Source organism: Accumulibacter sp., assembly GCF_029255145.1.
GTDB lineage: Bacteria > Pseudomonadota > Gammaproteobacteria > Burkholderiales > Rhodocyclaceae > Accumulibacter.
In genome coordinates this window covers 1-53,875 of the sequence record NZ_JAPUVQ010000027.1, presented here as the reverse complement: position 1 = coordinate 53,875, position 53,875 = coordinate 1, and the positions used below count along the sequence as shown (strand labels likewise).

Sequence of the window (53,875 nt, the reverse complement as noted above, 5' to 3'; positions counted from 1 at the left end):
GTCCGGCGCCGGGATGATCATCGAGTACGTCCTGGAGTCCTCCGAAAAGGGCGGCCAGCTAACGGCAGTCGCCTCCCTGATTCTGGTCGCGGCGACCCTACCCGCCTTTTCAGGAGGTGTTACGGCAGCCGTGACTCGTCGTCCTAGAGATCGCTCTGATCAGGCTCGATCGACAGGATCTCGACGCTACCGGTCTGCTCGTCAACGCAGATGCTCTTGACCTCGCGGACCGACAGGTTCTGCTCCTCAATGATCAGCAGCAGCTTCTTGCTCTGCTTGCTCAAGGCGCCGGACGCGACGACCAGCAATTGACTGGATCGGAGCAGCGGAATCTCGGGAAGGATAAGGACTCGCAGATGTTCTTCGGCCTGGCTGTCCGACGGCCGGGCGAGGAGCGCGGGCACCGCTCTCGGCGCCAGGATCTGCAGACCCAGTTCAAGGTGCTCGGGGTTCTCCGATACCGCCCAGCGGACCACGCAAATCTGCCAGTTCTGTTCGTCCCCGGTACGGACCGCGGCAACGTTTCCCACCGAGAGTGCGCCAATCTTGCCAGAAACATGCATTACCGCATAACCATCCGGGCTTTCGTTGGTAATCATCCAACTCGACAGCCCGACGCTTGCCGCATTGCCGTTCTTGCAGAGTTGCCAGAGTTCGTCGATACCGCCGGTACTGAGGACCGTCCGATAGCTCTGCCGGCGGCGTTGATAACGGCGCTTCCCCGCTTCGCTCCAGCGTCCCGCCAAGCGGCGAAGGACGCCGACCCCGGCGGGCGTGCCGGCGAAGTCCGGCAGGCCGATCTCCTGCGGCGGCGTGCCCGCGTCAAGCTGGGCGACTTGCGTCTTGAGCAGCACGCCCAGGCGGGCGCATGAAAAACACTCGAAAGGGGAGGCTGATGGTGCCAGCCTGCGCGAGAACGACAAGGCGGCGACATCGCGCGCGGGATCGATCCAGAAGGCCCCCGGGGCGACGGTGGCAAGCGCCGAAATGGCTTCGATGTGGCCGGCAAAACGTTCGAAGTATGCCGCCAGGAACAGCACTTCACGCGCGGTCAGGGATGCTGGTTGGGCGCAGCCAAGCAGAATCGCCGCGTAGTAGATTTCTTGCAGACTGCTCGCCTGGCCGCGAGGGACTGCAGTGGCAAGCTGCAGGCGTTGCGCGGTGGCATAGGTCTGATGCAACTGCTGCCAGGCGCCGGCCGGAGCCGGAGCGGCAATCAGGTGACTGATCATCAGCTGTTGCGCGAGCGCATGGAGGCTTCGCCAAAGGGCGAGATCGGGTGCCTGGTTGGGGTCCGAGGTATTCATCCCATCGAGCCCTTCGAGCATCGCCAGGGTGTCATCGGCGAGCATCTGCAGGAGGTCGAGCACGCTCCGGACGAGTCGTCGCGTCTTGCGCGGTACCGGCAACATCAGGTCGGTCAGTTCCGGGAGAAGCTTCGCCAAGACTGCCGAACAGCGGGTGTACAAGCCATCCAGAGCGTAAGCGCGCTGCTTCGCTGTTCCACCAACCTCACGCAGCGCCTTGACCTGCGCCCGCAAGGAAGGAAGCTCGTCGGCGGGAAGGTGCGCCATTGGCGACTCCAGCCACTGTACAATGGTTCGTATGCCGGACTGGGCAGATTCTGCTCCATTCATGCCATGGTCGTGGTCAGCGCTCTTGGTCATCGGGCCACCTGCCAAAGGGGATTGCGTTGTCACGCGACTTGCCTCGTCGGTACCTGGTTTGCTGCACAGCACGGGCAGCACTGGCTCAGTCGGAACGCTGCTTGCAGCATCGATGTGCTGGCCGTCGACCGGTTCTCCGGCGATTATACCCGTGCGCCTGAAACGCGTGGGGTACACGCGCCTTGCCCCGGGAGCCGATTCAACAGTCGGAAAGTTGGCGATGGTCGGCCCGGGTTCGTGTTGAGGGCACTCTTTCTTGCTATAATCCTCGCCTTTTTCTGAATTCGGAAGAAATTATCATGGTTGTCATTCGTCTCGCCCGTGGCGGCGCCAAGAAGCGCCCCTTCTACAACATGGTGGTCGCTGATTCCCGCGCTCGCCGCGATGGTCGCTTCATCGAGCGCATCGGCTTTTACAATCCGCTGGCGTCAGGTGGTGAACAAGGGTTGCGAATCGCCACCGATCGTCTCAGTTACTGGCAGCAGCAAGGTGCTCAACTGTCGCTGACCGTTGCTCGCCTGCTCAAGCAGTCGGCTGCCAAGGTGGCAGCCTGAGCGTTGCCTGGCCTGTCCCTGCCTGAGACCAATGGCGCGGCGGCGGGAAGTGATGCGCCGCGCAGCGCGATGATCGTCCTTGGCAAGATTGCGGGTCCGCACGGGCTGCAGGGCGCGGTTCGGGTTTACCCGTTTGCCGATGATCCCCAGAGCTGGGCCCGGTTGCCGGGGTGGTGGCTCGGCCGGGAGGGTGATGCTCCCGAGCTTTGGCGTCAAACCAGGCTGATCAAGTGTGATGTCCGCAACGAGGTGCTGGTTGCTCAATTGGCGTGCGTTGCCGACCGTACGGCCGCAGAGGCAATGGGAGGCGTGCTGGTTGGCGTGCCGCAAAGCGAATTGCCACCGACGGCGATTGACGAGTACTACTGGGCCGAACTGGTCGGCCTCGAAGTGATCAATACCCACGATCAGGCGCTGGGCCGGATTGTCGGTCTGATCGACACCCCGGCCAACGCCGTGCTGCGGGTTGCCGATGGTGGACGCGCGGAACGTTTGCTGCCTTTCGTTGCGGCGGTGGTGCTGAACGTTGACCTCCAGCGACAGTGCGTCCGCGTGGAATGGGAAAGCGACTGGTGACTTTCGCCGGCGGTGCGCTGCCGGGCGAGCGGCCGTTTGTCGTTGATGTGGTGAGCTTGTTTCCCGAGACCTTTGCTGCGGTGGCGCAGGCGGGCGTGACCCGCAGGGCCCTGCTGGAGGGGCGGTGGAGCCTGCAGTTGTGGAATCCGCGTGATTTCACGTCGGATCGGCATCGCAGCGTCGATGACCGCCCTTACGGGGGTGGCCCGGGGATGGTGATGTTGCCGGGTCCACTCGAAGCGGCGATCATCGCGGCGAAGGCCAGGCAGCACGCGGCTGGCGCTGCCGCCAGCCGGGTCATCTGCCTCTCGCCACAGGGTTCGCTGCTGACTCATCAGCGCGTGCTGCGCCTGGCGCAGGCCGAGGAAGCGCTGGTGCTGGTCTGCGGGCGCTATGAGGGCATTGACGAACGGCTGATCACGGCCTGTGTCGATGAGGAGATTTCAATCGGGGATTTCGTCCTTTCCGGTGGCGAGATCCCGGCGATGGCGCTGATCGATGCCGTCGTCAGGCAGTTGCCGGGCGTGCTGAACGATCTCGAGTCGGCACAACAGGAGTCGTTTGTAACGGGTTTGCTGGATTGCCCACATTACACGCGGCCCGAGGAATATGACGGGCGGCGGGTGCCGGGCGTTCTGCTGTCCGGTCACCACGAGGAAATACGACGCTGGCGGCTGCAACAAGCGCTGGGTCGAACATGGCAGCGGCGCCCCGAGTTGTTGGCGGGGCGTTCCTTGTCAAAATTGGAAACGCAACTCCTGGTGCAGTTTCAGGAGCAATGCGGTCAGGACAATAATGCGTAGTTTGCGTGCATGGAGTTTATAAGATGAATCTGATCGACCAACTTGAACAAGAAGAGATTGCCCGTCTGGGCAAAGTGATTCCCGTATTTTCACCGGGCGACACGGTCGTAGTCCAGGTCAAGGTGCGGGAAGGTACGCGGGAGCGTTTGCAGGCTTACGAAGGTGTGGTGATTGCCAAGCGTAATCGTGGCCTCAACTCCAGTTTCATCGTCCGCAAGGTTTCCTCGGGCGAGGGTGTCGAGCGTACCTTCCAGACCTATTCGCCGCTGGTCGCGGCGATTGAAGTCAAGCGGCGCGGTGACGTTCGGCGGGCCAAGTTGTACTACCTGCGCGAGCGCTCCGGCAAGTCGGCGCGGATCAAGGAAAAGTTGACGCGCAAGCAGCGCTGAACAGCTGACGCGCAAGCAGCGCTGAACAGCTGACGCGCAAGCAGCGCTGAAGCAAGCGCGGATGCGGTAAACGACAACGCGGCGGGGTCGAACAGGCTCCGCCGTGCTTGTTGTGGCGAGCGCCCGCCGGTCAGCCGCCAGGTCGCTTGTCGTTCTCGATCAGGGCGTATGCGGAATGGTTGTGAATTGATTCGAAGTTCTCGGACTCCACTACATAGGCATCGATGCGCTGCTCGGCGTTGAGCCGTGCCGCGACGTCGCGCACCATGTCTTCGACAAATTTCGGGTTGTCGTAGGCGCGTTCGGTGACGAATTTCTCGTCGGGGCGCTTGAGCAGTCCGTAGAGCTCGCACGATGCTTGTGACTCGATGAATTGAACCAGTTCCTCGATCCACAGGTGCTCATTGATCCGTACGGTGACCGTCACGTGCGAGCGCTGGTTGTGTGCGCCGCGTTCGGAAATTTCCTTTGAACACGGGCAGAGGCTGGTCACCGGAACGGCGACCTTGATGGTCGACTCGATCCGCCCGTGGCCGATCTCGCCAATCAGCGTGACGTCGTAATCCATCAGGCTCTGCACACCGGACACCGGAGCCGCCTTGTTGATGAAATAGGGAAAACTCATTTCGATATGACCGGTCTCGGCTTCCAGCCGGTCAACCATGTCGCGCAGCATGGCCGGGAAATTTTCGACCGATATTTCTCGCTCGTGGCTGTTGAGAATTTCCACAAAGCGCGACATGTGGGTGCCCTTGAAGTTGTGCGGCAGGCTGACGTACATGTTGAACATGGCGATGGTGTGCTGCACGCCGCCGGACTTGTCGAGCACCTTGACCGGGTGACGAATGGCTTTGATGCCCACCTTGTTGATGGCGATCCGCCGGGTATCGGCCGAGCCCTGAACGTCCACCATTTCAGTGGGGGCTTGCGGGGTTTCGGGTGCGTTCATCGCGGCTCCTGAGAATCTTGCTGATCGTCGCATGCCATGTGCGGTGGCTGGCCCGGATCTGCAAGCCTGCCTTGCCGGGCCCGTATCGCGCTGACGATACCGTCGCCGTCCAGGCCGATTTCCGCCAGCAGGAGCGCCTGGTCGCCCTGTTCGACGAAGTGGTCGGGAAGTCCCATACGCAACAGTTGCACGGTGCAGCCGAGTTCTTCAAGAATCCGCTCGACTTCGGAACCGGCGCCACCGATCAAGGCATTCTCTTCGACGCTGACCAGCAGCGAATGTTCCGCCGCCAGGGTGGCGATCAGTTCGCGATCGATCGGTTTGACAAAGCGCATGTTGGCGACCGTGGCGTCGACCGCTTCGGCCGCTGCCAGCGCCGGTGTAAGCATGCTGCCGAAGGCGAGCAGCGCGACCTCGCTGCCGCGGCGGCGGACTTGGCCCTTGCCCAGGGGTAGCCCGACCAGCGTCGGTTCAATTACCGCTCCCGGACCGGTTCCGCGCGGGTAGCGCACGGCGCTCGGGCAGTCCAGGTGGTAGGCGGTGGTCAGCATCTTGCGGCACTCGTCCTCGTCGGCGGGGGTCATCACCACCATGTTCGGAATGCAGGTCAGGAACGAGAGGTCGAACGCACCATGATGCGTCGGACCGTCGGCGCCGACCAGGCCGCCACGGTCGAGTGCGAAGACGACGGGCAGGTTTTGCAGAGCCACGTCGTGCACCAGCTGATCGTAGCCGCGCTGCAGGAAGGTCGAGTAGATCGCCAGCACCGGCCGCATGCCTTCACAGGCCAGCCCGGCGGCAAAGGTGACCGCATGCTGCTCGGCGATCCCGACATCGTGATAGCGGTCCGGGTAGCGTTCGCTGAAGCGCAGCAGGCCCGAGCCTTCGCGCATCGCCGGAGTGATGCCGACCAGGCGTGGGTCGGCAGCCGCCATGTCGCACAACCAGTCGCCAAAGATCTGCGTATAGGTCGGCTTGGCGCCGCTCTTGCCGCCAGCGATACCGACCTCGGGCTTGAATTGAGAGACGCCGTGGTAGAGGATCGGATCGACTTCGGCCAACTTGTAACCCTGGCCCTTCTTGGTGATCACATGCAGGAACTGGGGGCCTTTGAGATTCTTCAGGTTCAGTAGCGTCGGCACAAGTGACTCGAGATCGTGCCCGTCGATCGGGCCGATATAGTTGAAACCCAGTTCCTCGAACAGGGTGCCGGGGGTCAACATGCCCTTGACGTGCTCCTCGGCGCGTTTGGCGAACTCGAGCAGCGATGGCGAGAAGTCGAGGATCTTCTCGCCAGCCTTGCGCGCGGCGTTGAAGGTGCTGCCCGAAAAGAGACGCGCCAGGTAGCGGTTGAGTGCTCCCACCGGCGGTGAAATCGACATGTCATTGTCGTTGAGCACGACCAGCATGTCGGCGTCTGCGACGCCGGCGTTGTTCAGTGCTTCGAAGGCTTGGCCTGCAGACATCGCGCCGTCGCCGATGATCGCCACCACCTTGCGCGTCTCGTGCTTGATCTTGGCGGCCAGAGCCATGCCCAGCGCGGCCGAGATCGAGGTGGACGAGTGGCCGACGCCGAAGGTGTCGTACTCGCTCTCGCTGCGTTTCGGAAAGCCGGAAACGCCACCGTGCATCCGCAGCCTGGCCATCCCGGCGCGCCGCCCGGTGAGCACCTTATGGGCGTAGGTCTGATGGCCGACATCCCACACCAGGCGGTCATGCGGCGTCTCGAAGACGTAGTGCAGCGCGACGGTGAGTTCGACGGTGCCGAGGTTCGACGACAGGTGGCCGCCGGTCCGCGAGACCGATTCAACCAGAAAGGTGCGCAATTCGCTGGCCAACTGGGGCAGGTGTCGGCGGTCAAGTTTGCGCAGTTGCGCCGGATAGCTGATGGTATCGAGCAGAGGGTAGGGGGTCATTTTATTGTTGGGTCCTGCAGAAGCGCTGTGTACCGACCGCGAGCGGTGAGCGGCAGCGGCACCTAGAACTTGCGCTGGGTGATGAAATCGGTCAGCTCGACCAGGCGCCGCTTGCGTTCGCCAAAAATGGCTAGCGCTTCAAGTGCCTGGCTCTTGAGGTCGGCGGCAAATTCACGGGCCCTTTCGAGACCCATCAGGCTGACGTAGGTCGGCTTTTCCGCGGCGGCGTCCTTGCCTGCGGTCTTGCCCAGCGTGGCGGTGCTGGCGGTGCAGTCGAGAATGTCATCAACAACCTGAAACAACAGGCCCGCGCGCTTGGCAAAGCGGTCAAGCGCAGCGCTTTCGGGAGCGCTCAGCGCGGTCCCACAGAGGCCTCCGAGCAACACCGCGGCACGGATCAAAGCGCCCGTCTTGAGTGCGTGCATCAGTTCAAGCTCGGGTTGGTTGAGCCTCCTGCCGACCGCCTCGAGGTCGATCGACTGGCCGCCGGCCATGCCCAGCGAGCCGCTCGCGCGCGCCAGCAGGCGCAGCATTTCCAGTTGCCTGCGGTGGTCGCCAAGATCGTCGCGCGCCAAGAGTTCGAAGGCCAGGGATTGCAGGCTGTCGCCAACCAGCAGGGCAGTTGCCTCATCGTATTCGACATGGCAGGTCGGCCGGCCGCGCCGCAGCACGTCGTTATCCATCGACGGCAAGTCGTCATGAACGAGCGAATAGCTGTGGATCAGTTCGACGGCGCAGGCGACCACCTGCAGCCGCTGCGGGCTGGCTGCGGTCAGTTCGCCGGCGGCAAAAGCGAGTAGCGGCCGCACGCGCTTGCCACCGTCGAGACAGGCGTAGCGCATGGCCTGGTGAAGGCGGCCCGGAATCGCCTCCCCGGGCGGCAAGCACCGGGACAGGGCTGCTTCCACTTGCGACTGGACGCTGCGCATCCAGACCGGAAAGGACGGATCACCGGGCGCATCCGAGACAGTGGGAGCGCTCATCGGGCTTCGTCGCCATTGGCTTCGAAAGCGCGCAGCGCACCATTTTCCAGGATCTGGATTTGCCTTTCGGCGTCACTGAGCTGCTGCTGGCAGTGCTGCAGGAGTTCGCTGCCACGGCGATACGCGGCGAGTGATTCTTCAAGTGGCAGGCGGCCCCCCTCCATGTCCTGGACGATCTGTTCGAGTTGTGCGAGTGCTGCCTCGAACTTGAGTTGGCCAGTGGCTGCTCCTGCCGTGGCGGACTGGGCACGGTCAACAGGTTTCTCGGGGTTCGCTCGTGGCATGGGAAGGGCTCGAATCAAACCGCCGAAAATAGCCTATTAGTGCCCCTCCGGTCAAACGCAAATTCCGCGATCAAGTATTGCGACTTCCGGTTACGGCGGTTCCGGGGAGTCGCCGGACGGACGAATGGGCCGAATGGCATCATCGGACCAGCTGCGGACGAACGGAGCCGCCCCCGGTGGACTTGCGGCGACAGCCTCCTTTGCGGGACTGCTCCTACACGCTACACTTGTCCAACGAAAAAGGGAGGATGCCATGATAGTCATCGAAAACCAGCCGAAGCGCGTCGAAGTCACGGTCTATGCGGAATTCTCTCTCGCGGACTACCAGGAGTTCGAGAATGCCGTCAATGGCGTGATCCAGCCCGAGGGGCCGGTCGACCTGTTCTTTGATCTGCGCGAAATGGCCGACTTCACACTTGACGTGGCCTGGGAAGATATCGTCTTTTCGCGTGCCCATGCCAACGATTTTGGCCGCATCGCGGTGCTTACCGAAAGCCAGTGGGTGGCGTGGAGCGCATGGCTGTCGCAGCTCTTCGTGCACGCCGACGTGCGGGTCTTCGACGACGAACCTGAAGCGCGGGCGTGGCTGGCCGAAGACAGCAGCGAGGGGCAGGGGGGGTGAGCTACTCGACGCTGGTCAGCAGTGCGACCCTTGCCGATCATCTCGAAGATCCGGCCTGGCGCGTCTTTGATTGCCGTCATCAGCTCGCCGATCCGGAAGCCGGCGGCAGGGCGTACGTCAACGGCCACCTGCCGGGGGCGCGCTTCCTGCATCTCGACCGCGACCTGTCGGGAGCGATGAACGGCAGCAACGGCCGTCACCCCTTGCCCGACCCGCAAGTGCTCGCTGTCCGGCTGGGTGCGGCGGGTGTTTCGCGAGCCACGCAGGTGGTCGCCTATGACGATTCCGGCGGCATGATCGCCGGCCGACTGTGGTGGCTGCTGCGTTGGCTGGGGCACGACCGCGTCGCTGTTCTGGATGGCGGTATTGAACGTTGGCTGGCGGAAGGCAGGCCACTTTCCACCGAACTGCCGGCAACTGCGGCGAAGGTGGTTTTTGAAGCGTCGCCCGACGATCGCGTCGTGAGCACCGGGGAATTGCTCGCCGACGTCGGCGAGCGCCAGCTGTGTCTGATCGACGCCCGCAGTCCCGATCGCTTTCGGGGCGAGAACGAAACCATCGATCCGGTGGGCGGGCATATCCCCGGCGCGCGCAATCGCTTCTTTCGTGACAATCTCGACGCCGATGGCTGTTTTCGCCCGGCCGCCGAACTGCGCCGCGAGTTTCTCGCGCTGCTCGCCGGGACTGATGCCAAGCAGGTGGTGATGTCCTGCGGATCAGGCGTTACCGCTTGTCACAACCTGCTGGCGATGGAGGTCGCCGGACTGCTTGGCGCACGCCTCTATGCCGGTTCCTGGAGCGAATGGTGCAGTGACCCATCGCGACCGGTCGCACGCCAGCTTCCCTGAGCCGATCCTTTGGCAAGCCCCTCGAGCAGCAGCAGCGTGCGGCTCCTGTCTTCCCTGACAACTGCAAGGCGGATCCAGAGGTCAGACGTTCGCCGGGCCGCGGTCGCCGGGGTGCGCTGGCGCGGGCTCGCAGCGACCCGCCGCAGCTGGCTAACGTGTTATTCTGCATGCCGATAATCTGGCCGTCGATTCACGGCTAAGGGTTCTGGGGGTGCAGGGGTGACGCCAACTACTGATCGGCCGGGGAGTGTGGTCGCGATCGCGATGGCCGCGGCGACCGTACCTGTTTTTCCCCTGGCGCTGGCCTTGCTGTCGGGCGGCTTGCCGCCATCGCTGGCGACTGCAGCGACGGTGGGCAACGTCTTCGTTTCCTACGCCGCTGACGGCATGCCGCGTTATGCCAGCCAGCGCCTGGATGGCAGCTACCGGCTTTTCATTCGCGGCGAGAGCGTTCCTGCAGCCCGTCGCAGCCTGTCGAGGCATCATGCCAGCGAAAGCCAGCAACAAGGCAAACGGGAATTGACGCCGCTGATCGAACATTACGCCCGCATCCATCAGGTGACGCCGGAACTGGTGACCGCGGTGGTGGGCGTCGAATCGGGCTTCAACGCCAGCGCCGTCTCGGCGAAGGGCGCCACCGGCGCGATGCAACTGATGCCGGCAACCGCCGCACGCTACGGGGTCACTCAGCCTGACGACCCGGCCCAGAACATCGACGCTGGCGTGCGCCACCTCAAGGATCTGCTCACCCGGCACCACGGCAATGTCGCTCTCGCTCTGGCGGCGTACAACGCCGGCCAGGGAGCGGTGGCCAGGAACGGCGGTCGAATTCCACCGTATCGTGAAACCATGCTTTATGTGCCTGCGGTACTTGCCGCAGCAGCGCGCGGGAACAGGCCGTGATCAGCAGCGCCGTACAAACCGTTGGCCAGAATCGGGGCGGCGTTGCCGGCGGCCAGGCTACCCGGAAGAGCCGCAGCGCGACCCGTTCCGTCGCCGGCTTTACGCTCCTGGAACTGCTGGTGGTGGTGACGATCATCGGCTTGCTGGCAGCCTACGTTGGCCCGAAGTACTTCTCGCAGCTGGGCAGGTCCGAACAGGGGGTGGCCAAGGCGCAGATCGAGGCCTTCGCGCGCGCACTCGATACCTATCGGCTGGAAGTCGGCCAGTACCCGACCACCGAAGAGGGGCTCAATGCCTTGCTCACCAAGCCGGCCAGCGCGGCCAAGTGGAACGGCCCCTACCTGCAGAAGGCGGTGCCGTCCGATCCCTGGGGTCGTGCCTACCTGTACCGCGCACCGGGCGCCAACGGCGATTTCGAGATCGTCTCCTACGGCAAGGACGGCCAGCCGGGAGGGACCGGCGACGCCGCCGACGTGACCTTTCCATGAGAATCCGCTGGAGCCAGGATGCGTTTTGAGGTGCGGGCCCTATCTGCCGACAACCTGATCGAAACGCACGCTGTTGACGCCGCCGACGCCGGGGAAGCAGGCCAGCTGCTCCGCCAGCGGCGACTGCAGCCGTTGTCGATCAAAGCGGCCATTGGTGCCGGCGCCGACTCCACTCACACCCCGGGACGCCGCAGCAAGGGCTTTTCACTGCTCCTCTTCAGCACTGAACTGCTGGCTTTGCTGGAGGCCGGGCTGAGTCTGGTGGAGGCTTTCGAAGCGCTGCTCGACAAGGAAAGCTCGGGCGCCGCGCGGGTCATCCTTGAGCGTCTGACCAGGGATCTGCGCGAAGGCCTGCGCTTTTCGGCGGCGCTGGCCCGGCAAAGCGAGATTTTCCCACCCCTTTACGTCGGCATCGTCAGGGCCGCCGAGGGAACCAGCGACCTGCCGCGGGCCTTGTCGCGCTACATCGACTATCAGACGCGGCTGGACACGCTGCGCAACAAGATGCTCAGCGCGGCCATCTACCCGGCGATCCTGCTGGCCGTTGGCAGTGGCGTGACGCTGTTCCTGATGGCCTATGTCGTGCCGCGCTTCGCCGGGGTGTACCAGGGCAGTGGCCGTTCGCTGCCCGTGCTGTCGCAATTGATGCTCGACTGGGGTCAGTTCGTCGGCCAGCACACCGCGACCGTCTTCTGGTCGCTGCTGGCGCTCGCGCTGGCCCTGGCCTACTGGCTGCGGCGCTTCATCCGCAGCGGCCGCTGGATCCTCTTCCTGACGCGCTTGCCGGGAATTGGCGAGCGCGTTCGGGTGATCGAGCTGTCGAGGTTGTATTTGACGACCGGCATGCTGCTGGAAGGCGGTATCCCGATACTGGCGGCGCTCGACATCGTCGGCAATACCGTTTCGCCCACAACGCGCGAGGCGCTGGGCGTTGCCCGTGCGATCATTTCCGACGGCGGCACGCTGTCGCACGGCTTCGACAGCAGTGGCCTGGCGACACCGGTGGCCCTGCGCCTGCTGCGCGTTGGCGAGCGATCAGGGCAGATGGGCGCCATGTTGACCCGTTCGGCGCTGTTCTACGAGAGCGAGAGCGCGCGCTGGATCGAGCGCTTTGCCAAGGTCTTCGAGCCGCTGCTGATGACCGCCATCGGTCTGTTGGTCGGCTTGATCGTGGTCCTGCTGTACATGCCGATCTTTGATTTGGCGGGTACCCTGCAATGAACGCTGCCGCCGATAACGACGGCTACCGTTTCGACGACGCCCTGCTGCATCGCGCCAGGGAGATGGCCGCGGCATCGGGGCGATCGGTGGTCAGCGAGATCGAGGCGCTGACCGGCGTCGACCCGCGGCAGGTGGTCGATGAGCTGGCCCGGCGCTTTCGCCTGACGGTCATGGATACCACCGAGATGCTGGCCTGCGCCGAGGCCTTCGACCTGCTGCCGATGGTCAAGGCGCAGCTGCGCGCTTGTCTGCTGTTGCGCGCGCCGCTGGCCGGCGCCGGCAGTCGGATTATCGGCGTGATCTCGGATCCCTTTGACAGCGACGGCATGGTCTGGCTGAGCAGCCTGGTCGATGCGCCGGTTGATTACTGTCTGGCGCTGCCGGCCGACATCCAGGCCTATCTGTCAAAGCATGAAGAGTCGGTGCATGCGGTCCAGTCGCTGGTGCACGATACCGGCGCGGCGCCGGAGCGCTACCGCAGCGCCGAGGTACTAAGTTTCGCGTCGGTCAGCGGCGCCTCCAGCCCGGCCGTCAAGCTGGTCAATTCAACCGTCTATGACGCGGTCCGAGCCGCCGCCAGCGATGTCCATCTCGAGAGCACGCCGACCGGGATCACCATCAAGTACCGTCTCGACGGGGTGCTCGACACGGTCGCGCAGATCAGCGGCGTGGCGCTCGCCGAACAGGTGGTGTCGCGGCTGAAGGTCCTCGCCGAGCTCGACATCGCCGAGCGCCGAACGCCGCAGGATGGCAGCTTCCGGGTGCAGGTGGCGGGCCGCGACATCGACCTGCGGGTGTCGATCATGCCGAGCATTCACGGCGAGGATGCGGTGGTGCGCATTCTCGACAAACGCGGGGTGATCGAGGCGCACGGGGCGCTGACGCTGGACCTGCTGGGCTTTGACCAGCACTCGCTGAAGGCCTTGCGGCGGCTGGTCGAAGAACCCTACGGGATGCTGCTGGTCACCGGCCCGACCGGCTCGGGCAAGACCACTACGCTGTACGGCGCAATTTCCGAAATCAACAACGGACGCGACAAGATCATCACCATCGAGGACCCGGTCGAGTACCAGTTGCCCGGGGTCCTGCAGATCCCGGTCAATGACAAGAAGGGCCTGACTTTTGCGCGCGGTCTGCGGTCGATCCTGCGGCACGACCCGGACAAGATCATGGTCGGCGAAATCCGCGACCGCGAGACGGCCGAGATCGCCGTCCAGTCGGCGCTGACCGGGCACCTGGTGCTGACCACGGTGCACGCCAACAACGTCTTCGACGTCTTCGGTCGTTTCACGCACATGGGCATCGACCCCTACGCCTTCGCGTCGGCGCTGAACGGCATCTGGGCGCAACGCCTGTTGCGGGTGAATTGTGCGCGCTGTAGCGAGCCGTACGCGCCCAGCGACGCCGAACTCGAACGTTTCGCGATGGCCGCCGACGATCTGGCGCGCTTCGACTTTCGTCGCGGCAGCGGCTGCGGCGACTGTCGCGGTACCGGCTATCGTGGACGCAAGGCGGTTGCCGAGATCCTGAATCTGAACGACGAGTTGCGCGAACTGATCATCGACAAGCGCCCGATCCGGCAGCTGAAGGAAGTGGCGTACCGGAACGGCACTCGCAGCCTGACGGACGCCGCGTTGCGCCTGGTGGCGGGCGGCGAGACCACTCTCGACGAGTTGCGACGTGTCACGCTTTCCGCTTGAGAGACTGCTGCTCGGGTGTTCCGCCGCGCACGCCGTATTGCTGGTCGAGCCGGCGTCGGCAATGCCCGTGCTCGCCGGCCAAGTGCTGGTGGCCGAGGAACGGCTGCCGACAAGCGCCAGCGCCGCCCTGGCCGCCGCCCTGCCAGGCCTGACAGGCCGGCAATCGGAGACACCCGGCCCGGCAGCACGGAATCGACGCTTGATCGTTACCGTCGACGACGGTCTGGCCAGGAGCTTCGTCGTCACGCCACCGCGGGGGACACGCGGACTGCGCGAATTGCGGGCGACCGCGGCGGCCCGCTTCGCGACGCTCTATGGGGCGTCAGCCGAGGACTGGCTCCTGGTCGGCGACTGGCATGCGCGGGTTCCGTTCATCGTCAGCGGGCTGCCGCGCGTGCTCTATCAGGCGCTGCAGCAGCTGGCGCTGACCAACGGCTGGCGCCTCGATTCGGTGAGCCCGGCCTTCGTCCGTGTCTGGAATGGCCTGGGGGCCTCGATTCCGGCAAACGGCTGGCTGCTGGTCGGCTTCGGATCGACGCTGACGCTGCTCGCTACCGGCGACGACCGAATCGCCGGGCTGCGCAGCTTGCGGCTGCCCGCTGCGCCGGACCTGGCCGCGCTAGAGACGCTGCTCGAGCAGGAGATCCTGCGCGCTCCGGCGCAGCTCGAGCGCGGCCGGCAAGCGCTGCTGTGGGCGGGTGCTGCCGAGTGGTTGCCGGTGGCCACCAGCCTTGCCGGCATGGCCTCGCGCACGATCGCCTGCAGAGCACTGGCCAGCAACGCCGGCGAAGCTTCGACAGCCGGTCAACTGGCGCTGGCGGGGAGGAGCCGATGAAGCCGCTGCGCATCGACTTCGTCGAGCGTCCGCCATGGTGCCTGCCGACTTCGCCGCGCGCCAGAGCGACGCTGATCGCTCTCGCGACGGTGCTCCTGCTGCTTGGCGTGGCGCTGGCCTGGACCGCGCTGCAACTCGGCCGTGAACTGGAGGAGGCCTCGCGGGCGATCGCCTGGACGCGGCAGGAGCTGTTTGCGCGGACGCCACCGCCACCCCCGCCGCTGGTCCTTTCGGAGCGCCAGTTGCTGGCGATCAACAGCGCCATCGGGCAGCTGAATACCCCCTGGCCGGCGATGCTGGACGGTTTCGAGAGCGTTGCCACGGCCGACATCGCGTTGCTGCAGATCGAGCCGGACAACCGCCGGCGCCTGGTCAAGGGCGTCGCCGAAGCCAGGGATCACCAGCGGATGCTCGACTACCTGGCGGCGCTCGGGTCGGCTGCGCCCTTTGCTCGGGCGGTGGTCACCAAGCAGGAGATCAACGAACAGGATCCCAACCGGCCACTGCGCTTCGCCTTTGAGGCGCTGCTGGCCGAACCGGCGGCGCCGGCAGCGACGCCTGCCGTGATCCCGGCGCGCGCTCGGGATGGCCAATGAACAGGATCGCGCTGATCGCCGACCGCCTGCGCTTGACCGCCGAGATCTGGCTCCATCGGCACGGCCCGTGGTCGCTGACGCTGGCCATGGCTTTCTGCTCGCTGCTGGCGCTGGCCTTGCTGCTGATCCCTGGCCTGCAAAGCGAACTGGCGGAGCGGCAGACCGAGCAGCAAGCGGTGGTCGACGCGCTTCAGGCGCGCGCGGTGGGCGCCTTGGCGCCGCCCGAGCCGCCGCGGTCAACATCCGAGCGCCACTATCGGGCTTTCCGGCAGATCCTCGCCGACGAGAGCCAGGTGCTGCCAAGTATCCAGGCGGTGCTCGATTCGGCGGTCAGCCACCAACTGCTTGCCACCCGTGCCGAGTACCAGCGCGGCCAGGATCCGCTGGTGCCGGCCGAGACCCTGCAGATGACCGTGCCGGTGAGGGGGCGCTATGCCGACGTTCGTCGCTGGATCGAAGAGATCCTCGCCACGCAGCCTTTCGTCGCGGTCGACGAACTGGGCTTCAAACGCGAGGAAATCGGCATTGACCAGCTTGAGGCCAGGCTTCGCCTGACCATCTGGCACCGGCCGGCCAGGTCTTCCGAGCGCGTTGGCGGGGTCGCTGCGGCCGAGGTGGAGCGGTGAGCGCACGTCGTCTGACCCTCTTCACCTTTCTGGTGTTGGCAGCCTGGCTGGCGCTGTTCGGCGACAAGACGCCGACTGACCGGAATACCGGCGAGGAGGTCGCCGCGCTGCCGGCGAGAACAGCCGGCGGCTGGAGTGGCGAGGTCTCGAACCCTCGCCGCGCCGGCCGCCCACCGCCTGGCTCGCGGGCGCTGGCCGACCTGGCCTCTGCGAACCTTGAAGTGGCGGCCTTGATTCCACGCCAGCAACTGATTCCGGCCGCCGCCGATGGACAGGAGAGTCGGGACCTGTTCCCGCCGCTGAGCTGGACGCCGCCGCCGCCGCTGCCCGAAAAATCGGCCAATCCGCCGCCGCCGATGGCACCACCGGTCCCCTTCGTGTACCTTGGCAAGAAACTGGAAGGCGGCCAGTGGGAAGCCTATCTGGGATTCGGCGAGCAGGTGTTCATCGTCCGCGCGGGGATGACGCTCGCCGGCACCTACCAAGTCAAGGCCGTCAGCCCGCCGACCCTGACCTTGATTTACCTGCCACTCAAGCAGTCACAGACCATCCCGATCGGAGAATCGCCATAGTGAACGAGGAAAAATCGGGCCCGCGGCGACCGGCAGCCTGGCGGCGTCGCTGCCTGGGCGTGACGGCTGCGCTGCTGTTGGCCGGCTGCGCTGCGCAGAACGCGTTTCAGGAAGGGCAGGCGCTGCTGGCGGCCGAACAGGTCGACGCCGGGCTGGCCAGAATCCAGGAAGCCATACGCCTTGAACCCGCGTCGGCCGAGTATCGCGTCGCCTATCTCCAAGCCAGGGAACGCGCCGTCAGCGCCAGTATCGCCAAGGGCGAACGCGCTGTCGTCGAAGCGCGTTACGACGCTGCCAACGTGGCCTTCCAGCGGGCGCTGGTGTTGCAGCCTGGCAACGAACGGGCGCTGGCGGGTTTGCAACTGGTCGAAACGGCACGCCGTCACGGCAGCCTGTACGCCGAAGCGGCCGCCGCCTGGAACCGCCAGGACGCAGAAGCAGCGCGGGCCAGTCTGCGCAGGATCCTGGCGGCCAACCCCAGCCACGAGCGTGCCCTCGCCCTGCTGCGGCTGATCGACGATAGCAGCACCCGGATCGCCAAGGATTCGGTGCTCGCTGCCGCGTACCGGAAGCCGATCACCATCGAATTCAGGGACACCCCGGTGAAGACTGTCTTTGAGGTCATTTCGCGAACATCGGGGTTGAACTTCATTTTCGACAAGGACGTGCGCGCCGACCAGAAAGCCACGCTGTTCCTCCGCAACAGCACCATCGAGGCGGCGATCAACCTGCTGCTGCTGACCAATCAGCTCGAGCAGCGCGTCCTCGATGGCAACTCGATCCTGATTTACCCGAATACACCGGTCAAGCAGCGGGAGTATCAGGCGCTGACCGTCAAGACCTTCTACCTCGCGAATTCCGATGCCAAGACCGTTGCCACCACCCTCAAGACGATGCTCAAGAGCAAGGACCTGGTGGTCGACGAGAAGCTCAACCTGGTGATGCTCCGCGACACTCCGGAGGCGATCAGGCTGGCTGAGAAGCTGGTTGCCTTGCAGGACGTGCCTGAACCCGAGGTGCTGCTCGAAGTGGAGATCCTCGAGGTCAAGCGCTCGCGGCTGCAGGCGCTGGGGGTCAACTGGCCCGACAACATGGCCCTGCGAGCGCTTCCTGTCGACGCCCTGACCCTGAAAGCACTGGGCAACATCACCTCGGCGACGACTGGCGTGACCGTCGGGCCGGTGATCATCCGCGCCAATCAACTCGACACCGACGTCAATCTGCTGGCCAATCCCCGTATCCGCGCGCGCAATCGCGAGAAGGCCAAGATCCTGATTGGCGAGCGCGTGCCGAACATCACCTCGACTATTACAGTGGGTTTTTCCACCGAGTCGATCACCTACATCGATGTCGGCCTGAAGCTCGATGTCGAACCGACGATCTATCTCGATAACGAGGTGGCGATGAAGATCACACTGGAAGTGAGCAACATCGTCAACCGCATCGAGACCAAATCCGGCACCGTCGCCTATCAGATCGGCACGCGCACGGCAACCAGCGTCCTGCGCCTCAAGGACGGCGAGAACCAGTTGCTGGCCGGACTGATCAGCGACGAGGACCGGCGAACGGCCAGCAAGTTTCCTTTCCTGGGCGAGATCCCCATTCTCGGCCGCCTGTTCGGGAGTCACTCCGACGAGGGGATCAAGACCGAGATCGTGCTCTCGATCACGCCACGCATCATTCGCAACATTCAGCGCCCCGAGGCTCATCTTTCGGAGTTCGATGGTGGAACCGAAAGCAATTTCCGTGGCCAGCTCGCTGGCAGCGGCGGTGGCCCGGGGTTCGGCGCGGCTGCCGCGGCGGCGGCCTCGCCGCCAGGCGCGGTGGCCTACCCGGCTGGCGCCGAGGCAGCCAGGAGCGAAACGCTGAACAATCCGCTGGCGCTGGTGCCGACACCGGCGGCAGCCGAGGGCGGATCGCCGCCGGCGTCGGCGTCGGCGGCAGATCCGGAGGCTGCCGCTCAACCCGGTGGGTCGGCGCAGTTGCTCTGGCAGGGCCCGACACAACTCAAGGCTGGCGACACCCTGGCGTTGCAACTGGTGATGCAGGCGGACCGGCCGGTGGTCAGCCTGCCCCTGGCGATCGGTTTCGATCCGCGCGTCCTGCAGGTCGTCGATGTCAGCGAGGGTGGCTTTCTTGGCCAGGGTGGCGCGCAGACCAGCTTCACCTATCGCGTCGATCCGGGCGGTCAGGTGCTGATGACCGCGACCCGATCAGGTGCTGGCGGCGCCACTGCTCCGGACGTCGTGGCCACGGTCAACTTCCGCGCCGTGGCGCCAGGTGACTCGCGCATCGAGCTGATCACCATCGCTCCGGTCGCTGCGGGTGGGGGGACGATCAGCGCCAATCTGCCGGGGCCGCACGTGTTGACCGTTGTCCGGTGATCGAAGATGGCATCGACCGCGTGTTCCTCGCGCCTGCGCACGCCGCTGCTCGGCCCGGCGGCCGGCTGCCGCTGGCAGGGCTTCTCGCTGATCGAGTTGCTGATTACGCTGGCCGTGGTCGCCGTTCTCGCCGGGGTCGTTGTTCCGGTCGCCCAGACCGCCGTGCAGCGTGGCAAGGAACAGGATCTCCGAATCGCCTTGCGCGAGCTGCGCGGCGCGATCGATCGTTACAAGAAGGCCGGTGACGAAGGCCGCATCCGCAAGGCCACGACCGACAGTGGCTACCCGGCGACACTGCAGATCCTGCTCGAAGGTGAAGACGATCTGCGCGACCCCAAGCACCGCAAGATCTACTTCTTGCGCCGCATTCCCCGTGATCCGATGCATCCGGAGAGCAGGGTGGCGCCGGCCGACACCTGGGCCAAGCGGTCCTACGCCAGCGAACCCGACAATCCCCGTGAAGGCGACGATGTGTACGACGTCTACTCGCAATCCGCCGGCATCGGGCTGAACGGCGTCCCCTACCGCCAATGGTGACGGCCGGCAGGCAGCGCCGCCAGCCGGGGCGGCGCGCGCACGGGGGGTTCACGCTGATCGAGTTGCTGGTCGTGTTATCGATCATCGCGCTGCTGCTGACCCTGGCGGTACCCCGCTACTTCCATAGCATCGAAGTCTCCAAGGAGGCGGTCCTGCGCGAGAATCTGCACCTGGTTCGAGAAACGATAGACAAGTTCTACGGCGACAAGGGGCGCTATCCCGACAGTCTTGATGAACTGGTCAGCGAAAAGTATCTGCGCTCGCTGCCCTACGACCCGATCACCGGCAGTGCCAGCACCTGGACGCTGATCGCGCCCGCTACCGCCGACGCCCGGGGCGGGGTCTACGACCTGAAGAGCGGTGCGCCGGGCGCCACCCGCGACGGCAAACCATTCGCCGAGCTGTAGCGATGGCGCGCGCTCGCTTTCGCAGCACCGGCGGCGGCAGCGGCGAGGCCGGCTTCAGCTACCTCGCGCTGCTGATCCTGGTGGCCATCCTGGCACTGGCGACCAGTGGTCTGCTGACGCTGGGCAGCATCGTCCAGCGGCGTCAGGCCGAGCAGCGACTGCTCGAGGTCGGCGCCAGTTATCGGCAGGCGATTTCCAGCTATCTGAACAGCAGTCCGGCGGGTGACCGCCGCTACCCCGGTACGCTGGCCGAGTTGCTCAGGGATCCCCGCCATCCCGGTGTGCTTAGGCATATTCGGCAACTCTACGCGGACCCGATTAGCGGACGCCAGGAGTGGGGACTGATCGTCGCCCCCGGCGGTGGCATCATGGGCGTACATAGTCTGTCGAAGGCGCAGCCGATCAAGGTCAGCGAATTCGACCCCGAGGATGCGTCCTTCGAAGGTGCCTCAAGCTATTCCGGTTGGCTCTTCGTCGCGCTACCTTCAGCCGCAGGTCCGCTTTCTGCGCCCGGCCAGGGGGGCGAGACGCCGGGTTCGCTACCGACCCTGGACGGTTCGCCGGTTGCCGGCGGTCTGGAGCCGCAGAATCCCGCGATGGTTCCCGCTCAAGTGCCGGCGCCGACGCCTCTTCCGTTGGCCCCCGGGGGCGGGTAGAGCGGATCGCACTGCTCGTCGAGGGCCGCAATCACCGCCCCGCAGTCAGATTTCGCTTCAAACGCCCAGCCTGCTGTGATAGCGTCTAGCTTCCTGTCTTGGAGGGAAGCATGATGATTACTGGATCGCGTTTTCGGAAATTGAGGTATGCAGTGTCGGCCGCCTCGGTGGCCCTGCTGTTTACCGGCGGCGCTGTTGGTGCCGAGGAGGTGCCGCTGGTTGATGGGACGCACTGGACGACGTCCGCTCCGGATGTCAAGAAGGCCTATCTGGTCGGCCTGGCCAATGCCATCCAGATCGAGATGGCGTATGAGGCCGACGGCATGCCTGCTGCGGCTGCGGACGGTTTTTCGTCAACCGTGGTCAAGGGAATGAAGGGCCAGACCTTGAGCGCCGCGCTCGAAGTCGTGGACAAGTGGTACGCGGCACATCCCGAGAGCTTGCGGCGACCCGTGGTCGAGACGATCTGGTTCGAAATGGTGGTCCCAGGACTTGGCAAGAACAAATAGCGGAGGCGAGAGAGATGAAAACAACGGGATTAGCACTAGCGACCGCTGCGGCCGTCGCCCTGATGGGTTGCACGAACATGACGCCGCGCGAGCAGGGGACGGTCAGCGGTGCGGCGATTGGCGCCGCGGCGGGGGCGGGTATTGCCGCCATCTCGGGGGGCAACGGGTGGACCGGGGCCGCGATTGGCGGGATCGTTGGCGGAACGGTCGGCAATCTCAAGGGCAAACAGCAGCAGTAGCGCCATGGATGCTCGGCCGGGGTCTGGCCCGCCCAGGAACTGCCAAGCCTCCCAGCGAATCCTTTCCCCGAGAGCCGCGGCAGCGGCTCTTCCTACTTGGTGATCGCTGCGTTGCGGCCGGAAAACTGGTCGCTCAGGCGAAAAGCCGCATCGCTGAAGTCACCGCGCGGCTGGGACTTGCAGTAGCGCGTGATGTGCTGTTCGACAGTGCCGCTGGAGATCGTCGATACCTGCTGGCTGCGGTTGGCGTAATTGTGGCCGGTGAGGACGCCGCGCACCCACACGACGTAGAGCGCACGTTGTTCGGCATCGTTGGTCGATTCGGCCCAGGCGCGACACGACATGTCGTCAAAGCCGAGGATCTTGACCGGGATCTCGGCAGCGGCGGCTGGGTTTGTCGCCAGCACGGCAAGCGACAGGACAGCGCGATGCAGGCACTTCCATCGGGACATTGAGTGGCTCCTTGCCAGGTGATCGTGTGAAGGCTCTGATTGTCCACGGTAAGGGGCAAGTAGTCCATGCCGGCCAAGCGCTGCGGTGATGTGCCGCCGAGCGTGTCACGCGTACAATCGCGTTTCCGCATTCGCTGGCCGAGATCACCATGACCGGACAACTGTACATCGTCGCAGCTCCTTCCGGTGCTGGCAAGACGACGCTGGTGCGGGCCTTGCTCCAGAACGATCCGGGGATCCAGCTGTCAATTTCCCACACCACCCGCGCGCCGCGGGTTGGTGAACGCGATGGTTTCGCGTACCACTTCGTCGGCGTGCAGGACTTTCTCGAGAAGGTGCGGAATGGCGATTTCATCGAGTGGGCGCAAGTGCACGGCAACTACTACGGTACCTCGACCAGTGGCCTGGAGGCGGCCGTGCAGGCCGGCCAGGAGGTGCTGCTCGAGATTGACTGGCAGGGCGCGCAGCAGGTGCGGCGCCTGTTTCCGGCCGCAATCGGCGTCTACATCCTGCCGCCTTCGGTCGATGAACTTGAACGCCGCCTTTGCGGGCGGGGAACGGACAATGCCGAAACGATCGCTCGCCGCGTCGCCGCCGCGCGCGACGAGATGCGGCATGTGGCTGAATTCGACTATGTTATTATCAACGACGACCGGCAGCGGGCCTTGCGCGACCTGATGACGGTGATTCACGCGTCGCGACTCCGCTACGCTGTACAGCGTCAGCGTCATTCCGGCCTGTTCGCAACAATGCTCTGACTCTGGTGGGAGATTTACATGGCAAGAGTAACCGTGGACGACTGTCTGCAGCGTATTCCGAATCGTTTCCAGATGACCCTGGCGGCAACTTTCCGGGCGCGGCAGCTGACCGCCGGTGCTTCGCCGCTGATTGACCCCGGCCGCGACAAACCGACGGTAATCGCCCTGCGCGAACTGGCAGCGGGGATGGTCGGTCTGGAAGTCCTCAACCGCGGTCAAGCCTGACCGCTGCACGACTTGCTTGCCCCGTGTGTAATCGCCGATCCGGTTGCCGCAGCAAGCACACCGGCTGAGCCAGCGGTGGCAGATCACCCCTCCGAGTTCCTCCCGCCCGAGGACGATCCGGCCTACCGGGTTTTCATCGACAGTCTGAGCTACCTGCCGCCGGAAGAAATCCAACTCGTCCGGCGGGCTTATCTTTTCAGCGAGGAAGCGCATCGCGGGCAGCTGCGCCTGTCAGGCGAGCCCTACATCACGCACCCGTTGGCGGTGGCCGGCGCGATCGCCGAGTGGCAGATGGATGTAGAGGGCGTCGTCGCCGCCCTCCTGCACGACGTGATGGAGGATACGTCGGTCTGCAAGGGCGAGATCGTCGAGCGTTTCGGCAAGTCGGTTGCCGATCTGGTCGACGGCCTGTCGAAGCTCGACAAGATCGAGTTTCAGTCGCAGGAAGACGCGCAAGCGGAAAACTTCCGCAAGATGCTGATGGCCATGGCCAGCGACTTGCGGGTGGTGCTGATCAAGCTTGCCGACCGCCACCACAATCTGCAGACGATGGCTGCCGTGCGCGCCGAAAAGCGTCGCCGCATCGCCCGCGAGACGCTAGAGATCTACGCCCCGATTGCCAACCGCCTCGGTCTCAACAAGCTGTTCAGCGAACTGCAGGATCTCTCGTTTCAGCTGATCTATCCGATGCGCGCTCGTGTGCTGGGGCGCGCGCTGAAGGCCGCGCGTGGTAACCGGCGCGAGCTGCTGTCACGGATTCTCGAAGGGATCAAGGGCAAGCTGCGCAGCGCCAACATCGAGGCGCAGGTTTTCGGTCGCGAGAAAAGTTTGTATTCGATCTACCGCAAGATGCTCGACAAGCGCCTCTCCTTCTCGCAAGTGCTGGACGTTTACGGTTTTCGGGTGGTGGTCAACGACGTGCCCACCGCTTATCTCGCGCTGGGCGCGCTGCATGCTCTCTACAAGCCGGTACCCGGGAAGTTCAAGGATTACATCGCGATCGCCAAGCCCAACGGCTATCAGTCGTTGCACACCACGCTGATTGGTCCGCACGGGACGCCGTTCGAGTTGCAGATACGCACCGAGGCGATGGACAATGTCGCGCAGGAGGGGATCGCCTCGCACTGGCTGTACAAGGATTCCGAGTCTTTCGGGGTAGACCTGCAGCAGAAAACGACCAAGTGGTTCCACTCGCTGCTGGACCTGCAGAGTGCGACCGGCGATTCGTCCGAGTTTCTCGAGCACGTCAAGGTCGATCTCTTTCCGCACGAGATCTACGTGTTCACCCCCAAGGGTAAGATCATCCCCTTGCCGCGCGGTGCGACGGCGGTCGACCTGGCGTACGCCGTGCACAGCGATATCGGTAATCAAGCGGTCATGGCACGCGTCAATTTCAACATGGTGCCGCTGGTGACCGAACTGACCAACGGCGATCGCGTCGAGGTTGTCACCGCTGCCGACGCCCATCCGCTCGCCGATTGGCTCAATCACGTCAAGACCGGCCGCGCCCGCAGCAAGATTCGCCACTACCTCAAGACCGCGCAGAACGACGAGTCTACGGCGCTTGGCGAGAAGATGCTCGGGCAGGAATTGCGGGCGCTCGGTGTGGCGGCCTCCGAGGTGCCGGTTGCGAGGTGGAAGAGCGTCCTTCGTGATTCCGGCAACAAGCTGATCAAGGAGGTCTATACCGACATCGGTCTCGGTTTTCGCCTCGCCGGTGTCGTTGCTCGCCGCCTGCTGACCCTGGAGGATACGTCGCAGGCAGCCGACAAGCCGGCATCCTCGCTGCTGGTCCGGGGGAGTGAAGGGATGGCCGTTCAGTTTGCTCCTTGCTGCCAGCCGATTCCCGGTGATCCGATCATCGGCTCGATCTGGAAGGGGAAAGGCCTGGTCATTCATACCCACGACTGCCCGGCCATCCGCAAGGCGCGCAGCGCCAAGCCAGCCAAGTGGATCGATGTCGAGTGGGAGCCGGAGCCCGGCAAGCTGTTCAGCGTTCGCCTGCAGATCGTCGTGCAGAACACCCTCGGCGCTTTGGGAAGGATCGCCACCGAGATCTCGAGCTCCGGAACGAACATCGAGCACGTCAATATGGACGACAAGCGTCCGGGTTTGTATACGACACTGCATTTTACCGTCCAGGTCGCCGATCGCACGGCGCTGGCGCGGCTGATGCGCAGCCTGCGGCGCATACCGGAGGTAGTCCGCATTGCTCGTGATCAAGGACTTCCCGCTTGAACCTCCTGGCCGCGGTTGATCGCCCGTTTCGTCACCGAGCGCTCGCCGCGGACGGGCATTCGCGATCCTTCTCGCCCGCCCGCGTCGGAACCGCGCAGCGGCGGTTTACCGGTTGAAGATTCTCGTCCTTGGCGCCGGTGTCGTTGGCGTCACCAGTGCCTGGTATCTGGCCCGGGCTGGACATCAGGTGACGGTGCTCGATCGCCAGCCTGCGGCCGGACTGGAAACCAGTTTCGCCAACGGTGGCCAGATTTCGGTCTCGCACGCCGAGCCGTGGGCGAATCCGCATGCGCCACTGCGCGCGCTGGCCTGGATGCGGCGCGAGGACGCACCCTTGCTCTTCCGTTTGCGCTGGGACGCTGCACTGCTGGACTGGAGTCTGTGCTTCTTGCGCGAGTGCACGGCGCGAAGAACGCGCGACAATATCCGTCACATCGTCGCGCTGGCGCTCTATAGCCGTCGCCAATTGCGCGAGCTGCGCGCTGAAACGTCGCTGGTCTACGATCATCTCGAACGTGGCATCCTGCACATTTACACGGACCGGCGCGAGTTTGCGGCAGCGGTCAAGGCGGCGGCCGTGATGCGTGACTTCGGCTGCGAACGGCAAACGGTCAGCGTCGAGGAATGCCTGGCCATCGAACCGGCGCTCGCTCCGGCGGCACCGCTGCTGGTGGGTGGTGACTATACGGCCAGCGACGAATCCGGTGACGCGCATCGCTTCACGCAGCAGCTTGCCGACCGCTGCGCGGCGCGTGGCGTTGTTTTCCGCTATGGCGTCGCGGTGGACAAGCTGACCGCCGTGGCCGGCCGTGTCGAGGGTGTGCTGGCGGCTGGCGAACTGTACCAGGCCGACGCCTATGTCGCCGCGCTCGGAAGTTACACGCCGTTGTTGTTGCGCCCGCTCGGCCTGCGTTTGCCGGTCTATCCGGCGAAGGGCTACTCGGCGACCGTCCCGCTCGGCGAGGACAGCGTCGCGCCGACCGTCAGTATGACCGACGACGGCCACAAGATCGTCTTTTCGCGTCTCGGTCAACGCCTGCGAATCGCCGGGACAGCCGAGTTCAACGGCTACAACACCGAGCTCAACGCGGTCCGTTGTGCGGCCTTGATGCGCCGGGCCGACGAGCTCTTTCCGAATCTGCGCGCCGCCGGCGAAGTCAAATTCTGGTGCGGTCTTCGTCCGGCGACGCCGTCGAACGTGCCCTTGATCGGACGCTCGGCAATTGCCAATCTGTACCTTAATACCGGCCACGGTACGCTTGGCTGGACGATGGCCTGCGGCTCCGGCGCGGCGCTGGCCGACATCGTCAGCGGCTGTCCGCCCGAGCCGAACTTCAGGTTTCTCTGAAGCAACGCCGACCAGCCCGGACACCTGGCCGCGTGCGAACGGTGATCGGCGACACCAACAGCCCGGTTCGCGCGCTTCGACGGCCGGCGCCGGCGGGCACTGCGGGAGTTCGCCCGGATAACTTCCACGGTCCGGGGAGGTCAATGGAGCGCTTCTTTCGTGATCCTGATTGACACGCATTGCCACTTCGCGGCCGCCGATTTCGCGACCGACCGTGATGCCCTCGCGGCGGCAGCTGGCGCCGCCGGCATCCAAGCAATGGTCGTACCGGCTGTCGACGTCGCGAGCTTTGCCGAGGTGAGCGCCTGTTGCGCGCGCTACTCGGCGTGTGCCGCTGCTTTCGGAATTCATCCGTTATACGTCCGGCACGCCAGCGAGAGTGACCTGAAGCGCTTGCGCGAGTGTCTCGCGGACGCGATGGCCGGGCCCGAACGGCCGGTTGCCGTCGGCGAGATCGGCCTGGACTTCTTCGTCACTGATCCCGGGGTAGAGCGGCAGGAGCATTTCTTCATCGAGCAACTGAAAATCGCCCGGGAAACCGGCCTGCCGGTGCTTCTGCACGTCCGTCGTGCGGTTGATCAGGTGCTCAAGAACCTGCGCCGGATCAAGGTCAGGGGTGGTATCGCGCACGCATTCAATGGCAGTCGGCAGCAGGCGGAAGAGTTCATCAAGCTGGGCTTCAAGCTCGGTTTCGGGGGGGCTCTGAGCTATCCTGGATCGACGCGGATCCGCCGCCTGGCCGCTTCGTTGCCGCTTGAGGCGATCGTTCTTGAAACCGACGCACCCGACATGCCGCCGGCGTGGTTGGCGGGCGGTCGGAATACGCCGCTGCAACTGCCTCGAATCAACGAGGTGCTGGCTGGCCTGCGGGGCATCGACGCCGGTCTACTGGCGCGCGTGACATCGGCGAATGCACTGGCCGTGCTGCCCGAGTTGCGTTTGCCCGGTTGATCGGTTACGTTACCGCCTGACTGCTTCGGGCTTCCGAGTTTTTCGAATGAGTGAGCGGCGGGGCAGGAAATGAGCAGGGCGTGGGACGGGTGCTTTGGAGCGCGCAAGTGCGATGCGCGTGCTTCGCTGCGGCTGGGCGTGCTGCTGAAGATAACCAATGGCATCCTCACAAAATGAAAAACCACCTGGATGGACCGGCAGCCACCTGCGTCGCCGTGAAGGAAAGAGCGCCCGCTGTACCGCACTATCTGCAGGCGCATTACTGGTGGGCTTACGTCCATCCGCGTGCGGTCCATGTCTTCGAGCGGCAGTGGTTGGTAAACCTGATTCTCTGGGGCAACTACAAGCGCTTGTGCAATGCTGTGTTTCATGATTTCGGTCATGATCTTCCGGGTCGTACGCTGCAGATCGCCTGCGCCTACGGCGATCTGACGCCCAGACTGGTCGATTGCGTGGCGCCGGGAGGTTCGCTGGAGATCGCCGACATTCTGCCGATACAGCTTGACAATCTGGCCAGCAAGTTGCCGCCGGATGCGCCGATCAAGCTGCATTGCATGGATTCCGCGGCGCTGGGTTTCGCAGACGCAAGCTTCGACCGGGCCTTGCTGTTCTTCCTGTTGCATGAACAGCCGCAAGCGGTGCGCGAACGCACTCTGGCGGAGGCGCTGCGGGTCGTCCGTCCGGGCGGGACGCTGACCATCGTTGACTATGCGCCGCCCAATCGCTTCAATCCCTTACGCTATTTCTGGAAGCCTGTACTGGACCGCCTGGAGCCTTTTGCGCACGACCTGTTCCGCGAGGAGGTCGCCGCATGGTTGCCGAAAGATGGCTCGTTCGTCACGGTCAGCAAGCAGCGCTTCTTCGGTGGCATGTATCAGATGTTGACCCTCAGGCTGGTCGAGCCGAACAGCGGATCGGCGAACTGACGGATAGCTTATCGGCAGGCGCTGGCGGATCTCTTGGGCCGCTAGCGCTCCTCGAATGTTGATCGCCGCTGGCGATGTCCGGCGCGAGAAAGGATCAAGCATGGAGAGTTACAAGGCAGATGTGGTGATTGTCGGTGGCGGGGGGGCTGGCCTGCGGGCGGCGATCGCCGTCGCCGAGTCCGATCCGGCGCTGCAGATCGCGCTGGTGTCGAAGGTCTATCCGATGCGCAGCCACACCGTCGCCGCCGAAGGCGGTTCGGCGGGGGTGAAGCTGCCCACCGATAGCCTCGAATACCATTTCAACGATACGGTCGGCGGCGGTGACTGGTTGTGCGAGCAGGACGTGGTCGAGTATTTCGTCGCTCACTGCAACGAAGAGTTGACCCAGCTCGAACACTGGGGCTGCCCGTGGAGTCGCACTCCCGATGGACACGTCAACGTCCGCGCTTTCGGCGGCATGAAGATCGAGCGCACCTGGTTCGCCGCCGACAAGACCGGGTTTCACATGCTGCATACGCTGTTCCAGACGTCGATCAAGTACCCGTCGATCAAGCGTTTCGACGAACATTTCTGCGTCGACCTGCTCGTCGAGGATGGCCGCGTGCAGGGCGTCGTCGCCATCGAGATCGGTTCGGGCGAGTTCACGCTGGTCGAGGGCCGGTCGGTGGTCATCGCCACCGGCGGCGCCGGCCGGGTGTTCCGCGAGAACACCAACGGCGGCGTGGTGACCGGCGATGGCATGGCGCTGGCGTACCGGCACGGCGTGCCGCTACGCGACATGGAGTTCGTCCAGTACCACCCGACCTGCATGCCCGGGACCGGCCTGCTATTTACCGAAGCGTGTCGCGGCGAAGGCGGCTTTCTGGTGAACAAGGACGGTTATCGCTACCTGCAGGATTACGGGCTGGGCCCGGCCGAGCCGTCACCGCGCAACAAGGCGATGGAACTCGGGCCACGCGACCGGCTCAGCCAGGCCTTCTGGTACGAGCAGCAAAAGGGGCGCACCATCGAGGGACCGCACGGTTCGGTGGTCCATCTCGACCTTCGTCACCTCGGTGAAGCAAAGTTGCGCGAGCGCCTGCCGCAGATCTACGAACTCGCCGAGCAGTTCCTCGGCGTCGATCCCGCATGCGCACCTATCCCCGTTCGCCCGGCAGTGCACTACACCATGGGCGGGATCATGGTCGACGGGCTGTGCGCTTCGCCGCTGCCTGGTCTCTACGCTGCCGGCGAATGTTCCAGTGTCGGCATCCATGGCGCCAACCGCCTCGGATCGAATTCATTGTCGGAACTCTGCGTATTCGGCAAGGTTGCCGGAGTCGAAGCCGCCCGTTTCGCCAAGTCGGTCGCTCCAGGGAACTCGGCGAGCCTGCTCAAGCAGGCGCAAGCGGTCGAGCAACGGGTCCTGGGCCTGAAGCAGAAAACCGGAGGAGCCGAGCGCATCGCTACGCTGCGCAAGGAAATGGCGCAGACCATGGAGGACGGTTGCGGCATCTATCGCCTCGCCGAAACGATGCAGCAGACCTGCGACAAACTCGACGAACTCAAGCAGCGCTTCAAGAGCGTCAACGTCGAGGACAAGTCAAGCGTCTGGAATACCGAGTGGCTGCTGGCCATCGAGCTCGAGTACCAGCTTGACGTGGCGCAGAGCATGGCCTATTCGGCGCTCAATCGACGCGAGTCGCGCGGCGCCCACCAGCGCCTCGACGGATTCGAGAAGCGCGACGATGAAAACTTTCTGCAACACTCGCAGGCGCATTATGTCGCCGGCGGCACGCCGCGTATCGACTACGGGCCGGTCAAGATCACTAAGTCGCAGCCGGGTACGCGCGCTTACGGTGCGGCGGGCGAAAAGGCAGAGCAGGAAAGGAAGGCTTCCCATGTCTGAGAATCAGCGAACAATTGAAATCGAGGTCCTGCGCTACCACCCGGAAAAGGACCATGTACCGTACCAGCAGGTTTTCCAGGTGCCGTTCACCGACGACATGTCAGTCTTGCAGGGCGTGCAGTACATCAAGGATTACCTCGACGGCTCACTGAGCTTTCGCTGGTCGTGCCGGATGGCCATTTGCGGTAGTTGCGGGATGATGATCAACGGCGAGCCGCACCTCTCGTGCGAGACCTTCCTGCGCGACTATTACCCGGCGCGGGTGCGCGTCGAAGCGCTGGCGCATTTCCCGATCGAGCGCGATCTGGTGATCAACATGGAAGGCTTCATCGCCAAGCTCGAAAGCATCCAGCCTTACATCATTCCCAAGGAAGAGCGCACGCTGGCGCAGGGCGAGTACCTGCAGACGCCCGAGCAACTCAAGGTCTACGAACAGTTCAGTTCGTGCATCAACTGCATGCTGTGCTACGCCGCGTGTCCGCAGTTCGGGCTCAACCCCGAGTTCATCGGACCGGGAGCGATGGCGCTGCTGCATCGTTACAATGTCGATTCGCGCGACGGCGGCAAGGCCGAGCGCATGGAACTGGTAAGTTCCGAGGAGGGCGTGTTCCACTGCACGGCAGTGGGCTACTGCTCCGAGGTTTGTCCAAAACACGTCGACCCGGCCAACGCCGTCAACCAGAACAAGACCAATGCCGCGGCGGACTATTTTCTGCGTTTCCTTGCTCCAAAGGGAGGTGCCAAGTGAACAAGCGTCGCCCCTATGTTCGTCCGATGGACGGTTGGTGGCGGAGAAATCCGTTCTTCATCGAGTACATGGTCCACGAGGGAACCGCCCTCTTTGTCGCCGCCTACGCCGGCATCCTGCTGAATGGACTGCTGCACCTGTCGCGGGGCGAAGCGGCGTGGAACGTCTGGCTCGACGGACTGAAGAATCCGTGGTACATCGGTTTTCACCTGCTGGCACTGGTGGCGATCAGCTATCACACGTACACCTGGTTCAAGATCATGCCGCGGACAATGCCGCCGGTAATCGTTGGCGGCAAGCGACTCGCGGATGGCGCGATCACCGGTGGCGGGCTGGCGGTGGCGGCTGCGGCCAGTCTGGTTCTGCTTGCGGCAGTCTGGGGGATGGCACGATGAAACGGACACTGAAACGTTCCAACGCGCCGATCTTCTGGGCGTTGTTCGGCGCTGGTGGCATGCTTTCGGCGCTGCTCGGGCCGATGCTGGTGTTGATTACCGGTATCGCGGTGCCGCTGGGGCTGCTGCTGCCGGCCGACACCATGAGCTACGCAAACATGCTGGCGTTTTCGCAGAACCTGATCGGCAAGGGATTCATCTTCGCGGTCATCGCGCTCTTCCTGTGGCACGCCGCGCACCGCATCTTCCACAGCCTGCACGATATCGGGATTCATGCCGGCACCGGTGCCAAGCTGGTCTGCTACGGCGGCGCGATGCTGGGAACGCTGATCGCGGCTTACGCCTTGCTGGCGATCGGTTTCTAGGCCAAGCAGCGGCAGGGTCGGGTGGGTGGAGGCCGACCCGGCGCTGCCGCTGTCAGCTTCCCGGTCAGGACATTCCGCTCAGCCGGGCCTTGCGTTCGCGCTCGATGCGCGTGATGTAGCGTTGCACCATGCTCATCCGCGCTCCGGGAAGGTTCAGGAATTCGCAGCCGACGCGGACGTAGCGCGCGCCACCGCGGGTGGTGACGTCGAACTTGTTGCGCACGCACAGTTTCCCGACCAGCAGGCCTTCGTCGGGAAGCGTCATCTTGCAGTCGCTCAGGACGGTGCCGCTGGGCAGCAGCGCGGCCAGGCTGGGAGTTGCCATCAGGCCGACGCCACCACCGCTGATATCCAGCAAGGACGCTTCGGCGATCAGGGTGCTACCGTCGACGCGCTTAATCGTGGTGACGAACTTTACCGGTTTGGCGATCGGCGTCGACAGGCGAAAATACTCGCGACGCTGCAGTCGCAGGACTTTGTCCGGTAGCGCCGCAAGGAAGGCCGGACGCCCGCCCAGCCGGGTCTCCAGCAGATTGCTCAGGGTGAACTGCACCTTCACCTTGTCGACCTCGGCGCTCAGGATCAGCTGCGTCGCCGACAGGGCCTGGCGGTTGATCTCGTCGTCGCGGCCCCAGTCGAGAAGCAACGTTCCAGTATCCGCTTCAAGGTTGAGCAGCGAGGTCAGCAGGAATCCCCTCCCCGGATCGATGTAGGCGCTGACCAGCGCACGGCGCTGGATCAGCGAGCGCAGTGCGGCGACGATTTCGGCCTTCGAGTGCAGCAGGTATTGACTGTAGTCCTCGGCCTGTTCGATTTCGAATTGCAGGTCGTCCGGCTCTGGTCCTGATCCTGGTTGAAAGTCCGTTTCGTCCATCGGTTTTCCTGGAATCGCATGCGGCAGCCTGGAGCGGCCTGGAGGGCGCAGTTTAAAGCAAAATTGCTGCGCCGGTAACCGACGGCGCCGACTTCAGCGCTCGCGATCGAGGCCGGCGGGGGCGACGAGAATGCCCGCTGCAGGCTCCGCCTGGCTGCTCTCCAGCCGGTACAGCCAGGCCAGCAGTTCGGCGATCGCCAGATACAGCTGCGGCGGGATGTGCTGGTCCAGGTCGACCTGCATCAGCAGCGAGACCAACTCGGCCGATTCATGAACATAGACCCCGTGTTCGTGCGCGCGCGCAATAATCTGCTCGGCCATCAGGCCTCGTCCCTTGGCGACAACGCGCGGCGCGGCGTCGGTCTGGCTGTAGGCGAGGGCGACGGCGTTCCGGCGCGCGTCATCCGGAGCTCGGGGCATGCTCGTCGGTTTCGTCCGGCGCAGCGACGCCGAGCGCAGCAAGCGCCAGTCCCGCCTGCTCCAGTTGGCCGCGCAGCATCTCCGTCTGGCTGCGCAACAGATCGCGCGTCGCGGCGTCGCTGGCGATCATCGACAGCTTCATCTGCTGCCCCTGGATGTGCACCCGGGCATCCACTTCGCCCAGCCGGGGGAGCGTCAGCCGCAGCCGCGTCTGCCACGTCCCCGTCCCACCGTGATCGTCGTCGTGCGCGCGGCCGTTGGGCTCGTTGTCGATTTCCCAATGGATCTGCTGACCCGGCCAGGCTTGTCCGTGCCAGGAAAAATTCTGGCTGGCGAAGGCTTCCAGTTGCTGCTGGACGAGTCCCTGGAGCTGTTGGGCGATCGGTTGCGCCAGTTGTGCCCGCGGAGCGGATTGTGCCGCCGGCGCCGGCGTGATGGTGGCAGTCCGGTTGGCAGCCTCGCCAGTTGCGCCCAGCGCCGGTGCGCCATCAGCAGCGGCACGGACGACGTTGCCTGACGCGCCGCCGGCGGACGCTTGCTGGCCGGCCGTTGTCCCGGGCGCCAGTTTCCCCTGCGGTTCCTGCAGCAGCTGGGCCTTGGTGTAGCGGCCCTCGACCCATTCCGCCTGATGCGCTTCGTAAAACATGCCGCTTTGGACGATCGCCTGCCTGAGCAAAGGGACGAGGTCCTGTGCGTTGTTCGGTGCGCCGGCGGCAAGCGGCTGGTTGCCGTTGAGCGCCAGGGCCGTTGGCTTGCTCTTGCCGTCGCGCCCGCCGCCAAGCAGGTTGCTGATCAGTTGCCCGGTGCGGCTCAAGGTGGTGGCGGCGGCTTCGCCGCTCGCCTTGCCCGCTTCAGCGGTGCCGCGGGCAACGACTGCCAGGGTCAGCTTGCCGTCACTTTCGGCAACCTCGAGTTCGATCGCGTCACCGCTTCTGGCGGCAAACGGCAACGCCAGCGTGACGCTGCGTTGGTTGATCAGCGCTCGGTAGGTGCCGTTGGGCAACATCGCCTGGATTTCGGCCAGCAGTCGCTGGCCAGCGACCATGCCGACCAGCTTGTCGGTAATCTGCTGCGCCGGCAGAGCCGGCCGCAAAGCCAGATCGGCCGCCGGCTGGATGCGGTTGGCACCTTCGGGACTGATCATTCGCTCAGGCGCCGGGTCGCGCCTCGCGCAGGACGACGCGCAGTTCGTTCTGCCGGGCAAGCACCAGCGGATGAATTCGCGCGTCGCAACGCAGGCAGGCTTCGATCAGAATCCGGGCGCGCTCTTGCGCGGTGGCTGACAGACCACTGTTCAGCAGATCAGGCAACTGCTCAGCCACGGCACGTCTTTCGGCCTCGTGGCTGGCCAGGGCTTCCCAGTCCGCGACGCCTGCGGCGCTGAGCATCGCTTCGGAGATCGCCAGCAGCTTTTCGAGGTCCAGTAGCGAAGAACTCATGCCATCGCTTGCGGCACCGCGTTTGGCGAAATCGCCCGCCAGGCGCCGTGGATCTCTTCGAGCAAGGCGGCGACTTCTTCGAGCGCGCGCGGGTCGTTGTCAAGGTTGGCACGAAGCAGGCGCAGCACCAGATAGTCGTAGAGCGCGTCGAGCCGCTCGGCGATTTCACCGCCCTGTTCGAGGTCGAGGCTCACCTTGAGGCCGTTGCCGATGATGTCGATGGCTTTCGAAATGGCTTCTCCCCTGGCGGCGATCTGCTGTTGCTGCATGGCGGCGCGGGCATTGCCGACCGCTGCCTGGGCGCCGGCGAAGAGCAGCAGGATCAGCCGGTGCGGGTCGGCGACCTCGATGGCTGCGTCGACGCCCACTTTCTGATACGCGGAAATCGCATGGCGTGCGTGGCCGAACATTTTTTACCTCGAACTGAAAGTAGGCAGAGCGGCGAGTTGCTGCTGGAGGAAAGTGCTGGTCTTGGTCATTCCCGAGATCAGGACGTCAAGCGACGTAAATTGCCTGCGGTAGCGCGCTTCGATCTGCGTCAGCCGGGCCGATATGGCGTCGGACTGCTTGCCAAGACCCTGGATTGACGAACTGAGTCCCTGGCTGCGCGCGGCAATCAGGCCGCTGGCGCCAACCAGTCCGTCGGCGGCGGTCTTGAAAGCGCTGCCGTAGGCGGCGACCACGTTGGCGACCGCACTCAGGTCGGCGCTTATGGCGGTACTCAGCTTGGCCGAGTCGACGCTCAGCCTGCCGTCTTTCTGGACGCTGACGCCGATGTCGGACAGGGTCTGCAGGCTGGCGCCCGAGAGTTCCGACGGGATCGTGCCAAGAGCCGTACGGAAGGCGTTCTGAGCGCTGCGCAGGGTGCTCTCGCCGTTGAGCGCGCCGGCCCTCTTGCTCGCCGCATCGTAACTGCCGAGGCTGCTGGCAGTGCCCTGAAAATCGTTGAATGCCTTGACCAGGGCGTTGACTCCGGCGGTCAGGCTCGAATTATCCTTGCTGATCGTCAGGGTCGTGCTGAGCGCCGTCAGCGGCGCTTCGGGGCCTTTCAAGAGGGTCAGGGTAATCCCGTCGATGGCCGTCGTCACGCTATTGGTGACGCCTTCGACGGCAATGCCATTGAGCTTGAAGCTGGAACCTTGCGCCGCCTGCGACTGCACGAACGGGTCGGTCAGTGGCTGCGGTGCCGCATTGGGGTCGTAGGACAGGCCGGCGATCCCGGACAGCGTGATGAACTGGTTGCTGCCAGCGGTGTTGCTGGTAAGTACCAGCTGCTTGCCGGCGGTGCCGTTGATCACCACCGCCGAAACGCCGGCGCCGGCGCCGTTGATTGCGTCACGGACCGCCTCGGGCGAGGCGCCGTCAGCGATGGTGATGTCGGTTGTGCTGTGCGCACTGCTGCCACCAAGCGCATCCAGTGACAGGGTCAGCGTGCCCCCCAGCGGCAGGGTGTTGCCGGTGCCGGAAAAGGGCGTGGCGGCGCCGGTCGCAGTAACGATGCTGTGCTGCTTGGCGAGTTGGTTCACTTCCAGCGTGTAGGTGCCGGCAACCGCACTCGACGAGGTGGTGATCGAGGCGATCGTCGGGTCGGTGACCGTTGCCCTGAGCACCGAGAATTTTTCTGTGGCGGTCGTCCCGCTTGCCGGCACGAGGCTTGCCGAAGTGTTCTGCAGCGCTGAAATCACGCCTTGCAGCGAGCCGAGCGCCGAGATCTTGGCCTGAAAGCCTGCTTCCTTCTGGGCCAGAACGGTCAGCGGACGCTGTTCCAGCGACATCAACTGGCTGACGATGCTGTTGACGTCGAGGTTCGAGCCCAGGCCCGGTGAGGAAATTGCCATGGTATTCTCCTGCGCCGCTTGCCAAGAACACGAAGCGCACGGGCGACGCGCGTTCTGTCTTCTTCTCAGGCCGTTTGCGTGACAAAAAGCCCCTTGATGCTGTCCAGAGCCTTGGCAATCGCCAGCATTTCCTCTGATGGCATCTGGCGGATCACTTCCTTGGTGGCGCGGTCGATGATCCTGACCACCAGTTGCCCGGTATCTTCGTTGACACTGAACTCGATGTTGCTGTTGACTGCCTTGACGAAGTCGCGAACGCTCTGGGTGGCCACTTCAAGCTTCTCGCGGTCCGGTGCTTGCACCGGCGACGGTGATCGAGAGGGGTCGGTGGCCCTGGCTGGCGCCTCGCCCAGCACCTTGAATCCTTGCGCTGCGCTGCTGACCACCGCCGGGTTGCCCTGATGCTGAGGCGGCGGCGCCAGTGAAGCGCCCGTGGGTGGGATGTTCATCTTGCACTCCTTCGTGAAGAGACAGCCAGGCGCGACCACGTTGCCGTGATCGCGCCCCTGATCTTACCGCGATTCAAGCCCGACCGCTTATCCGCGCAGCAGCGAGAGGACGTTCTGCGGCAGCGAATTGGCTTGCGCCAGCATCGCTGTGCCGGCCTGCTGCAGGATTTGCGCACGGGTCAGGTTGGCGGTCTCGACCGCGAAGTCGGCATCGACGATTCGGCTGCGCGACGCCGAAACGTTTTCGGAGGTCGTTGTCAGATTGCTGACCACGCTGCTGAATCGGTTCTGCACGGCACCGAGATTCGCTCGACTGGCGTTGATGTTGGCCAGTGCCGAGTCGATGGTGGCAATGGCGTTTTGCGCACCAGTGGCGGTGCTCAGATTGACGCTCGAAATGCCCGCTCCGAAACTCGCGGTGGCTGCGGTATGGGCTGCGGTCAGTCCTGCCAGTGCGATGTCGGAACCGCCCAGGGTGATGCCCGCGCTACCCGTCGAACTCAGGGTGATATTGCCGCGCGTAATGATCGCGTTGCTGGACGCTGCCGATGCTCCCATCTGGTTGGCGCTGAAACCGGTTGCGGTGACCGTGGCGGCGCGGTTGGTCAGGCTGCCGCTGATCGATATCGCCTGCCCGGCGCCTGCCGACAGGGTGATCAGGCCGGCGCCCGACACCGTCGCGGTGACGCCGGTCTTGCTGGTCAGGGCGTTAATCGCGGCGCCGACGTTGGTGCCTTGCGTCAGGGCGTTGGTTCCGGCGGAAACGGCGCCGACATCGTAGCCATTGATCGTCAGGTCGCCGGCGGCCAGGGCCGTGAAAACGGTCGGGGCGGCGGCAGCGGCGATCGATTCAGAGGCACCAGCGCCTGCGCCTACGGTGAGGCCGGTGTTCGCCAGAACGGCGCCGGTGCCGTTGCCGATCAGGCTGATATTGCGGCCGTCGGCTGCGGTCAGCGCGACCGCCCCGGTGGTGTTGCTGAAGGTGGCGGTGACGCCGCTCTGGTTGGACACGGCGTTGAAAGCGGCCGCGATGTTGGCGCCCTGGGTGACCGCGTTGGTGCCTGCGGCAATGGCGCCCAGCTTGACGTTGTTGACGTAGAGGTTATCGGTCGCATTGCCGGCGATCGCCACCTGGGCAGAGTTCGCGGCGCCGCTGAGCGTGGTGGCGCTGGCCGTGGCGGTGACGCCGGTCTGGCCTGAGACGGCATTGAAGGCGGCTGCTTTCGCGATCGCGCTGTCGTTGCTGCCGGCAGCGGAAACGCCGTCCTTGATGCTCGGGCCGATGCCGTAGCCATTGACGGTGATGCCGCCGGCCGCGAGGACGCCGTTGGCCACGCTGCCGCTGTTGGTGGCCGAGAACGAGGACGTCGTGCCGACACCCAGCGAGTCGGCCTTGGCGCTGGCGATCGAATTGATCGAAATCGTTTCGCCGCTGTTCGCGCCGACCTGGAAGGCCTGTGCATTGAAGGTTCCGTCAAGGACCTTGACGCCGTTGAACGCGGTCTGGCTGGCAACGGTGTTGATCTGCTGGACGAGTTGGTCGACTTCGTTCTGCAAAGCGGCGCGGTCGGTGGCGGTGTTGGTTGCGTTCGAGGCTTGCACCGACAGTTCGCGCATCCGCTGCAGCGACTCGGTGATGCTCTGCAGGCCGCCTTCAGCGGTCTGCGCCAGCGAGATGCCGTCGTTGGCGTTGCGCGAAGCCTGGTTGAGGCCGTTGATCTGCGAGGTCATCCGCTGTGAAATGGCGAGACCGGCGGCGTCGTCTTTGGCGCTGTTGATGCGCAGGCCGGAGGACAGGCGCTGCAGCGACGAGGCCAGCGAAGTCTGCGACATGTTGAGGCTGCGCTGGGAGTTGAGCGACGCGACGTTGGTGTTGATGATTTGGGGCATTTTCCTTCTCCTATCACGATCAGATTGATTTCAGTTTCCGGTGACCTGCCTGGCGAGGCGCCTGCCGGTCCATCCCGCGTGGCGTTTTATTACGCTGACAATTTTGCTTACGACCTGCTGCGCGAAAACTTGAGCCATTTTCTGCGAGCCTGCCGCGTAGGTTTTCTATCGGCATCGAGCCAGCGAAGTTTAGCGACCGAAGCCAAAAGTCTGGCCCTGCGCTTCGCCGGCCGCGCGGCGTGGTTCGCGGCCGCTGCAACTCGGCTTTCGGCGATCCTTGCGGGCGGTTATAATTGGCCCCGGCTTGGCACCACCCGCGTGGACGGCCACCGCCGTCGGCAACGGGGCGTTGGCGGCCGCGCCTGGCGAGGCCGGCGGTAAGTTCCAACCAGGCGCTGGTCCGGGGCGCAGCGCAGATCAGCGGTCGTCGAATGCTCGGCAAGCGCGCTCGTCCGGGCACTTGCACCAGTCCGCCGATAGTCGAAACGCCGGCGATCGCCGGGTTTTTCTGCTCGCCCGGGCGCGTGGTTTTCATGGCTCTCGTGGTGTTTCGTGGATGTTCGTGGATTGAAGATGCGGATCCTGCTCTGCAACGATGATGGCTATTTCGCACCCGGGATCGAGCACCTGGCGCGTGCGCTGGCGGAACTCGCGGAGATCACCGTGGTTGCTCCCGAACGTGATCGCAGCGGCGCGAGCAATTCTCTGACGCTCGACCGACCGCTGTCGCTCAAGCGCGCCGCCAACGGCTTCTATCACGTCAACGGGACGCCGACCGACTGTGTTCATCTGGCCGTCACCGGGATGCTCGATGGCCTGCCGGACATGGTCGTTTCGGGAATCAATATCGGCGCCAACATGGGTGACGACACCATCTATTCGGGGACCGTCGCAGCGGCGACCGAGGGCTTCCTGCTGGGCGTCCCGTCGATGGCCATTTCGCTGTGCAGCAAGACCGGCGAGTACTTCGAGAGCGCCGCGCGGGTCGCCTGCGAACTGGTCGCAGTCCTCGAAAAGCAGTCGCTGCGTGAACCGGTGCTGCTCAACGTCAACGTCCCGGACGTTCCCTGGGAGCAGCTGCGCGGCACCGTCGTCACCCGCCTCGGCAAGCGCCACAAGGCGGAGCCGGTCGTTCGCACCTTGTCGCCGCGCCAGGAAACCGTCTTCTGGGTCGGCGCCGCCGGCGAGGCGCAGGACGCGGGCGAGGGTACCGATTTCCACGCCGTGCATAACCATCAGGTGTCGGTGACGCCGCTGCAGGTGGATTTGACGCACAACGCCCAGCTGGCGCTGGTGCGCGGCTGGCTGGACCAATGAATCGCGTGGTCTCGGGATTCGGGATGACTTCGCAGCGGACGCGCTCGCGCATGATCGAGCGCTTGCGCGAACAGGGGATAGCGGACGAGGACGTTCTGGCGGCGATCGCCGCCGTGCCCCGGCATGTATTCGTCGAAGAGGCTCTGGCCTCGCGGGCCTATGAAGACACGGCCTTGCCGCTGGGTTTCTCGCAGACGATCTCGCAGCCCTATGTCGTCGCCAGGATGATCGAGGCCTTGTGCGCCGACGACCGCCCACTTGGCAAGACCCTTGAGGTCGGCGCCGGTTGCGGCTACCAGGCCGCTGTTCTGGCGCAACTCACCGACGAAGTCTACGCGGTCGAACGTATCGCGCCGTTGCTGGCCAAGGCCAAGCTCAACTTGCGCGCGATCAAGCAGCTCAAGGTGCGCCTGAAACACGCCGATGGCCGCCTTGGACTGCCGGAAGCGGCGCCTTTTGATACGATCATCGTGGCCGCGGCCGCCGCTCGCGTTCCGCCGGTGTTGCTGCAGCAGCTGGCACCTGGTGGCAGAATGATTCTGCCCTTGGGGGTGGCGACCCAGTACCTGGCGCTGATCGAAAAACGGGGCGAGGACTGTGTCGAAACCCGTCTCGATGCTGTTCGTTTCGTTCCGCTACTCACGGGAGTCGAATGAAAGATCAAGGCTTTCTCGCCAGGCACGGGCCGGTAGTGGCTGTTCTGGCAGTACTCGTTCTCACGGCCTGTGCCAGCAAGACGCAGTCGCCTGTCTCCGATCGTGGCTCTGCCCAGAGCCCGGTGGTCGCGAGCAAGGACGTCTACATCGTCAAGAAAGGCGACACCCTGCATTCGATCGCTGCCGACCACGGCGTCGACTTCCGGGATCTGGTGGTGTTGAATACCATCGACAATCCGAATCGAATCCTGGTCGGCCAGGCGCTGCGGATCCGGGCGCCCGGAGCGGCGTCGGGAGCGGCGCCAGTGCCGGCGTCTGGCGCGGGTACGGCGGTGGTGCGGCCGATCGACACGACCTCGGGGGTCGAGCAGCGCGCGCTGGGCAGCGTTGGTGATAGCCTGAAGCGCGAGCCCAAGGGCGGCAAGGAGGCGTACTCGGAACAGACCCTGGCCAGGGCGCAAGCGCAGGTGCAGCAAAAGGCCGTTGCGCCGGTTGCCGTGGCGCCTGCCACGGCCAAGCCCGAGGAAGCGCCGGCGGATTCCACCGCGGAAAATTCGGAGGTGACCTGGATGTGGCCGGCCAGCGGCCGGGTGGTCGGGACTTTCAGTGAGGGTGGCGCCAAGGGTATCGACATCTCGGGCAAGGCCGGCGAGCCAGTGCTCGCTGCCAGCGGCGGCAAGGTCGTCTATAGCGGCACCGGCCTGCGCGGCTACGGCAAGCTGGTGATCGTCAAGCACAACAACACCTTCCTGACCGCCTACGCGCACAACCAGAGCGTCCTGGTCAAGGAAGGCCAGAACGTGACCAAGGGCCAGAAGATCGCCGAAATGGGCAATACCGACGCCGACCAGGTCAAGCTGCACTTCGAGGTTCGCCGTCAGGGCAAGCCGGTCGATCCGCTCAAGTACCTGCCGCCGCGCTGACCAGCATGTCCGGCGATTACGACTCTGATCCTGATCGCATCGAAGACTTTCTGCGCGAGCCCGGGTTTTCGCTCGACGAACCGCTCGCCGAAGCAGATCCGGAAGACCCTTCGTGCCAGTCTCCCGAGGCAGAACTGCTCAACGACGTGACCCAGCACTACCTGAACGAGATCGGTGCCAAACCGCTGTTCTCGCCGAGCGAGGAGTCGGAGTGGGCACGGCGGGCCAGGGCGGGCGAGTTTCTGGCACGGCAGAAGATGATCGAGCACAACCTGCGGCTGGTGGTCAATATCGCCAAGCACTATCTCAATCGCGGCATGCCGCTGCTCGACCTGATCGAAGAGGGGAACCTCGGGCTGATCCACGCGATAGAAAAGTTCGATCCCGAGCGTGGCTTTCGCTTCTCGACCTACGCCACCTGGTGGATCCGGCAGAGCATCGGCAGGGCGATCATGAACCAGTCACGGACCATTCGCCTGCCGGTGCATGTGGTCAAGGAAATCAACATCGTCCTGCGCGCCATCCGCCATCTCGAGGCTGCCAACGGGCGGGAAATCTGTTTCGACCAGATCGCTCATCTGATCGATCGGCCCGTCGAAGACGTGCGCCGGGTGATGGCCCTCAACGAACGCATCGCTTCGCTCGACGCGCCTCTGCAGGTCGATCCGAGCCGGACCATTGGCGAGGTGATCGCCGACGAAAGCCTGGTCGACCCCGATGATCTGTTGCAGTCCAGCGAGGTCGGCGAGCTGCTGCACAACTGGGTGGGACAACTGGCCGATAAACAGCAGCAGGTGCTGCAACGCCGTTACGGACTTGGCGGCACTTCCGCCAGCACGCTCGAGGAAATCGCGTTTGATCTGAATCTGACCCGCGAACGTGTCCGCCAGATACAGATCGAGGCGCTCGATCAGCTTCGCCGGATCATCAGGCGTGGCGGTGTGAGCCGCGACAATCTGCTTTAGGGCCGGGCCGACAGCCGGTTGTCGCGCACTTCGCGCAGCGCTTCCGCCAGCTGAAAAACGGACATGGCGTAGAAGCTCGAGCGGTTGTAGCGGGTGATCACGTAGAAGTTGTCGAAGCCCAGCCAGTATTCGGTCGCTTCATCCGGGGTGACCAGGTCGATCAGGGCCGCCGGCCGGTCAGCGTCGTCGTCGGCGGCGGCGACTACCCCGCGTGCTTCCAGCTGTCGCACCGTCAGCGCGGGCTTGATGCCCTCGGCGAGCAGCGCCGAGGGGTCGCCATTGAGCCGCGCCGGGACCGCCACCGGCGCGCCTTTCTGCCAACCGTGCTGCTGCAGGAAGCGGCCGACGCTACCGATGGCGTCGGTGGTACTGCGGCGCAGATCAATGCGGTCGTCGCCATCGAAGTCTACCGCGTAGCGGCGCTGGCTGCTTGGCATGAACTGCGGGATGCCGATCGCGCCCGCGTAGGAGCCTTTGATCTCGAGCGGGCTGACGCCGTTCTCGCGGGCCATGAGCAGAAACTGTTCCAGTTCGCCGCGGAAGAAATCGGCCCGCGGCGGGTAGTGGAAAGCCAGCGAGGCGAGGGCTTCGAGAACGCCGAAGCTGCCCATGTTCTGGCCGTACTCGGTTTCCACGCCAATGATCGCGACGATGATCTCGGGCGGTACGCCGTAGATCGCTTCGGCGCGTTGCAGGATCGCGCCATGTTCGTTCCAGAAGCGTTGGCCACCTTCGACGCGGCGCGGATTCACGAAGCGCTGGCGGTAACGTTGCCACGAGCGCTGTTTCGCGGGCTCAGCCGGCGGGCGGATGGCGCGCAAGACGGTCGCGTTCGGCTGGATGGCGGCAAACTGACGCGTCAGGTGCGCGATGTCAAAGCCGTACTGTTCGTGCATGCTGACGATGAAGGCCTTGACTGCCGGCTCGCCGCTGAACCCTGCTGCCGCCTGGCCGGCGTGGCCGCTCAGCGGCGACAGGCTGCCGAGCAGTCCGAGCAGCAGCGCGGTGGGTAGTCTTTTCAAGCTTGTTTTCTCCTTCGGGGTGGCAGTCGATGGCGGCATTGCTGCAGCTGGCGCAGCGTGTCCGCTGCGTTCCGGCTGTGCGGGCCATAGCGCAGGTCGGCATAATAGCCGGCGGCCTGGCTGGTGAGTGCGGCAAGATCGGGTCTTTCGCGCGCCACGCGGTCGGCGAAATCGCGTGGACCTTCCCATTCGGCGCGGGCTATTCCCCGTCGTTCGAGTTGCGCGCAATACTTCTGCCAGGCAGCAAGTATCGGCTCAACCGTACGGCGCCGGGGCAGGGTCCATAGCGTCACGATCAGCAGCGCCACACCGCACAGCGCGGCCAGCGATGCGGTCATCCCGCGCCAGTCGGGTTCCCGCCAGCCGAAGCGCGACAGGACTTCGCGTTGGCGTTGCGGATTGTAACCGAGCACCCACTGGTTCCAGGCGTTGTTGGTCGCTTCCCAGCGGTTGCGCAGCTCGCGCAGCCAGTCGCTGTCGAGGCGAATGACGATCGGCAAGGTCTCGCCGACCGGCAGGGCGGCGACAATCCCCTGGTCGATCCGCGATGGCGCGACCGCCGCGGTCGGATCGAAGCGCACCCAGCCCTGTCCGGCCAGCCAGATTTCGGCCCAGGCGTGTGCGTCCGACTGGCGGACGGTCAGATAGCCATCGACCGGATTGATCTCGCCGCCCTGGTAGCCAGCGACCACCCGCGCCGGAACGCCGGCCGCGCGCATCAGAAACACGAACGCCGAGGCGTAGTGCTCGCAGAAGCCGCGGCGCGTTTCGAACAGGAATTCGTCCATCGCGTTGGTGCCCAGCAGCGGTGCCTGCAGCGTGTAATGGAAGTTCTGCTTGCGAAACATCGCCAGCGCCGCCTCGGCGATCTTTCCCGGCGGTCGCGCGGCCCATTCTGCGGCCAGCGCACGGCTGCGCGGGTTGCTTCGTGGCGGCAGCGTCAGCGCCTGCTGCAGGATCGCTGGCGCTTCGCTGACGTTGGCGCGGTAGTCCACCGACGAGACAAACGAAAATTGCGCACGGGCGCGCACCGGCTCGCGCGCCAGGGCTTCGAGGGTCGGTGCCAGGCTGCTGTCGGGCGGCAGGCTGGTCGCTACGTCGAGCGCCAGCAGCCAGCGCCGGTTGTGCGCCTCCAGGATGCTGGTATAGGCGTGCGCCTGGCCTATCCCTTCGACCTTCGGCGCTGGCGGCGGCTTGCCGGGCAGCGCGCGCGCGCGCCAGGTCAGCCCATCGTAATCGTCGAACACCGGGCCGCGCCAGTAGAGATCGGCTTTCTCTGGCAGCTCGCCGGCAAAGCGGCTGCGAAAGGCGATTGCGCCCGACTGGATCAGTCGGCTGATCGACCCGGGGGCCATCTGCTCGGACAGACCGCTGAGCCCGGAATGGGCGTCCTGGGGCAGCCCCCAGAGTGGACCCGAGACGCGCGGGAAAAGGAGATACAGGATCAGCATGAAGGGCAACGCCTGCGCCAGCAGCAGGCCGGCATGCCGGGCCACGGCAGCCACCGGCTGCGGACCACCGTGCAGCCTGATCAAGGCCGCGGTGAGCAGGGTCGTGGCGCTCAGCAGCCATAGCCCGGTGGCGATTCCCTGCGAGTACAGGTAGTGGGTGAGCAGCAGAAAGTAGCCCAGCATGACGACCACCATCGCGTCGCGCCGGCTGTTCATTTCCAGTGGCTTCAGGGCCATGAAGACGACCAGCAGCGCGACCCCCGCGTCCTTGCCGAAGAGCGTTCGGAATTGCCAGCCGATCGCTCCGATCATGCCGAGCACGAGCAAGGACAGCGCCCAGCGTGGCGGCAGCCGACGATGCTGTCGCCACAGCCAGGCGCGCCACAGCAGGGCGGCCGCGACGAACAGCGAGAGCCACCACGGCAGGTGCTCGACATGCGGTCCGGCGGTGACCAGGGCGACGGCCAGCAGCCATGGCACGGCGCCGCGTTCGAGCGGCACCGCGGGTCTAGAGCTGGCCTGGAACCTTGTGCTCACCGCTGTCGCCATAGAGCGCCAGAGTCCGCAGGCAGTGCTCCCGATGCCGATCGCCGTGGCCGGGAGCGATCTGTCTTCCCGGCAGCTTCAGCCCATAGCGGGCTTGCTGCTCGTCGGCGCTGATGACCCAGCCGGCGAGGATCGACAGGCGGTTTTCAGGGCCGCCGTCGGTCGGGGTCAGCAACCAGTCGAGCGACAGTTCGGCGGTCGCGCCGCCGGCGAACTGCTTGACCAGATGCGGCTGGTCGTCGGGTCGGCGGGCTACCGCTTTCCACGCGATGTGACGGGTCGGGTCGCCGCTCTGGCGGGGCCGCAAACCGGCAAAATCTTCCTGTCCGTTGTCGCCCTGGAGATCGTCGGTGTCGAGCGCCGCCGGTGGCCTTGGCAGGGGTGTGCGCAGCGGCTTCGGATAGACTACGCACGACCAGTCCGGGTGGGGATAGCTCCAGGCGCGGAACAGCCCGATCGGAAAGCGCGAGGAGAGCGTGATCCGACCCGGGTCGAGGCGGCCACGGCAGCGCGTGCCGTAGGGGATGGCGACCGTCGCGAGTCCTTCGGCCGGCAGGTCGATGCTCGCGACCGGCTGCCCGGCGAACGAGAAGTCGAGCGCGCGACGCGGTTGCCGGCGGGCGTTTTCGAGTTGCAGCGGAAAGCGCGCCAGATCGCCGGCGAATACGGATGCTGCGCGCCCCGGCGTCAGCCGCAGGCCGAACAGGTTGTTGAAGGTATGGACCATGGCGACGATGCCGAGTCCGGCGAGCAGAAAGATCAGCGCGTGGCCGAGACCGAGGTTGTAGTTGATCGCCCCGACCATCATCACTACGAGAACAATCGCGAAAACGAAGCCGGCACCCGTCGGCACGATGAAGATCCGCCGTTGGCCGAGGACGATCGGTAGCTGCTGGTCACGCGCCAGCCGAAAAAGCCAGCGCTGGAGGGAGGTCGGGGCCGGCATCAGGCGAGCGGAACGGCGCGAATCAGGGTGTCGATATCTGCTGCGCCCGCATGGCTGCCGCTGACCAGACGCAGCCGGTGGCAGGCAACAGCCGGCAGCACCGCCTGCACATCTTCCGGCAGCACCATCTGGCGGCCGTCGGTAAACGCCCAGGTACGCGCAGCCGCCAGCAACGACAGGGCGGCGCGCGGGCTGAGCCCGTGCACCAGGCGCGGATCATTGCGGGTGGCCTCGACCAGCAGTTGCAGGTAGTCGAGCAGTGCCGGCGAGGCGTGCACCGCTGCCGCCTGTTGTTGCAGGGCAGCGAAGTCCTCCGGTGCCAGACGGGCGGCGAGAGTTGGCAGCCGGTCGCGTCGGCCACCGCTTTCCAGCAGCAATCGTTCGGCGTCGTGGTCCGGGTATCCGAGTTCGATGCGCATCAGGAAGCGATCGAGTTGGGACTCGGGCAAGGGGAATGTGCCGACCTGGGTCGATGGATTCTGCGTGGCAATCACAAAGAATGGTTGCGGCAGTGGCCGGGTCTCGCCCTCGGTCGTCACCTGCCCCTCTTCCATCGCTTCAAGCAGGGCACTCTGCGTCTTTGGCGTTGCACGGTTGATTTCGTCAGCCAGCAGCACCTGCGAGAAGACCGGTCCGGGCAGGAACCTGAAGTTGCTGTGCTCGCGGTCAAAAATCGAGACTCCTAGAACGTCTGCCGGCAGCATGTCGCTGGTGAACTGGACGCGCGCGAACTGGAAACCGAGCAGCCGAGCCAGCGTATGGGCGAGCGTCGTCTTGCCGACGCCGGGCAGGTCTTCGATCAGCAGGTGGCCTTTGGCCAGCAGGCAGCACAAGGCCAGTCGCGTCTGCCGGCTCTTGCCGAGAATGACCTGGTCGGCGGCGGCAAGGATTCCCCCAATCGGGGATGGTCGGTTGGCTGGCGGCATGGGTTGTCGTAGGAGCGCAATTGGGACGATAATAAACCATTAACGGACAACTCGATTTCCCGCGGATTCTGGCGCCCCTGGCGGCCTCCAGTCGCGGCAGAAAGGCACCAGTGACCAGCACCGCGTTCATTACCCACCGTGACTGCCAGCTGCACGACATGGGTTCGTATCACCCGGAGTCTCCGGAGCGCCTGACCGCGATCAGCGATCACATGATTGCGCAAGGGCTGGATTCGTATTTTGCCTATCACGATGCGCCGCTGGCCACCTTCGAACAGCTCCGGCGAGTCCATTCTGCCGCCCATCTGGAACGTGTGAAGCGCGCCTCGCCGGAGCTGGGAATCGTTCACCTCGACCCGGATACGGCGATGAACCGGCACACCTGGACGGCGGCCTTGCGCGCTGCCGGGGCCGGGGTGCTGGCGGTGGATCTGGTGATGGCCGGCAAGGCGCAGAACGCTTTCTGTGCCGTACGTCCGCCCGGTCATCATGCCGAGCGCGCAGCGGCGATGGGCTTCTGCTTCTTCAACAACATTGCCGTTGCGGCGGCGCATGCGCTGGTCGCGCACAAGCTGTCGCGCGTGGCAGTGGTCGATTTCGACGTGCACCACGGCAATGGCACCGAGGACTGTTTCAAGGGCGACCAGCGGGTACTGATGGTTAGCACCTTCCAGCACCCTTTTTATCCCTACAGCGGCACTGAAAACCCGGCGCCGAACATGCTCAACGTGCCCCTGGCCAGGGATACGGACGGTGAGGAGTTCCGCAACGTGGTCAGAGAACTGTGGATGCCGCGCCTGCGTGAATTCCAGCCGGAAATGATTCTGGTTTCGGCGGGCTTCGACGCCCATTACGAGGACGAGATGGGCGGCTTGCGGCTGCTCGAGAAGGACTACGCCTGGGTGACCGGTCAGCTGACCGAGCTTGCCGACGAGTTCGCGCAGAAACGGATCGTGTCGATGCTCGAAGGTGGCTACTCGCTGTCGGCGCTGGCGCGCAGCGTGGTGGCTCATCTGCGCGTGCTGGCCGACTTCTGAGGCCCTTCGTTTCACCGTCTTCAGCCCGTACCATTCTTCGCTCACCGGCATGGTCAAGGCACCCGGCTTCGGTTAAAATTCCAGGCTTGACATTGCATGGCCGAAGCCTTTCGGCCAATTCACGGGCGCCTACCCATGACCATGATTACTGGATCGATCGTCGCGATCGTTACCCCGATGCACGAGGACGGAAGCCTGGACCTGCCCGGTCTGCGCCGGCTGGTCGATTTTCACGTGCGGGAAGGGACCGACGCCATCGTGATCGTCGGCACCACCGGCGAGTCGCCGACGGTCAACGTCGACGAACACTGCGAACTGATCCGGGTCACGGTCGATCAGGCGGCAGGCCGGATCCCGGTAATCGCAGGAACCGGCGCCAATTCGACCGCCGAAGCGATCGCGCTGACCCGTTTCGCCAGACAGGCCGGCGCCAACGCGGCGCTGTCGGTGGTCCCGTATTACAACAAGCCGACGCAGGAAGGCCTCTATCGCCATTTCAAGGCGATTGCCGAAGCGGTCGACATCCCCGTCATCCTGTACAACGTGCCGGGCCGGACGGTCGCCGATATGGCCAACGATACCGCGCTGCGGCTGGCGGAAATTCCCAACATTGTCGGGATCAAGGATGCCACCGGCAGCATCGAGCGCGGCACCGACCTGATCGCTCGTGCCCCGGATGGTTTTGCCGTTTACAGCGGCGATGACGCGAGTGCCTGTGCGTTGATCCTGATGGGTGCCAAGGGCGACATCTCGGTGGTCGCCAATGTCGCGCCGCGGTTGATGCACGAAATGTGCGTGGCGGCAATCAATGGCGACGCGGTCGTCGCGCGCGAGCTGCATGCTCGCCTGCTCGGGCTGCACCGCCAGCTGTTCTGCGAGGCGAACCCGATTCCCGTCAAGTGGGCGTGCCAGCAGCTGGGCCTGATCGAGAGCGGTTTGCGCCTGCCACTGACGCCGCTGTCGGCGGATTGTCACGCGCAGGTCCGTGCCGCGATGCGCCAGGCTGGCCTGGTCGCCTGAATGGGCAGGCTTATGAGTCCGGTCGTTTCGCGCTGCCGACTTACCGTCATCGTGCTGCCGGTGTTGCTTGGCGCCTGCAGTGGGTCGGTGCTGGAATCCAAGAAGATCGACTACAAGTCGGCGTCCGCCAACCGGGTGCCGACGCTCGAGATACCTCCCGACCTGACCTCGCCGACGCGCGATGACCGTTATGCGGTTCCCGAGACCGGTGGCGGCAAGGGCACCGCCACATACTCGGCGTACGCCGCCGAGCGCTCGCCACAGGCCAGAGCACAGCAGAAGAGCGACGTCCTGCCGGAGGTTGACAACGCCCGTATCGAGCGCGCGGGCAACGAACGCTGGCTGGTCGTCAAGGGCACCCCAGACAAGTTCTGGGGGCCAGTCAAGGACTTCTGGCAGGAGACCGGGTTTCTGATCAAGCTGGAGTTGCCGGACGCCGGCGTGATGGAAACGGACTGGGCGGAAAACCGCGCCAAGATCCCGCAGGATTTCATACGCAACATCCTCGGCAAGGTCATCGACTCGGTCTACTCGACTGCCGAGCGCGACAAGTTCCGGACGCGCCTGGAACCGGGGACTACGCCGGGGACGACCGACATCTTCATCAGCCATCGCGGGATGTACGAGATCTTCATTTCCGAAGGCAAGGATCAGACCAAGTGGCAGCCGCGTCCGGCGGATCCGGAGCTTGAAGCCGAGATGCTGCGTCGTCTGATGATTCGCCTGGGCAGCGATGAGAAGCGTGCCACCGCAGCGCTGCAGGAGGCCAAGGCAAAACCCCTTGAGCGCGCGAAGCTGTCGCGCGGCGCCGACGGTGCCGGTACGCTGGAAGTTGACGAGCCCTTCGATCGAGCGTGGCGTCGAGTGGGCCTGGCGCTCGATCGTGTCGGCTTCACCGTCGTCGACCGCGATCGCTCCAGGGGCCTGTACTTCGTCCGCTATGTCGATCCGGAAGTCGACAACGAGAAGCAGGAAGACGGCTTCTTTGCCAGGCTGAATCCCTTCAAGGGAAGTTCCACTGACAAACAGAAGATCCAGTACCGTATCTTTGTCAAGGATTCCGGTCCCCAGTCGACCGTGCAGGTGCTTACGGTAGAGGGCGGCGTTGACCGGTCCGAGACCTCGAAGAAGATTCTCAATCTGCTCTACGATCAGTTGAAGTGATGCGTTTCGCATCGCTCGGCAGTGGCAGTCAGGGCAACGCCCTGATTGTCGATGCCGGCGAGACGAAGGTCATGGTGGACTGTGGTTTTTCGACCAGGATGGCGACCGCCAGGCTGGCCAGACTTGGTGCTGCTCCCGATGAACTGGCCGCGGTACTGGTCACCCATGAACATGGGGACCATGTCGGGGGTGTCTTCGCTTTCGCCCGCCGTCATCGCCTCCCGGTCTATCTCACCCACGGCACGCATGCCGTTGCTTCGCGTGGCGTTGCTGCCCTGCCTGATTGTCGGTTGATCGACGGTCACACGCCCTTTGCGATTGGCAAGCTTGAAGTGACGCCCTTTCCGGTTCCGCACGACGCGCGTGAACCGGTGCAGTACGCGTTTGCCGACGGTCAGCACCGCCTTGGTGTGCTGACCGATACCGGGTCGATCACGCCGCATATCGTTGACGTCCTGCGCGCCTGCGACGCGCTGGTGCTCGAGTGCAATCACGATCACGCGTTGCTCGCCGCGTCGCGCTATCCGGCGGCGCTGAAACAGCGGATCGGCGGGCGCTTCGGCCACCTTGAAAATGGCCAGGCGGCGATGCTGCTGCGTCAGGTCGATACCGCCCGCCTGCAACATCTGGTTGCGGCACACCTCAGTCACGAGAACAACCGGCCGGACCTGGCGGCCAGGGCGCTCGCCTCAGCGCTGGGTTGTCGCGACGAGTGGATTGGCGTCGCCGACCAGGAGGGTGGTTTCGGCTGGCGGCAACTGCGCTGAGCGGCTTCGAAAACAAAACCGGCTTGCGCCGGTTTTTTTCTGGTGCTCGAGAGATTACTTCTTCATTGCGTCCTTGGCAGCGTCGGCAGCGCCCTGGGCGGCAGCGCCAGCGACGTCCTTGGCCTTGTCGATGGCAGCCGCGTCCATCGGCTTGGCGGCATCGGCCGGAGCGGCAGCAGGAGCAGCGGCGTTGGCCGGCTTGGCAGCATCGGCCGGAGCGGCGGCAGGAGCGGTTTCGGCTGGCTTGGCCGCTTCGGCAGGAGCTGCGGCCGGAGCTGCGGCCGGAGCGGGCGCAGCAACCGGTTTAGCTTCTTCCTTCTTGCCACAGGCGGTAAGAGCAAGGGCGAGCAGCGCAGCAACGAGCAGGGATTGTTTCATATTGGAGTTCCTTATCGACAATGGAATGACTACAACGAGCCAAAAGCAGAATGGTTGACCGGCTTGCATTTCGATCAGGCCGGAATTCTAGCACCGATCGACGGCGCGCCAGTCAACAATTGCTACGCTGCAGTATTCGCTGTTCTTGCGGCAAGGGTAGCCCGCAGGCGCGCGCTACTCGCTTCGCCGGGCGACAACTCGATCCGCCGTCGGCGCGGTCGACCGGCGCCGGGTTCGAGCACGCAGCGCCCGCCACCGTGACCCCGTCGCTCTGCGAGGTGTCACCGTGGTGACTTGCTGCTGGTGCCCATCGGCCAGTGCAAGCGCTCCGGGTTGGCTTCCGGAAGCAGGAAGCGCGGTTGTATCCAGCCAAGAGCGACGGCGAAAAACAGGCCAATTAGCGTCACCAGCAGGGCGGTCCCCAGGCTACCCAGGATCAGGTGGTCGGTAAAAACCCGTCTTGCCCAACCGCGCAGGCCAAGGAGGGCGGCAATGGATACGTAATGCGGCGAAGCAGGGGCGTCGCTGTCCTCGATCCGGGCGACGAAGCGCATTCCGCACGCCAGGCAGCGGAATGGCGCCTGCTTCTTCAGGCGCAGGGCCATCCCTTCCCGCAGGCCGCGCCGCCGCGAACGGCGGGTGTCTTCCGACCGACAGCCAGGGCATTTCATGGCAGGGCGTGAGGCTCCGGGGGGTGGTCACCGCTTGGGGCGCCATGGACAGGTGGCTGACGGGCGGTGAAGGCCGAGAGTTGATACTGTGGTCTGTGTCGGAGGAAGTCTGTGCGTTTTTTCGCGAACGCCGGATGAATTTGTCAGTGCCGCACCAGGGGCTGATCGCCGGCGAGCCGCCACTCTGCTGCCGGGGTCCTGACTGTCGCGCTTTCCGGAAGTGCTACACTCGCCGTCATGCGCACGCCACTGTTCCTCGCCGCGGCAGTTGCCTTGATGGCTGGCCAGGCCTTGGCGGGAAACTTCGCGATCCGCGGCGACGTGGTCATCGGACCCTGGTTTTCGCCCTACGGTGCGGCATTCCCGCCACCGTTCGCCTACGACGCGTTCGGGCGCTGCCTCTCGCCGCTGAACTGCCAGGACTACGAGCAGATGAGACGTTTTCTCGATCGCTACGAGCGCAACTATGGCCAGCGCTTTGCGCCCGCTCCACCCGCTTTGGTGGCGCCGGTGCTGCCGCGCGATGTGCCGCCGACACCGGAAGCGCACATCCAGCCACGTTACCGCGGCGCCAGCCAGATTCGCCCGGAGTTTGAACAGATCGGCAAGGAGGTCGACCCAACTTCCGGGGTCGGCAAGTAGGTGGCGTCTCGGCCAGCCTTGTCCGGGCCAATGCTCCGGCGGGAACTGGCGCCGCTACTCGACCAGCACGGCGGTGCCGCTGGCCGAGACCATCAGCATGCCGTTGCTCTGGCCCAGAACCTGGTAGTCGAGGTCCACCCCGACGACGGCGTTGGCGCCCAACTCCTGGGCGCGCTGCAGGAGTTCCTGGAGCGCAATGTCGCGCGCTCGCTGCAGTTCTTTCTCGTAGGTCGCCGACCTGCCGCCGACCAGATCACGGATGCCGGCGAAGAGATCCTTGAAAAGGTTGGCGCCGAGGATCGCTTCGCCGGCGACGACGCCGTAGTAGCGGGTGATCTTCTTGCCTTCGATGTGGTGCGTGGTAGTGACTTGCATGTCCGCTCCAGAGTGGTGATGGTTTTCGGGGCGCCGCTGACAGCATGGGTGGGGAAGCAAGGCCACCGGTCCTGCGAGCGGGATTGAGTCGGCCCTGCGCATTTTCCCAGGCCCGCTGCGGTCCGCTCGATCCGCCGCTCACTGGGTGTTGGCCAGTAGTGCTGTGCGCACCCCGATTCGAGCGAGCCGCGCTGCACCGTGGCAGCGTGGGAGAATATAGCGGTCCCTGCGCGACCTGTACACCAGCCCGACGAGGACGTTCGGATCTGGCTCGGTCCGCCGTCCGCAGCGTCGCCGGTGAGGAAGTTGTCGACCATCTGTCAGGTGGCAATAGCGGGCAACAACTGCGGAAATCTGGCGCAGCCAAAAATACAGGGCACGGAAATTGCCGGCACGGAGCCGGGTCAAGGCGGGCGACAGCCCCGCGCAGCGAAACCTTGACTCTACTCTACCTGACCGGGGAAAGGCATCACCAATCCTGATTAGCGCTGTGCTTCAGCCAACCGGAGCCAGACCTCGGGGCGCTTGCCGGTGGTGGCGGCGGCACGGATGAGGCGTCGCAGGATGATCTTGAGGTCGAAGCGGCGGTTGAAGCGGTATT

60 protein-coding genes and 1 pseudogene are annotated in these 53,875 nt (G+C 64.7%); 39 read left to right on the top strand and 22 right to left on the bottom strand.

Features of this window, described 5'->3' with window-relative positions:
• Positions 1-143 precede the first annotated feature (143 nt).
• Positions 144-1,574 (bottom strand): hypothetical protein, encoded by a 1,431-nt coding sequence (locus Q1L50_RS02845; protein WP_300335759.1) that lies wholly within the window; start codon positions 1,572-1,574, stop codon positions 144-146.
• A gap of 392 nt (positions 1,575-1,966) precedes the next feature.
• Here Q1L50_RS02845 and rpsP point away from each other — a divergent pair, with 392 nt between their 5' ends.
• From rpsP to rplS, 4 genes are read left to right on the top strand one after another with little or no spacing between them, the layout of a single operon-like run.
• Positions 1,967-2,221: a 30S ribosomal protein S16 gene (gene rpsP / locus Q1L50_RS02840; protein WP_300335758.1), complete on the top strand. Its 255-nt coding sequence runs from the start codon at positions 1,967-1,969 to the stop codon at positions 2,219-2,221.
• Positions 2,222-2,224: 3 nt separating this feature from the next.
• On the top strand, positions 2,225-2,797 hold the full coding sequence (rimM, locus tag Q1L50_RS02835; RefSeq protein ID WP_300335756.1) for a ribosome maturation factor RimM: 573 nt from the start codon (positions 2,225-2,227) through the stop codon (positions 2,795-2,797).
• Complete coding sequence (trmD, locus tag Q1L50_RS02830) at positions 2,779-3,600, top strand: tRNA (guanosine(37)-N1)-methyltransferase TrmD (protein WP_300335754.1); 822 nt, start codon at positions 2,779-2,781, stop codon at positions 3,598-3,600. Before rimM ends, trmD begins: the two co-directional genes overlap by 19 nt.
• Positions 3,601-3,623: 23 nt before the next feature.
• Positions 3,624-3,989: a 50S ribosomal protein L19 gene (gene rplS / locus Q1L50_RS02825; RefSeq protein WP_300335753.1), complete on the top strand. Its 366-nt coding sequence runs from the start codon at positions 3,624-3,626 to the stop codon at positions 3,987-3,989.
• Positions 3,990-4,119: 130 nt separating this feature from the next.
• On the opposite strand, the gene folE2 is transcribed toward rplS, so the two are convergent.
• The 4 genes from folE2 to Q1L50_RS02805 all read right to left on the bottom strand — a co-directional run bounded on the left by folE2 (position 4,120) and on the right by Q1L50_RS02805 (position 8,121).
• A complete protein-coding gene (folE2, locus tag Q1L50_RS02820; protein WP_300335752.1) occupies positions 4,120-4,938 on the bottom strand; it encodes a GTP cyclohydrolase FolE2 in 819 nt (272 codons plus the stop codon).
• Positions 4,935-6,854: a 1-deoxy-D-xylulose-5-phosphate synthase gene (dxs, locus tag Q1L50_RS02815; RefSeq protein ID WP_300335751.1), complete on the bottom strand. Its 1,920-nt coding sequence runs from the start codon at positions 6,852-6,854 to the stop codon at positions 4,935-4,937. The genes folE2 and dxs overlap by 4 nt, the downstream gene beginning before the upstream one ends.
• A 62-nt stretch (positions 6,855-6,916) precedes the next feature.
• A complete protein-coding gene (locus Q1L50_RS02810) occupies positions 6,917-7,837 on the bottom strand; it encodes a polyprenyl synthetase family protein (protein WP_300335750.1) in 921 nt (306 codons plus the stop codon).
• Positions 7,834-8,121, bottom strand: coding sequence for an exodeoxyribonuclease VII small subunit (locus tag Q1L50_RS02805; protein WP_300335749.1), 288 nt, complete (start codon positions 8,119-8,121; stop codon positions 7,834-7,836). Before Q1L50_RS02805 ends, Q1L50_RS02810 begins: the two co-directional genes overlap by 4 nt.
• Before the next feature lie 253 nt (positions 8,122-8,374).
• Here Q1L50_RS02805 and Q1L50_RS02800 point away from each other — a divergent pair, with 253 nt between their 5' ends.
• The 16 genes from Q1L50_RS02800 (at position 8,375) to Q1L50_RS02725 (ending at position 21,264) form a co-directional block, all read left to right on the top strand.
• Positions 8,375-8,743, top strand: a complete 369-nt coding sequence (locus Q1L50_RS02800) for an STAS/SEC14 domain-containing protein (RefSeq protein ID WP_300335747.1) — start codon at positions 8,375-8,377, stop codon at positions 8,741-8,743.
• Positions 8,740-9,591 (top strand): sulfurtransferase, encoded by an 852-nt coding sequence (locus Q1L50_RS02795; protein WP_300335746.1) that lies wholly within the window; start codon positions 8,740-8,742, stop codon positions 9,589-9,591. Before Q1L50_RS02800 ends, Q1L50_RS02795 begins: the two co-directional genes overlap by 4 nt.
• Before the next feature lie 264 nt (positions 9,592-9,855).
• Positions 9,856-10,494 (top strand): lytic transglycosylase domain-containing protein, encoded by a 639-nt coding sequence (locus tag Q1L50_RS02790; protein WP_300335744.1) that lies wholly within the window; start codon positions 9,856-9,858, stop codon positions 10,492-10,494.
• Positions 10,491-10,982, top strand: coding sequence for a type II secretion system major pseudopilin GspG (gene gspG / locus Q1L50_RS02785; protein WP_300335743.1), 492 nt, complete (start codon positions 10,491-10,493; stop codon positions 10,980-10,982). The genes Q1L50_RS02790 and gspG overlap by 4 nt, the downstream gene beginning before the upstream one ends.
• Positions 10,983-11,000: 18 nt before the next feature.
• Positions 11,001-12,203 (top strand): type II secretion system F family protein, encoded by a 1,203-nt coding sequence (locus Q1L50_RS02780; RefSeq protein ID WP_300335741.1) that lies wholly within the window; start codon positions 11,001-11,003, stop codon positions 12,201-12,203.
• Entirely contained in the window at positions 12,200-13,903 is a 1,704-nt protein-coding gene (locus Q1L50_RS02775; protein WP_300335740.1) for a GspE/PulE family protein, read from the top strand. The genes Q1L50_RS02780 and Q1L50_RS02775 overlap by 4 nt, the downstream gene beginning before the upstream one ends.
• Positions 13,884-14,738, top strand: a complete 855-nt coding sequence (locus Q1L50_RS02770; protein ID WP_300335739.1) for a hypothetical protein — start codon at positions 13,884-13,886, stop codon at positions 14,736-14,738. The genes Q1L50_RS02775 and Q1L50_RS02770 overlap by 20 nt, the downstream gene beginning before the upstream one ends.
• Positions 14,735-15,334 carry a hypothetical protein gene (locus Q1L50_RS02765; protein ID WP_300335737.1) on the top strand — a complete coding sequence of 200 codons (600 nt, stop codon included), beginning with the start codon at positions 14,735-14,737 and terminating at the stop codon, positions 15,332-15,334. Before Q1L50_RS02770 ends, Q1L50_RS02765 begins: the two co-directional genes overlap by 4 nt.
• Positions 15,331-15,960 carry a hypothetical protein gene (locus tag Q1L50_RS02760; RefSeq protein WP_300335736.1) on the top strand — a complete coding sequence of 210 codons (630 nt, stop codon included), beginning with the start codon at positions 15,331-15,333 and terminating at the stop codon, positions 15,958-15,960. The genes Q1L50_RS02765 and Q1L50_RS02760 overlap by 4 nt, the downstream gene beginning before the upstream one ends.
• Positions 15,957-16,532: a hypothetical protein gene (locus tag Q1L50_RS02755; RefSeq protein ID WP_300335734.1), complete on the top strand. Its 576-nt coding sequence runs from the start codon at positions 15,957-15,959 to the stop codon at positions 16,530-16,532. The genes Q1L50_RS02760 and Q1L50_RS02755 overlap by 4 nt, the downstream gene beginning before the upstream one ends.
• Positions 16,532-18,916, top strand: coding sequence for a secretin N-terminal domain-containing protein (locus Q1L50_RS02750; RefSeq protein ID WP_300335732.1), 2,385 nt, complete (start codon positions 16,532-16,534; stop codon positions 18,914-18,916). Before Q1L50_RS02755 ends, Q1L50_RS02750 begins: the two co-directional genes overlap by 1 nt.
• A gap of 6 nt (positions 18,917-18,922) precedes the next feature.
• Positions 18,923-19,453 (top strand): type II secretion system protein, encoded by a 531-nt coding sequence (locus tag Q1L50_RS02745; RefSeq protein ID WP_300335730.1) that lies wholly within the window; start codon positions 18,923-18,925, stop codon positions 19,451-19,453.
• Positions 19,447-19,860, top strand: a complete 414-nt coding sequence (locus Q1L50_RS02740) for a prepilin-type N-terminal cleavage/methylation domain-containing protein (protein ID WP_300335729.1) — start codon at positions 19,447-19,449, stop codon at positions 19,858-19,860. Before Q1L50_RS02745 ends, Q1L50_RS02740 begins: the two co-directional genes overlap by 7 nt.
• A 2-nt stretch (positions 19,861-19,862) precedes the next feature.
• A complete protein-coding gene (locus Q1L50_RS02735; RefSeq protein ID WP_300335728.1) occupies positions 19,863-20,516 on the top strand; it encodes a type II secretion system protein in 654 nt (217 codons plus the stop codon).
• A gap of 110 nt (positions 20,517-20,626) precedes the next feature.
• On the top strand, positions 20,627-21,025 hold the full coding sequence (locus Q1L50_RS02730) for a hypothetical protein (protein WP_300335726.1): 399 nt from the start codon (positions 20,627-20,629) through the stop codon (positions 21,023-21,025).
• A gap of 14 nt (positions 21,026-21,039) precedes the next feature.
• Positions 21,040-21,264, top strand: a complete 225-nt coding sequence (locus Q1L50_RS02725; RefSeq protein ID WP_300335725.1) for a YMGG-like glycine zipper-containing protein — start codon at positions 21,040-21,042, stop codon at positions 21,262-21,264.
• A gap of 92 nt (positions 21,265-21,356) precedes the next feature.
• Here the strand turns inward: Q1L50_RS02725 and Q1L50_RS02720 are convergent, their stop codons facing one another.
• On the bottom strand, positions 21,357-21,716 hold the full coding sequence (locus tag Q1L50_RS02720; RefSeq protein WP_300335724.1) for an HdeA/HdeB family chaperone: 360 nt from the start codon (positions 21,714-21,716) through the stop codon (positions 21,357-21,359).
• 149 nt (positions 21,717-21,865) lie between these two features.
• Between Q1L50_RS02720 and gmk the strand changes: the two genes are divergently transcribed.
• The 10 genes from gmk to frdD all read left to right on the top strand — a co-directional run bounded on the left by gmk (position 21,866) and on the right by frdD (position 31,558).
• Entirely contained in the window at positions 21,866-22,474 is a 609-nt protein-coding gene (gmk, locus tag Q1L50_RS02715) for a guanylate kinase (RefSeq protein WP_300335722.1), read from the top strand.
• An 18-nt stretch (positions 22,475-22,492) separates the two neighbouring features.
• Positions 22,493-22,699 (top strand): DNA-directed RNA polymerase subunit omega, encoded by a 207-nt coding sequence (rpoZ, locus tag Q1L50_RS02710; RefSeq protein WP_300335721.1) that lies wholly within the window; start codon positions 22,493-22,495, stop codon positions 22,697-22,699.
• 75 nt (positions 22,700-22,774) lie between these two features.
• Entirely contained in the window at positions 22,775-24,937 is a 2,163-nt protein-coding gene (locus Q1L50_RS02705) for a bifunctional (p)ppGpp synthetase/guanosine-3',5'-bis(diphosphate) 3'-pyrophosphohydrolase (RefSeq protein WP_300335719.1), read from the top strand.
• Between the two features lie 112 nt (positions 24,938-25,049).
• Entirely contained in the window at positions 25,050-26,285 is a 1,236-nt protein-coding gene (locus tag Q1L50_RS02700; protein ID WP_300335717.1) for a D-amino acid dehydrogenase, read from the top strand.
• A gap of 162 nt (positions 26,286-26,447) precedes the next feature.
• Complete coding sequence (locus Q1L50_RS02695) at positions 26,448-27,236, top strand: TatD family hydrolase (protein WP_300335790.1); 789 nt, start codon at positions 26,448-26,450, stop codon at positions 27,234-27,236.
• A 173-nt stretch (positions 27,237-27,409) separates the two neighbouring features.
• Complete coding sequence (gene rquA / locus Q1L50_RS02690) at positions 27,410-28,162, top strand: rhodoquinone biosynthesis methyltransferase RquA (protein WP_300335715.1); 753 nt, start codon at positions 27,410-27,412, stop codon at positions 28,160-28,162.
• A 100-nt stretch (positions 28,163-28,262) separates the two neighbouring features.
• Positions 28,263-30,050, top strand: a complete 1,788-nt coding sequence (gene frdA / locus Q1L50_RS02685; RefSeq protein WP_300335713.1) for a fumarate reductase (quinol) flavoprotein subunit — start codon at positions 28,263-28,265, stop codon at positions 30,048-30,050.
• Positions 30,043-30,798, top strand: coding sequence for a succinate dehydrogenase/fumarate reductase iron-sulfur subunit (locus Q1L50_RS02680; RefSeq protein ID WP_300335711.1), 756 nt, complete (start codon positions 30,043-30,045; stop codon positions 30,796-30,798). The genes frdA and Q1L50_RS02680 overlap by 8 nt, the downstream gene beginning before the upstream one ends.
• Positions 30,795-31,193, top strand: a complete 399-nt coding sequence (locus tag Q1L50_RS02675; RefSeq protein WP_300335709.1) for a fumarate reductase subunit C — start codon at positions 30,795-30,797, stop codon at positions 31,191-31,193. The genes Q1L50_RS02680 and Q1L50_RS02675 overlap by 4 nt, the downstream gene beginning before the upstream one ends.
• Positions 31,190-31,558 carry a fumarate reductase subunit FrdD gene (frdD, locus tag Q1L50_RS02670; protein WP_300335707.1) on the top strand — a complete coding sequence of 123 codons (369 nt, stop codon included), beginning with the start codon at positions 31,190-31,192 and terminating at the stop codon, positions 31,556-31,558. Before Q1L50_RS02675 ends, frdD begins: the two co-directional genes overlap by 4 nt.
• A gap of 64 nt (positions 31,559-31,622) precedes the next feature.
• Here the strand turns inward: frdD and Q1L50_RS02665 are convergent, their stop codons facing one another.
• From Q1L50_RS02665 to Q1L50_RS02630, 8 genes are all read right to left on the bottom strand, one after another.
• On the bottom strand, positions 31,623-32,432 hold the full coding sequence (locus Q1L50_RS02665) for a flagellar brake protein (RefSeq protein ID WP_300335705.1): 810 nt from the start codon (positions 32,430-32,432) through the stop codon (positions 31,623-31,625).
• A 93-nt stretch (positions 32,433-32,525) separates the two neighbouring features.
• Positions 32,526-32,852 carry an EscU/YscU/HrcU family type III secretion system export apparatus switch protein gene (locus Q1L50_RS02660; RefSeq protein ID WP_300335703.1) on the bottom strand — a complete coding sequence of 109 codons (327 nt, stop codon included), beginning with the start codon at positions 32,850-32,852 and terminating at the stop codon, positions 32,526-32,528.
• The gene (locus Q1L50_RS02655; protein WP_300335701.1) at positions 32,833-33,996 is read right to left on the bottom strand and encodes a flagellar hook-length control protein FliK; all 1,164 of its coding nucleotides are present in this window, start codon (positions 33,994-33,996) and stop codon (positions 32,833-32,835) included. Before Q1L50_RS02655 ends, Q1L50_RS02660 begins: the two co-directional genes overlap by 20 nt.
• A gap of 4 nt (positions 33,997-34,000) precedes the next feature.
• A complete protein-coding gene (locus tag Q1L50_RS02650) occupies positions 34,001-34,291 on the bottom strand; it encodes a flagellar protein FliT (protein WP_300335699.1) in 291 nt (96 codons plus the stop codon).
• Positions 34,288-34,701 (bottom strand): flagellar export chaperone FliS, encoded by a 414-nt coding sequence (gene fliS / locus Q1L50_RS02645; protein WP_300335698.1) that lies wholly within the window; start codon positions 34,699-34,701, stop codon positions 34,288-34,290. Before fliS ends, Q1L50_RS02650 begins: the two co-directional genes overlap by 4 nt.
• 3 nt (positions 34,702-34,704) lie before the next feature.
• Positions 34,705-36,129 carry a flagellar filament capping protein FliD gene (fliD, locus tag Q1L50_RS02640; protein ID WP_300335697.1) on the bottom strand — a complete coding sequence of 475 codons (1,425 nt, stop codon included), beginning with the start codon at positions 36,127-36,129 and terminating at the stop codon, positions 34,705-34,707.
• A gap of 65 nt (positions 36,130-36,194) precedes the next feature.
• Entirely contained in the window at positions 36,195-36,578 is a 384-nt protein-coding gene (locus Q1L50_RS02635; RefSeq protein WP_300335696.1) for a flagellar protein FlaG, read from the bottom strand.
• A gap of 87 nt (positions 36,579-36,665) precedes the next feature.
• Positions 36,666-38,468: a flagellin gene (locus tag Q1L50_RS02630; protein ID WP_300335695.1), complete on the bottom strand. Its 1,803-nt coding sequence runs from the start codon at positions 38,466-38,468 to the stop codon at positions 36,666-36,668.
• Between the two features lie 573 nt (positions 38,469-39,041).
• Here Q1L50_RS02630 and surE point away from each other — a divergent pair.
• From surE to rpoS, 4 genes are read left to right on the top strand one after another with little or no spacing between them, the layout of a single operon-like run.
• On the top strand, positions 39,042-39,785 hold the full coding sequence (gene surE / locus Q1L50_RS02625; RefSeq protein ID WP_300335789.1) for a 5'/3'-nucleotidase SurE: 744 nt from the start codon (positions 39,042-39,044) through the stop codon (positions 39,783-39,785).
• Positions 39,782-40,441 (top strand): protein-L-isoaspartate(D-aspartate) O-methyltransferase, encoded by a 660-nt coding sequence (locus Q1L50_RS02620; RefSeq protein ID WP_300335693.1) that lies wholly within the window; start codon positions 39,782-39,784, stop codon positions 40,439-40,441. The genes surE and Q1L50_RS02620 overlap by 4 nt, the downstream gene beginning before the upstream one ends.
• A complete protein-coding gene (locus Q1L50_RS02615; RefSeq protein WP_300335692.1) occupies positions 40,438-41,364 on the top strand; it encodes a peptidoglycan DD-metalloendopeptidase family protein in 927 nt (308 codons plus the stop codon). The genes Q1L50_RS02620 and Q1L50_RS02615 overlap by 4 nt, the downstream gene beginning before the upstream one ends.
• A 5-nt stretch (positions 41,365-41,369) precedes the next feature.
• Complete coding sequence (gene rpoS / locus Q1L50_RS02610; protein ID WP_300335690.1) at positions 41,370-42,329, top strand: RNA polymerase sigma factor RpoS; 960 nt, start codon at positions 41,370-41,372, stop codon at positions 42,327-42,329.
• Here the strand turns inward: rpoS and mltB are convergent.
• Genes mltB through Q1L50_RS02590 form a run of 4 tightly spaced genes read right to left on the bottom strand, consistent with a single transcriptional unit; the run spans position 42,326 to position 47,220 of the window.
• The gene (mltB, locus tag Q1L50_RS02605; RefSeq protein ID WP_300335688.1) at positions 42,326-43,351 is read right to left on the bottom strand and encodes a lytic murein transglycosylase B; all 1,026 of its coding nucleotides are present in this window, start codon (positions 43,349-43,351) and stop codon (positions 42,326-42,328) included. The genes rpoS and mltB overlap by 4 nt on opposite strands.
• Entirely contained in the window at positions 43,348-45,339 is a 1,992-nt protein-coding gene (locus Q1L50_RS02600; protein ID WP_300335686.1) for a DUF3488 and transglutaminase-like domain-containing protein, read from the bottom strand. The genes mltB and Q1L50_RS02600 overlap by 4 nt, the downstream gene beginning before the upstream one ends.
• Positions 45,311-46,294, bottom strand: a complete 984-nt coding sequence (locus Q1L50_RS02595; protein WP_300335684.1) for a DUF58 domain-containing protein — start codon at positions 46,292-46,294, stop codon at positions 45,311-45,313. The genes Q1L50_RS02600 and Q1L50_RS02595 overlap by 29 nt, the downstream gene beginning before the upstream one ends.
• Positions 46,294-47,220: a MoxR family ATPase gene (locus Q1L50_RS02590; protein WP_300335682.1), complete on the bottom strand. Its 927-nt coding sequence runs from the start codon at positions 47,218-47,220 to the stop codon at positions 46,294-46,296. Before Q1L50_RS02590 ends, Q1L50_RS02595 begins: the two co-directional genes overlap by 1 nt.
• 110 nt (positions 47,221-47,330) lie before the next feature.
• Between Q1L50_RS02590 and Q1L50_RS02585 the strand changes: the two genes are divergently transcribed.
• The 4 genes from Q1L50_RS02585 (at position 47,331) to Q1L50_RS02570 (ending at position 51,208) form a co-directional block, all read left to right on the top strand.
• Positions 47,331-48,257: a histone deacetylase family protein gene (locus tag Q1L50_RS02585; protein WP_300335680.1), complete on the top strand. Its 927-nt coding sequence runs from the start codon at positions 47,331-47,333 to the stop codon at positions 48,255-48,257.
• Between the two features lie 141 nt (positions 48,258-48,398).
• Positions 48,399-49,277 (top strand): 4-hydroxy-tetrahydrodipicolinate synthase, encoded by an 879-nt coding sequence (gene dapA, locus Q1L50_RS02580; protein ID WP_300335788.1) that lies wholly within the window; start codon positions 48,399-48,401, stop codon positions 49,275-49,277.
• Positions 49,278-49,289: 12 nt separating this feature from the next.
• Complete coding sequence (bamC, locus tag Q1L50_RS02575) at positions 49,290-50,441, top strand: outer membrane protein assembly factor BamC (protein ID WP_300335679.1); 1,152 nt, start codon at positions 49,290-49,292, stop codon at positions 50,439-50,441.
• Complete coding sequence (locus Q1L50_RS02570) at positions 50,441-51,208, top strand: MBL fold metallo-hydrolase (RefSeq protein WP_300335677.1); 768 nt, start codon at positions 50,441-50,443, stop codon at positions 51,206-51,208. The genes bamC and Q1L50_RS02570 overlap by 1 nt, the downstream gene beginning before the upstream one ends.
• 54 nt (positions 51,209-51,262) lie before the next feature.
• Here the strand turns inward: Q1L50_RS02570 and Q1L50_RS02565 are convergent, their stop codons facing one another.
• Positions 51,263-51,586: a hypothetical protein gene (locus tag Q1L50_RS02565; protein ID WP_300335676.1), complete on the bottom strand. Its 324-nt coding sequence runs from the start codon at positions 51,584-51,586 to the stop codon at positions 51,263-51,265.
• Between the two features lie 281 nt (positions 51,587-51,867).
• Positions 51,868-52,257 carry a hypothetical protein gene (locus Q1L50_RS02560; protein WP_300335675.1) on the bottom strand — a complete coding sequence of 130 codons (390 nt, stop codon included), beginning with the start codon at positions 52,255-52,257 and terminating at the stop codon, positions 51,868-51,870.
• 237 nt (positions 52,258-52,494) lie between these two features.
• Here Q1L50_RS02560 and Q1L50_RS02555 point away from each other — a divergent pair, with 237 nt between their 5' ends.
• Positions 52,495-52,899, top strand: a complete 405-nt coding sequence (locus Q1L50_RS02555) for a hypothetical protein (RefSeq protein ID WP_300335673.1) — start codon at positions 52,495-52,497, stop codon at positions 52,897-52,899.
• Positions 52,900-52,953: 54 nt separating this feature from the next.
• Here Q1L50_RS02555 and Q1L50_RS02550 read toward each other — a convergent pair whose 3' ends face one another.
• Entirely contained in the window at positions 52,954-53,274 is a 321-nt protein-coding gene (locus Q1L50_RS02550) for a heavy metal-binding domain-containing protein (RefSeq protein ID WP_300335671.1), read from the bottom strand.
• A 482-nt stretch (positions 53,275-53,756) separates the two neighbouring features.
• Positions 53,757-53,875, bottom strand: a pseudogene (locus Q1L50_RS02545) (IS1595 family transposase); the annotation flags it as partial.

What these genes read in the sequence shown, in the direction of transcription:
- Q1L50_RS02845 (WP_300335759.1), bottom strand. Translation starts at nt 1,574, where the DNA reads ATGGCGCACCTTCCCGCCGACGAGCTTCCTTCCTTGCGGGCGCAGGTC.
- rpsP (WP_300335758.1), top strand. Translation starts at nt 1,967, where the DNA reads ATGGTTGTCATTCGTCTCGCCCGTGGCGGCGCCAAGAAGCGCCCCTTC.
- trmD (WP_300335754.1), top strand. Translation starts at nt 2,779, where the DNA reads ATGGGAAAGCGACTGGTGACTTTCGCCGGCGGTGCGCTGCCGGGCGAG.
- rplS (WP_300335753.1), top strand. Translation starts at nt 3,624, where the DNA reads ATGAATCTGATCGACCAACTTGAACAAGAAGAGATTGCCCGTCTGGGC.
- folE2 (WP_300335752.1), bottom strand. Translation starts at nt 4,938, where the DNA reads ATGAACGCACCCGAAACCCCGCAAGCCCCCACTGAAATGGTGGACGTT.
- dxs (WP_300335751.1), bottom strand. Translation starts at nt 6,854, where the DNA reads ATGACCCCCTACCCTCTGCTCGATACCATCAGCTATCCGGCGCAACTG.
- Q1L50_RS02810 (WP_300335750.1), bottom strand. Translation starts at nt 7,837, where the DNA reads ATGAGCGCTCCCACTGTCTCGGATGCGCCCGGTGATCCGTCCTTTCCG.
- Q1L50_RS02805 (WP_300335749.1), bottom strand. Translation starts at nt 8,121, where the DNA reads ATGCCACGAGCGAACCCCGAGAAACCTGTTGACCGTGCCCAGTCCGCC.
- Q1L50_RS02800 (WP_300335747.1), top strand. Translation starts at nt 8,375, where the DNA reads ATGATAGTCATCGAAAACCAGCCGAAGCGCGTCGAAGTCACGGTCTAT.
- Q1L50_RS02790 (WP_300335744.1), top strand. Translation starts at nt 9,856, where the DNA reads ATGGCCGCGGCGACCGTACCTGTTTTTCCCCTGGCGCTGGCCTTGCTG.
- Q1L50_RS02780 (WP_300335741.1), top strand. Translation starts at nt 11,001, where the DNA reads ATGCGTTTTGAGGTGCGGGCCCTATCTGCCGACAACCTGATCGAAACG.
- Q1L50_RS02775 (WP_300335740.1), top strand. Translation starts at nt 12,200, where the DNA reads ATGAACGCTGCCGCCGATAACGACGGCTACCGTTTCGACGACGCCCTG.
- Q1L50_RS02765 (WP_300335737.1), top strand. Translation starts at nt 14,735, where the DNA reads ATGAAGCCGCTGCGCATCGACTTCGTCGAGCGTCCGCCATGGTGCCTG.
- Q1L50_RS02760 (WP_300335736.1), top strand. Translation starts at nt 15,331, where the DNA reads ATGAACAGGATCGCGCTGATCGCCGACCGCCTGCGCTTGACCGCCGAG.
- Q1L50_RS02745 (WP_300335730.1), top strand. Translation starts at nt 18,923, where the DNA reads ATGGCATCGACCGCGTGTTCCTCGCGCCTGCGCACGCCGCTGCTCGGC.
- Q1L50_RS02740 (WP_300335729.1), top strand. Translation starts at nt 19,447, where the DNA reads ATGGTGACGGCCGGCAGGCAGCGCCGCCAGCCGGGGCGGCGCGCGCAC.
- Q1L50_RS02735 (WP_300335728.1), top strand. Translation starts at nt 19,863, where the DNA reads ATGGCGCGCGCTCGCTTTCGCAGCACCGGCGGCGGCAGCGGCGAGGCC.
- Q1L50_RS02730 (WP_300335726.1), top strand. Translation starts at nt 20,627, where the DNA reads ATGATGATTACTGGATCGCGTTTTCGGAAATTGAGGTATGCAGTGTCG.
- Q1L50_RS02725 (WP_300335725.1), top strand. Translation starts at nt 21,040, where the DNA reads ATGAAAACAACGGGATTAGCACTAGCGACCGCTGCGGCCGTCGCCCTG.
- Q1L50_RS02720 (WP_300335724.1), bottom strand. Translation starts at nt 21,716, where the DNA reads ATGTCCCGATGGAAGTGCCTGCATCGCGCTGTCCTGTCGCTTGCCGTG.
- gmk (WP_300335722.1), top strand. Translation starts at nt 21,866, where the DNA reads ATGACCGGACAACTGTACATCGTCGCAGCTCCTTCCGGTGCTGGCAAG.
- rpoZ (WP_300335721.1), top strand. Translation starts at nt 22,493, where the DNA reads ATGGCAAGAGTAACCGTGGACGACTGTCTGCAGCGTATTCCGAATCGT.
- rquA (WP_300335715.1), top strand. Translation starts at nt 27,410, where the DNA reads ATGAAAAACCACCTGGATGGACCGGCAGCCACCTGCGTCGCCGTGAAG.
- frdA (WP_300335713.1), top strand. Translation starts at nt 28,263, where the DNA reads ATGGAGAGTTACAAGGCAGATGTGGTGATTGTCGGTGGCGGGGGGGCT.
- Q1L50_RS02680 (WP_300335711.1), top strand. Translation starts at nt 30,043, where the DNA reads ATGTCTGAGAATCAGCGAACAATTGAAATCGAGGTCCTGCGCTACCAC.
- frdD (WP_300335707.1), top strand. Translation starts at nt 31,190, where the DNA reads ATGAAACGGACACTGAAACGTTCCAACGCGCCGATCTTCTGGGCGTTG.
- Q1L50_RS02665 (WP_300335705.1), bottom strand. Translation starts at nt 32,432, where the DNA reads ATGGACGAAACGGACTTTCAACCAGGATCAGGACCAGAGCCGGACGAC.
- Q1L50_RS02660 (WP_300335703.1), bottom strand. Translation starts at nt 32,852, where the DNA reads ATGCCCCGAGCTCCGGATGACGCGCGCCGGAACGCCGTCGCCCTCGCC.
- Q1L50_RS02655 (WP_300335701.1), bottom strand. Translation starts at nt 33,996, where the DNA reads ATGATCAGTCCCGAAGGTGCCAACCGCATCCAGCCGGCGGCCGATCTG.
- Q1L50_RS02650 (WP_300335699.1), bottom strand. Translation starts at nt 34,291, where the DNA reads ATGAGTTCTTCGCTACTGGACCTCGAAAAGCTGCTGGCGATCTCCGAA.
- fliS (WP_300335698.1), bottom strand. Translation starts at nt 34,701, where the DNA reads ATGTTCGGCCACGCACGCCATGCGATTTCCGCGTATCAGAAAGTGGGC.
- fliD (WP_300335697.1), bottom strand. Translation starts at nt 36,129, where the DNA reads ATGGCAATTTCCTCACCGGGCCTGGGCTCGAACCTCGACGTCAACAGC.
- Q1L50_RS02635 (WP_300335696.1), bottom strand. Translation starts at nt 36,578, where the DNA reads ATGAACATCCCACCCACGGGCGCTTCACTGGCGCCGCCGCCTCAGCAT.
- Q1L50_RS02630 (WP_300335695.1), bottom strand. Translation starts at nt 38,468, where the DNA reads ATGCCCCAAATCATCAACACCAACGTCGCGTCGCTCAACTCCCAGCGC.
- surE (WP_300335789.1), top strand. Translation starts at nt 39,042, where the DNA reads ATGCGGATCCTGCTCTGCAACGATGATGGCTATTTCGCACCCGGGATC.
- Q1L50_RS02620 (WP_300335693.1), top strand. Translation starts at nt 39,782, where the DNA reads ATGAATCGCGTGGTCTCGGGATTCGGGATGACTTCGCAGCGGACGCGC.
- Q1L50_RS02615 (WP_300335692.1), top strand. Translation starts at nt 40,438, where the DNA reads ATGAAAGATCAAGGCTTTCTCGCCAGGCACGGGCCGGTAGTGGCTGTT.
- rpoS (WP_300335690.1), top strand. Translation starts at nt 41,370, where the DNA reads ATGTCCGGCGATTACGACTCTGATCCTGATCGCATCGAAGACTTTCTG.
- Q1L50_RS02595 (WP_300335684.1), bottom strand. Translation starts at nt 46,294, where the DNA reads ATGCCGGCCCCGACCTCCCTCCAGCGCTGGCTTTTTCGGCTGGCGCGT.
- Q1L50_RS02590 (WP_300335682.1), bottom strand. Translation starts at nt 47,220, where the DNA reads ATGCCGCCAGCCAACCGACCATCCCCGATTGGGGGAATCCTTGCCGCC.
- dapA (WP_300335788.1), top strand. Translation starts at nt 48,399, where the DNA reads ATGATTACTGGATCGATCGTCGCGATCGTTACCCCGATGCACGAGGAC.
- bamC (WP_300335679.1), top strand. Translation starts at nt 49,290, where the DNA reads ATGAGTCCGGTCGTTTCGCGCTGCCGACTTACCGTCATCGTGCTGCCG.
- Q1L50_RS02570 (WP_300335677.1), top strand. Translation starts at nt 50,441, where the DNA reads ATGCGTTTCGCATCGCTCGGCAGTGGCAGTCAGGGCAACGCCCTGATT.
- Q1L50_RS02565 (WP_300335676.1), bottom strand. Translation starts at nt 51,586, where the DNA reads ATGAAACAATCCCTGCTCGTTGCTGCGCTGCTCGCCCTTGCTCTTACC.
- Q1L50_RS02560 (WP_300335675.1), bottom strand. Translation starts at nt 52,257, where the DNA reads ATGAAATGCCCTGGCTGTCGGTCGGAAGACACCCGCCGTTCGCGGCGG.
- Q1L50_RS02555 (WP_300335673.1), top strand. Translation starts at nt 52,495, where the DNA reads ATGCGCACGCCACTGTTCCTCGCCGCGGCAGTTGCCTTGATGGCTGGC.
- Q1L50_RS02550 (WP_300335671.1), bottom strand. Translation starts at nt 53,274, where the DNA reads ATGCAAGTCACTACCACGCACCACATCGAAGGCAAGAAGATCACCCGC.